The organism is Paenibacillus sp. MAEPY2, from assembly GCF_000499205.1.
In the GTDB taxonomy this organism is placed as follows: domain Bacteria; phylum Bacillota; class Bacilli; order Paenibacillales; family Paenibacillaceae; genus Paenibacillus; species Paenibacillus vandeheii.
The window spans coordinates 1-52,346 of the sequence record NZ_AWUK01000052.1 but is presented as its reverse complement, the minus strand read 5'-3'; the positions used below and the strand labels follow the sequence as shown (position 1 = coordinate 52,346).

46 protein-coding genes, 1 tRNA gene and 2 other annotated features are annotated in these 52,346 nt (G+C 47.3%); of the genes, 46 read left to right on the top strand and 1 reads right to left on the bottom strand.

Annotated features, from left to right (window positions below):
• Window positions 1-3 precede the first annotated feature (3 nt).
• Window positions 4-77: transfer RNA gene (locus tag P364_RS0131565), tRNA-Arg, on the bottom strand.
• Window positions 78-310: 233 nt separating this feature from the next.
• Here P364_RS0131565 and P364_RS0131555 point away from each other — a divergent pair.
• The 46 genes from P364_RS0131555 to P364_RS36430 all read left to right on the top strand — a co-directional run bounded on the left by P364_RS0131555 (window position 311) and on the right by P364_RS36430 (window position 51,906).
• On the top strand, window positions 311-1,243 hold the full coding sequence (locus P364_RS0131555; RefSeq protein ID WP_173405260.1) for a hypothetical protein: 933 nt from the start codon (window positions 311-313) through the stop codon (window positions 1,241-1,243).
• Between the two features lie 138 nt (window positions 1,244-1,381).
• Window positions 1,382-2,722 (top strand): trigger factor, encoded by a 1,341-nt coding sequence (gene tig / locus P364_RS0131550; protein WP_024633994.1) that lies wholly within the window; start codon window positions 1,382-1,384, stop codon window positions 2,720-2,722.
• Between the two features lie 378 nt (window positions 2,723-3,100).
• Complete coding sequence (gene clpP / locus P364_RS0131545) at window positions 3,101-3,691, top strand: ATP-dependent Clp endopeptidase proteolytic subunit ClpP (protein WP_024633993.1); 591 nt, start codon at window positions 3,101-3,103, stop codon at window positions 3,689-3,691.
• A 12-nt stretch (window positions 3,692-3,703) separates the two neighbouring features.
• Window positions 3,704-4,957, top strand: coding sequence for an ATP-dependent protease ATP-binding subunit ClpX (clpX, locus tag P364_RS0131540; protein WP_024633992.1), 1,254 nt, complete (start codon window positions 3,704-3,706; stop codon window positions 4,955-4,957).
• A gap of 123 nt (window positions 4,958-5,080) precedes the next feature.
• Entirely contained in the window at window positions 5,081-6,178 is a 1,098-nt protein-coding gene (ispG, locus tag P364_RS0131535) for a flavodoxin-dependent (E)-4-hydroxy-3-methylbut-2-enyl-diphosphate synthase (protein ID WP_024633991.1), read from the top strand.
• Window positions 6,179-6,346: 168 nt separating this feature from the next.
• Window positions 6,347-8,101, top strand: a complete 1,755-nt coding sequence (lonB, locus tag P364_RS0131530; protein WP_024633990.1) for an ATP-dependent protease LonB — start codon at window positions 6,347-6,349, stop codon at window positions 8,099-8,101.
• An 86-nt stretch (window positions 8,102-8,187) separates the two neighbouring features.
• Entirely contained in the window at window positions 8,188-10,527 is a 2,340-nt protein-coding gene (lon, locus tag P364_RS0131525; RefSeq protein WP_024633989.1) for an endopeptidase La, read from the top strand.
• Between the two features lie 156 nt (window positions 10,528-10,683).
• Window positions 10,684-11,334 carry a ribosome biogenesis GTP-binding protein YihA/YsxC gene (gene yihA / locus P364_RS0131520; RefSeq protein WP_024633988.1) on the top strand — a complete coding sequence of 217 codons (651 nt, stop codon included), beginning with the start codon at window positions 10,684-10,686 and terminating at the stop codon, window positions 11,332-11,334.
• A gap of 269 nt (window positions 11,335-11,603) precedes the next feature.
• Entirely contained in the window at window positions 11,604-12,194 is a 591-nt protein-coding gene (locus P364_RS0131515) for a hypothetical protein (protein WP_024633987.1), read from the top strand.
• Between the two features lie 323 nt (window positions 12,195-12,517).
• Window positions 12,518-12,925 (top strand): adenosylmethionine decarboxylase, encoded by a 408-nt coding sequence (gene speD / locus P364_RS0131510; RefSeq protein ID WP_024633986.1) that lies wholly within the window; start codon window positions 12,518-12,520, stop codon window positions 12,923-12,925.
• A gap of 337 nt (window positions 12,926-13,262) precedes the next feature.
• Window positions 13,263-14,651, top strand: coding sequence for a glutamyl-tRNA reductase (hemA, locus tag P364_RS0131505; RefSeq protein WP_024633985.1), 1,389 nt, complete (start codon window positions 13,263-13,265; stop codon window positions 14,649-14,651).
• Window positions 14,652-14,665: 14 nt separating this feature from the next.
• Entirely contained in the window at window positions 14,666-15,493 is an 828-nt protein-coding gene (ccsA, locus tag P364_RS0131500) for a cytochrome c biogenesis protein CcsA (protein ID WP_024633984.1), read from the top strand.
• A gap of 5 nt (window positions 15,494-15,498) precedes the next feature.
• The gene (locus tag P364_RS0131495) at window positions 15,499-16,149 is read left to right on the top strand and encodes a precorrin-2 dehydrogenase/sirohydrochlorin ferrochelatase family protein (protein ID WP_024633983.1); all 651 of its coding nucleotides are present in this window, start codon (window positions 15,499-15,501) and stop codon (window positions 16,147-16,149) included.
• A 2-nt stretch (window positions 16,150-16,151) separates the two neighbouring features.
• Window positions 16,152-17,108: a hydroxymethylbilane synthase gene (gene hemC / locus P364_RS0131490; protein WP_024633982.1), complete on the top strand. Its 957-nt coding sequence runs from the start codon at window positions 16,152-16,154 to the stop codon at window positions 17,106-17,108.
• 4 nt (window positions 17,109-17,112) lie between these two features.
• Entirely contained in the window at window positions 17,113-18,675 is a 1,563-nt protein-coding gene (cobA, locus tag P364_RS0131485) for a uroporphyrinogen-III C-methyltransferase (protein ID WP_024633981.1), read from the top strand.
• A gap of 105 nt (window positions 18,676-18,780) precedes the next feature.
• Window positions 18,781-19,782 carry a porphobilinogen synthase gene (gene hemB / locus P364_RS0131480; RefSeq protein ID WP_024633980.1) on the top strand — a complete coding sequence of 334 codons (1,002 nt, stop codon included), beginning with the start codon at window positions 18,781-18,783 and terminating at the stop codon, window positions 19,780-19,782.
• A gap of 121 nt (window positions 19,783-19,903) precedes the next feature.
• Window positions 19,904-21,208, top strand: coding sequence for a glutamate-1-semialdehyde 2,1-aminomutase (hemL, locus tag P364_RS0131475; RefSeq protein ID WP_024633979.1), 1,305 nt, complete (start codon window positions 19,904-19,906; stop codon window positions 21,206-21,208).
• On the top strand, window positions 21,205-22,113 hold the full coding sequence (locus P364_RS0131470; protein ID WP_024633978.1) for an RluA family pseudouridine synthase: 909 nt from the start codon (window positions 21,205-21,207) through the stop codon (window positions 22,111-22,113). Before hemL ends, P364_RS0131470 begins: the two co-directional genes overlap by 4 nt.
• Window positions 22,114-22,249: 136 nt before the next feature.
• Window positions 22,250-23,812: a LysM peptidoglycan-binding domain-containing protein gene (locus P364_RS0131465; RefSeq protein WP_024633977.1), complete on the top strand. Its 1,563-nt coding sequence runs from the start codon at window positions 22,250-22,252 to the stop codon at window positions 23,810-23,812.
• A 157-nt stretch (window positions 23,813-23,969) separates the two neighbouring features.
• Window positions 23,970-24,238 (top strand) — a binding site (T-box leader).
• Between the two features lie 58 nt (window positions 24,239-24,296).
• The gene (locus P364_RS0131460; RefSeq protein WP_024633976.1) at window positions 24,297-26,963 is read left to right on the top strand and encodes a valine--tRNA ligase; all 2,667 of its coding nucleotides are present in this window, start codon (window positions 24,297-24,299) and stop codon (window positions 26,961-26,963) included.
• Window positions 26,964-27,040: 77 nt separating this feature from the next.
• A complete protein-coding gene (locus P364_RS0131455) occupies window positions 27,041-28,417 on the top strand; it encodes a bifunctional folylpolyglutamate synthase/dihydrofolate synthase (protein WP_024633975.1) in 1,377 nt (458 codons plus the stop codon).
• 56 nt (window positions 28,418-28,473) lie between these two features.
• Window positions 28,474-29,793 carry a UDP-N-acetylmuramate--L-alanine ligase gene (gene murC / locus P364_RS0131450; RefSeq protein ID WP_052016840.1) on the top strand — a complete coding sequence of 440 codons (1,320 nt, stop codon included), beginning with the start codon at window positions 28,474-28,476 and terminating at the stop codon, window positions 29,791-29,793.
• 119 nt (window positions 29,794-29,912) lie between these two features.
• Complete coding sequence (locus P364_RS0131445) at window positions 29,913-31,118, top strand: SPOR domain-containing protein (protein ID WP_024633973.1); 1,206 nt, start codon at window positions 29,913-29,915, stop codon at window positions 31,116-31,118.
• A 145-nt stretch (window positions 31,119-31,263) separates the two neighbouring features.
• Window positions 31,264-31,506: a DUF4321 domain-containing protein gene (locus tag P364_RS0131440; RefSeq protein WP_024633972.1), complete on the top strand. Its 243-nt coding sequence runs from the start codon at window positions 31,264-31,266 to the stop codon at window positions 31,504-31,506.
• 93 nt (window positions 31,507-31,599) lie between these two features.
• On the top strand, window positions 31,600-32,211 hold the full coding sequence (locus tag P364_RS0131435) for a Maf family protein (RefSeq protein ID WP_024633971.1): 612 nt from the start codon (window positions 31,600-31,602) through the stop codon (window positions 32,209-32,211).
• Between the two features lie 35 nt (window positions 32,212-32,246).
• Window positions 32,247-32,936, top strand: coding sequence for a RadC family protein (gene radC / locus P364_RS0131430; RefSeq protein ID WP_024633970.1), 690 nt, complete (start codon window positions 32,247-32,249; stop codon window positions 32,934-32,936).
• Window positions 32,937-33,130: 194 nt separating this feature from the next.
• Window positions 33,131-34,165: a rod shape-determining protein gene (locus tag P364_RS0131425; protein WP_024633969.1), complete on the top strand. Its 1,035-nt coding sequence runs from the start codon at window positions 33,131-33,133 to the stop codon at window positions 34,163-34,165.
• A gap of 188 nt (window positions 34,166-34,353) precedes the next feature.
• Entirely contained in the window at window positions 34,354-35,226 is an 873-nt protein-coding gene (gene mreC, locus P364_RS0131420; protein WP_024633968.1) for a rod shape-determining protein MreC, read from the top strand.
• Window positions 35,226-35,759 (top strand): rod shape-determining protein MreD, encoded by a 534-nt coding sequence (mreD, locus tag P364_RS0131415; protein ID WP_024633967.1) that lies wholly within the window; start codon window positions 35,226-35,228, stop codon window positions 35,757-35,759. The genes mreC and mreD overlap by 1 nt, the downstream gene beginning before the upstream one ends.
• A 73-nt stretch (window positions 35,760-35,832) precedes the next feature.
• Window positions 35,833-36,495, top strand: coding sequence for a septum site-determining protein MinC (minC, locus tag P364_RS0131410; RefSeq protein ID WP_024633966.1), 663 nt, complete (start codon window positions 35,833-35,835; stop codon window positions 36,493-36,495).
• A 3-nt stretch (window positions 36,496-36,498) separates the two neighbouring features.
• Window positions 36,499-37,293 (top strand): septum site-determining protein MinD, encoded by a 795-nt coding sequence (gene minD, locus P364_RS0131405; RefSeq protein ID WP_024633965.1) that lies wholly within the window; start codon window positions 36,499-36,501, stop codon window positions 37,291-37,293.
• A 225-nt stretch (window positions 37,294-37,518) separates the two neighbouring features.
• Window positions 37,519-38,403, top strand: coding sequence for a M23 family metallopeptidase (locus tag P364_RS0131400; protein ID WP_024633964.1), 885 nt, complete (start codon window positions 37,519-37,521; stop codon window positions 38,401-38,403).
• Window positions 38,396-39,256, top strand: coding sequence for a M50 family metallopeptidase (locus tag P364_RS0131395; protein WP_024633963.1), 861 nt, complete (start codon window positions 38,396-38,398; stop codon window positions 39,254-39,256). The genes P364_RS0131400 and P364_RS0131395 overlap by 8 nt, the downstream gene beginning before the upstream one ends.
• 105 nt (window positions 39,257-39,361) lie before the next feature.
• Window positions 39,362-40,612: an Rne/Rng family ribonuclease gene (locus P364_RS0131390; RefSeq protein WP_024633962.1), complete on the top strand. Its 1,251-nt coding sequence runs from the start codon at window positions 39,362-39,364 to the stop codon at window positions 40,610-40,612.
• A 56-nt stretch (window positions 40,613-40,668) separates the two neighbouring features.
• Window positions 40,669-40,753 (top strand) — a sequence feature (ribosomal protein L21 leader region).
• Between the two features lie 14 nt (window positions 40,754-40,767).
• Window positions 40,768-41,079 (top strand): 50S ribosomal protein L21, encoded by a 312-nt coding sequence (gene rplU, locus P364_RS0131385; protein WP_024633961.1) that lies wholly within the window; start codon window positions 40,768-40,770, stop codon window positions 41,077-41,079.
• Window positions 41,080-41,092: 13 nt separating this feature from the next.
• Entirely contained in the window at window positions 41,093-41,422 is a 330-nt protein-coding gene (locus tag P364_RS0131380) for a ribosomal-processing cysteine protease Prp (RefSeq protein WP_024633960.1), read from the top strand.
• 23 nt (window positions 41,423-41,445) lie between these two features.
• Window positions 41,446-41,757, top strand: a complete 312-nt coding sequence (gene rpmA / locus P364_RS0131375) for a 50S ribosomal protein L27 (protein WP_024633959.1) — start codon at window positions 41,446-41,448, stop codon at window positions 41,755-41,757.
• Window positions 41,758-41,908: 151 nt separating this feature from the next.
• Window positions 41,909-42,646 (top strand): Spo0B domain-containing protein, encoded by a 738-nt coding sequence (locus P364_RS0131370; protein ID WP_024633958.1) that lies wholly within the window; start codon window positions 41,909-41,911, stop codon window positions 42,644-42,646.
• A gap of 17 nt (window positions 42,647-42,663) precedes the next feature.
• A complete protein-coding gene (gene obgE, locus P364_RS0131365; protein ID WP_024633957.1) occupies window positions 42,664-43,974 on the top strand; it encodes a GTPase ObgE in 1,311 nt (436 codons plus the stop codon).
• A gap of 231 nt (window positions 43,975-44,205) precedes the next feature.
• A complete protein-coding gene (locus P364_RS0131360; protein ID WP_024633956.1) occupies window positions 44,206-44,643 on the top strand; it encodes an ACT domain-containing protein in 438 nt (145 codons plus the stop codon).
• Window positions 44,644-44,737: 94 nt separating this feature from the next.
• Window positions 44,738-46,024 carry a homoserine dehydrogenase gene (locus P364_RS0131355; RefSeq protein WP_024633955.1) on the top strand — a complete coding sequence of 429 codons (1,287 nt, stop codon included), beginning with the start codon at window positions 44,738-44,740 and terminating at the stop codon, window positions 46,022-46,024.
• 123 nt (window positions 46,025-46,147) lie between these two features.
• Window positions 46,148-47,218 carry a threonine synthase gene (thrC, locus tag P364_RS0131350; RefSeq protein ID WP_024633954.1) on the top strand — a complete coding sequence of 357 codons (1,071 nt, stop codon included), beginning with the start codon at window positions 46,148-46,150 and terminating at the stop codon, window positions 47,216-47,218.
• Complete coding sequence (gene thrB / locus P364_RS0131345; RefSeq protein WP_024633953.1) at window positions 47,215-48,183, top strand: homoserine kinase; 969 nt, start codon at window positions 47,215-47,217, stop codon at window positions 48,181-48,183. The genes thrC and thrB overlap by 4 nt, the downstream gene beginning before the upstream one ends.
• The gene (pheA, locus tag P364_RS0131340) at window positions 48,180-49,061 is read left to right on the top strand and encodes a prephenate dehydratase (RefSeq protein WP_024633952.1); all 882 of its coding nucleotides are present in this window, start codon (window positions 48,180-48,182) and stop codon (window positions 49,059-49,061) included. Before thrB ends, pheA begins: the two co-directional genes overlap by 4 nt.
• Window positions 49,062-49,201: 140 nt before the next feature.
• On the top strand, window positions 49,202-50,086 hold the full coding sequence (gene ilvE, locus P364_RS0131335) for a branched-chain-amino-acid transaminase (RefSeq protein ID WP_024633951.1): 885 nt from the start codon (window positions 49,202-49,204) through the stop codon (window positions 50,084-50,086).
• Window positions 50,087-50,280: 194 nt separating this feature from the next.
• Complete coding sequence (locus P364_RS36430) at window positions 50,281-51,906, top strand: LysM peptidoglycan-binding domain-containing protein (RefSeq protein WP_024633950.1); 1,626 nt, start codon at window positions 50,281-50,283, stop codon at window positions 51,904-51,906.
• Window positions 51,907-52,346: the final 440 nt, after the last annotated feature.

Here is a 52,346-nt window from a genome sequence, read left to right as displayed (position 1 = left end):
TTACGTCCCAGGAGGGATTCGAACCCCCGACCGACGCCTTAGAAGGGCGTTGCTCTATCCAGCTGAGCTACTGAGACATGAATTTTTTTCAAGCAAAATTGATTTTATCATAAATAATGATGAATATCAAACATTTTATTTTAAACTATTTTTCGTATATGATATTTGGCGGCAGTAACGTTTTTTTCATTATAATTAAGGTTATGTTAGAATATCAGAAGAACTCAAAAAATAGATCGACTTTCGTTTAATATACATCTATTTATGGTTGATTGCGACTGGAGATTCAGGATACAGAGGAGGTGCTCCTATTAAGGAATCCACGACCCCGGAAACCGAGCATAGCAATAATATCGTGCTGTTTCCTAAGACGCTGGACTATTACCAGATTCAATTGACGGTTATGCTTGAAAATGAACGATATGGTGAAGCGATGGACCTGCTTCGCTTTTTGCTGCAATGCCAAGGACAGGAAGAGCGGCATTATGACGAATGGCGAGCGTTGCTCGAATGGCTTGAAGCTGCTTTCCCTCACTATGGAGAGGATTTACCAATGGTCCATGAAGAGCGTGAGGAAGAAGAAGTCAGTGAAGAGGACATGGCACGCCAACATGCGAGAACCAAGCTTGAGCAGGATGATGGCTATGCGGATAAATTGCTTCGTACCGTGATGGAGGAACCTTTATCTGATCAGACAATGTTGGCGCTGGAGCAGCTTGCTTATCTCGATCGGCCAGAAATTGATGATTCGCTTACCGGTTGGCTTAAAGACAAGACACTGCATCCTTTGCTACAGTTCCGTGTGCTTCAGACATTACGCCGTCGTGGTGTTCAAGGCATTATTGCGTTTACTCGTGGGGAAGAGCCTGTTGAAGTGGAGATTGATACTGTTCCACTTAGACCTGAGGATTTCCCGCTTCAGATTGTTCAGATTCTTGAAAGGGTGGCAGATCAGACGGAGGTTCATGAGCCTACACTCTTTTATTTTGCACAAGAACTGTGGATTCAATATGTTATGGCTGTATATGGAACCCGTGATTATATGTCCATGTTGGAAGAAAATGATTCCATGACAGATATATGGGCAGCCGCTCTACATATGACCGTTGCAGATAGTCTGGGCGGTTCGCATGACGAGGAAGATACTCGCTCAATGTATGCTGTGACAGGGGCGATGCGCTTTCGCCTGGAGCAAGCATATCGATCAATGAAACAGTTTGTATCTGCCGGATTGGACGGTTAATAGGAGCCGGAAACGTTTTCCTCAAACCCTATCAAGGGATTCCCCTTGAAAAAGAATCTAATCTTGTTTATACTAAAATGGTTATTTTGTACGTGATTGTCTACGTGAACATGTGAATTTTGGAGGGGAAAGTATACAATGAAAGCAACTTGGGAAAAGATAGAGAAGAACCTTGGGGTTCTTGAGGTTGAAGTGGGTGCAGATCGTGTAACTGCAGCACTCGACAAAGCTTTTAATAAAGTAGTTAAACAAGCAAACGTACCTGGATTCCGTAAAGGTAAAGTTCCACGTCCAATCTTCGAAGCTCGTTTTGGGGTGGAAAGCTTGTATCAAGAAGCAATTGACATTTTGCTTCCTGAAGCTTACACAGAAGCAATCGACCAAACGGATATCTTCCCGGTTGATCGCCCAGATGTAGATGTGGAACAATTCGCTAAAGGACAAGTATTCAAGTTCAAAGCGAAAGTAACGGTTAAACCTGAAGTAACACTGGGTGACTACAAAGGCGTTGAAGTTGCTGTAGCCAAACATGAAGTAACGGATGTAGAAGTGACTGAAGAACTCGAGCGTCTTCAACAACGTCACGCAGAACTCGTTGTTATCGACGAAGGCTCTGCACAAAACGGCGATGTTGCTGTAATCGACTTTGACGGCTCCGTTGATGGTGTACCGTTCGAAGGCGGACAAGCTGAGCGTTATTCCCTGGAACTTGGTTCCAATACGTTCATCCCAGGATTTGAAGAGCAGGTTTTGGGTCTGTCCACTGGCGACTTTAAAGACGTTGAAGTGACTTTCCCAGAGAGCTACCATGCAGCTGAACTGGCTGGCAAACAAGCGGTATTCAAAGTGAAAGTGCATGAAATCAAACGTAAACAACTTCCTGAACTGGATGACGAGTTTGCAAAAGATGTTAGCGAATTCGATACGCTTGAAGAGTACAAAGCTGATCTGAAAACACAATTGGAATCCCGTAAAGCAGACGAAGCCAAAGCAGCTCAAGAAAATGCTGTTGTAGAAAAAGTGGCTGAAAATGCTGAAGTGGACATTCCTTCTGCAATGATTGACAGCGAAGTACAAAACATGATGCGTGATTTCGACAACCGTCTGCGCAACCAAGGTATGAACCTGGAAATGTTCCTGAGCTTCTCCGGTCAAACTCAAGCTGACCTGAGAGGACAAATGCAGGAAGATGCTTCCAAACGTGTTCGCAACAACCTGGTTCTTGAAGCAGTTGGCAAAGCGGAGAACATCGAAGTGTCTGACGAAGAAGTTAACCAAGAACTCGAAAAAATGGCTGAATCCTACAAGCGTCCTGCTGAAGAGATTCGTGGCATTCTTGAGGGTAATGGTTCCCTGGACAGCCTTCGTGATGAAGTGAAACTGCGTAAAACGATTGATGTTCTCGTTGAGAACAGCAAAGTCGTTGAAGCTGTTGAAGCTCCAGCTGAAGAAGTTGCTGCAGAAGCTGACGAAAAATAAGACAAGCTGTTATGTAATGAACAGCTGAATAAACGATAAGGCACGTGAATCATTGCGTGCCTTATTTTTAAATTATGGCATCCATTTTATAGAGGATTCAGTAATTATATGGATGTGATTTTTTCTTGGTGTCGCTGATGCATATTCAACGTCCTGTGGTTCTCCTGCAAATAAAAAAAAGGCGAAACGGCATAGGATTGCTCCGATTTGCACATACATAGAAAACATGGTTAAATATGATCAGGCTAAAAAGTAAACTCACTTAGGCTTGACACCGCTTGTGAAAAATGACATTGTCACAGGAACGTGTTAGAATGAATTTGGGTTTGCTTTACAGGTAGCCTATGTCTAATTACATGTAGAAAAGAGGTTGGTCTCATGAGTCTGGTGCCAATGGTTGTAGAACAAACCAATCGAGGCGAGCGTTCTTACGATATATATTCGCGTTTGCTGAAGGATCGCATTATTTTTCTAACCAGTGCGATTGATGACGATGTAGCCAATCTTGTCATAGCACAGCTTTTGTTTTTGGCAGCCGACGATCCTGAGAAGGATATCAGCCTGTACATTAATTCACCTGGTGGTTCTGTCACCGCAGGGATGGGTATATACGATACGATGCAATATATCAAACCGGATGTATCAACCATTTGCGTAGGTATGGCAGCAAGCATGGGCTCGTTATTGCTGACAGCCGGTGCTCCTGGCAAACGATATGCACTGACGAACAGTGAAGTGATGATTCATCAGCCGCTTGGCGGCGTTCAAGGACAGGCTGCGGATATCAAAATTCACGCGGAATGGATTATTAAAACACGTCAAAAACTGAATCAAATATACGTCGATCGTACAGGTCAACCCCTTGAGAAAATCGAGCGGGACACAGACCGTGACTTTTTCATGAGTGCTGAGGAAGCCAAAACGTACGGCATTATTGACCAGGTGCTCAGCAGACCGATCAATTCCTAAAGGGGTGGTTTCATGTTTAAATTTAACGATGAGAAAGGGCAATTGAAATGCTCTTTTTGCGGTAAATCTCAGGAACAGGTGCGCAAACTGGTCGCTGGACCAGGCGTTTACATTTGTGATGAATGTATCGAACTTTGCACTGAAATCGTTGAGGAAGAGCTCGGTCATGACGAAGAACTGGACCTCAAAGATATTCCAAAACCAAAAGAAATCCGTGATATTCTTGACCAGTACGTTATTGGACAGGATCAGGCGAAGAAGTCTTTGTCTGTTGCGGTTTACAATCACTATAAACGGATCAACACACAAAGCAAGATTGAGGATGTTGAATTGCAAAAAAGTAACATTTTGCTGTTAGGACCTACGGGTTCAGGTAAAACGTTGCTTGCGCAAACGATGGCCAAAATCCTTAATGTTCCTTTTGCTATTGCTGATGCGACTTCATTGACAGAAGCTGGTTATGTCGGCGAGGATGTAGAGAACATTCTGCTCAAGCTGATTCAAGCTGCTGATTATGATGTGGAAAAAGCAGAGCGCGGCATTATTTATATCGATGAAATTGATAAAGTAGCACGTAAATCCGAGAACCCATCCATTACACGTGATGTATCGGGTGAAGGAGTTCAACAGGCACTTTTGAAAATCCTGGAAGGAACTGTAGCTTCTGTACCACCACAAGGTGGCCGTAAGCATCCACATCAGGAATTCATTCAAATTGATACCACCAACATCTTGTTCATTTGCGGCGGTGCCTTTGATGGGCTGGAGCAAATGATCAAACGCCGGATCGGTAAAAAAGTCATTGGCTTTAACACCGTTACGGAACAAAAAGATCTTAAACCAGGTGAATATCTGGGTATGGTATTGCCGGAAGACTTGCTGAAATTTGGTCTGATTCCGGAGTTTGTAGGCCGTTTGCCAGTCATCTCCACTTTGGAGCCACTGGACGAAGACACATTGGTACGGATTCTTTCCGAACCGAAAAATGCGCTTACGAAACAATACCAAAAACTGCTTGAGCTGGATAATGTGAATCTGGTGTTCGAACCAGGAGCATTGCTGGCGATTGCGAAGGAAGCCATTAAACGTAACACAGGTGCACGTGGACTGCGCGCGATTATCGAGGGCATTATGCTTGAGATTATGTACGAAGTGCCTTCCCGTGATGATGTTACGAACTGTGTCATTACTGAAGAGGTCGTTGAGAAGAGAGTCGTGCCTGAACTGAGTCAAAGGAAGGACGACAAGCAGGAAGAAAGTGCCTAACTACAGGTGAATATTCCGTTTCAACACTGAAATATAGACTTGTCAGTTCTCCACTCCTGGCAGAAGACGATTTCATGTCTCTGTCAGGGTGGAGCTTTGACGTTGTGGGGAGAGAAATCACTCATGTTTTTAAGACAAGATACACGTCCCGTAAAAGTGGGGAACTTAACGATTGGTGGCAGCAACGAGGTCATCATTCAGAGCATGTGTACAACGAAAACGGCAGACGTTGAGGCAACCGTGGCAGAGATTTTGCGTTTGGAAGAAGCAGGCTGTCAAGTGGTGCGTGTAACGGTGAACAATGAGGAAGCTGCTGCGGCCATCAAGGAAATCAAGAAACGGATTCATATTCCGCTCGTAGCGGATATCCATTTTAATTATAAACTGGCACTCCTTGCGATTGAGAACGGCATCGATAAAGTACGGATTAATCCCGGTAATATCGGTAAACGTTCCAAAGTTGAGGAAGTCGTCAAAGCTTGTAAAGAGAAGGGTATTCCGATTCGGATCGGGGTAAACGCAGGTTCTCTGGAAAATCATTTGCTTGAAAAATATGGTTATCCAACAGCTGATGCTATGGTAGAAAGTGCACTTTATCACATTGGTATTCTCGAGGAATTGGATTTCCACGATATTATCGTGTCTCTCAAAGCTTCGGATGTACCGATGGCGATTGAAGCTTATACCAAAGCGGCTCAAATCATTCAGTATCCTTTACACCTAGGGATTACCGAGGCGGGTACATTGTTCTCAGGTACAATCAAAAGTTCTGCGGGTATGGGTGCCTTGTTATCTATGGGCATTGGTTCGACGATGCGGATATCGCTTAGTGCGGATCCGGTTGAAGAAATCAAGGTTGCTCGTGACCTGCTCAAAACCTTTGGTCTGATCTCCAATGCAGCTACGCTGATTTCCTGTCCAACCTGTGGACGTTTGGATATCGATCTCTTCTCCATTGCTAATGAGGTGGAAGAGTATATTTCCAAACTCAAGGTGCCGATTAAAGTATCGGTGCTGGGTTGTGCGGTTAACGGTCCGGGTGAAGCGAAGGAAGCGGATATCGGTATTGCCGGTGCACGCGGGGAAGGTTTGTTATTCCGTCATGGTAAAATGATCCGTAAAGTGCCGGAAGAAATCATGGTTGAGGAATTGAAAAAAGAGATCGACATCATCGTGGAAGCCTATGAAACCACAGGAGTTATTCCTGGTCGCTCGCACTGATTGATTCATATCACTTCTGTAACAGCCCGTTATCAATGACGGGCTGTTTTTTGTTCTTCAACATACAATTTCCAGATCACCCGTTTACGTCTCGGTGAAAAGGCTATACTACCAAGTATTAGCATGATCTCATATGAGAATAGGGATAGAACAGGAGGATGTTGAGACATGGAATTTGGTATGGTCATAATGATGATCCAGTTATTTTTTGGTGTGGTGATCGGTTTGTATTTCTGGAATTTGCTTCGTGGCCAGAAAACGAATCGCAGTGCGGTGGAGCGTGAATCCCGCAAGGAACTGGAGAAGCTGCGGAAGCTGCGCTCCATTTCACTCACCAAGCCTCTGGCAGAGAAGACACGTCCAGCAACCATCAATGACATTGTAGGGCAAAAAGACGGACTTCGCGCCCTTAAAGCCGCGCTATGCAGTGCTAATCCCCAGCATGTCATTATATATGGACCACCAGGGGTGGGGAAAACAGCCGCTGCAAGAGTGGTATTGGAGGAAGCCAAAAAGAATCCGTCATCTCCCTTTAAGGCAGATGCCAAATTCACGGAACTTGACGCCACGACGGCGCGTTTCGATGAACGGGGTATTGCTGACCCTTTGATTGGTTCAGTGCATGATCCGATCTATCAGGGAGCGGGAGCGATGGGCGTAGCAGGTATTCCTCAACCGAAACCGGGTGCCGTTACGAAGGCACATGGGGGAATGCTGTTTATTGATGAGATCGGTGAACTGCATTCCATACAGATGAATAAACTGCTGAAAGTCTTGGAGGACCGCAAGGTCTTTTTGGAAAGTGCGTACTATAACTCGGAAGACACGCATACTCCTGCTTATATCCACGATATTTTTCAAAATGGTCTGCCAGCCGATTTTCGCCTTGTCGGAGCGACGACTCGTTCGCCCCATGAACTGCCTCCAGCCTTGCGCTCGCGGTGCATGGAGGTCTATTTCCGTCCATTGCTGCCTGAAGAGATTGGGCGAATTGCGGAAGATGCTGTTCAGAAAATCGGGTTCAGCCCATGTCCAGAAGCGGTTGATGTGGTCAAGCGATATGCAACCAATGGACGTGAAGCGGTCAATATTATTCAGCTCGCTGCTGGGCTGGCCTTGACCGAAAAACGTGAAACGCTGCAGGCATCGGATGTGGAATGGGTTGCTGGCAGCAGCCAGATTCAGCCCCGGCCAGATCGCAAGGTACCTTTGCAGCCACAGATTGGTTTTGTGAATGGCTTGGCCGTATATGGACCCAATATGGGCACCATTTTGGAGATCGAAGTATCCGCTGTCCCGGCTCTTCGAGATCAGGGACGGATTAACATCACGGGAGTTGTGGATGAAGAAGAGATTGGAGGCGGTTCGCGCACACTCCGGCGAAAAAGTATGGCTAAAGGATCGGTTGAAAATGTGTTAACCGTATTAAAGGCCATGGGCATTCGTCCTAACGACTATGATTTACACGTCAACTTCCCAGGTGGAACGCCAATTGATGGTCCGTCTGCCGGGATTGCCATGGCCACAGCCATTACATCAGCCATCCAGGGGCGTCCGATTGATCACGAGACAGCGATGACTGGCGAGATCAGTATCCATGGAAGGGTAAAACCAATCGGCGGTGTACTTGCCAAAGTGGAAGCTGCATTCCAGGCGGGTGCAAAGACGGTCATTATTCCCGCAGAGAACTGGCAGTCCATCTTTGAAAATCTGGATGGTTTACGCGTTGTTCCGGTCGATACTGTTGAAGACGTGTTCCGTGAAGTATTTGACTGGGTACCTAATGAAGAGCAAACGAAACAATTAAACCTAGCGGAGGAGTCAGCGACACCTGCACCGGAGATTTTCCCACCTGCATCCGCTTCATATTTACGTGCTGATTTGCCACGTCCAGGACAGGTTACAGATTCGGGAAGCTGCTAAGCGCTTCCCTTCATTGGTTTTTTATGTGAACATTTGATAGAATAATGAATGACTACAACCTGAGAGCCATTGGAGGTGCGAAAGCGATGGGACCGAGCAAAGCGAAAGGTCGTCGTTTTCCTTTACTGCCTTTAAGAGGACTTCTCGTCTACCCGAGTATGGTACTGCATCTCGATGTGGGCCGGGAGAAATCGGTCAAGGCTTTAGAAAAAGCGATGGTAGAAGAACATTTGATTCTCCTATGTTCCCAAGCCGAGGTAAATATTGAAGAACCAACACAAGAGGATATTTTCAGAATCGGAACGGTTGCCAAGGTCAGACAGATGCTGAAGCTTCCAAACGGGACGATTCGTGTACTTGTGGAAGGCTTGGAACGGGCTGAAATCATTGAATATACGGATAACGAGGAATATTACGAAGTGCTGGCGCAAGAGCTTCCTGAAGAGGAGAACAGTCATCCAGAAACGGATGCGCTGATGCGTACAGTTCTGAACCAGTTCGAAAATTATATTAATCTGTCCAAAAAGGTTACACCCGAGACACTTGCCGCTGTGTCTGATATCGAAGAGCCGGGTCGATTGGCCGATGTTATTACAAGTCACCTGTCCTTGAAAATCAAGGACAAACAGGAGATTTTGGAAACCATCGACGTTCGTGAACGGCTGGAGAAGCTGCTGGATATCCTGAACAATGAGCGGGAAGTACTGGAGCTTGAACGCAAAATCAGTCAGCGTGTGAAGAAACAGATGGAGAAAACCCAGAAGGAATACTACCTTCGTGAGCAGATGAAGGCGATTCAGAAAGAGCTGGGTGAGAAAGAGGGCCGTGCCGGCGAGGTTGAGGAGCTCCGAGATCAGATGGAGGCCCTAAGCTTGCCGGACAAGGTGAAGGAAAAGGTTGAGAAAGAAATAGATCGACTGGAGAAGATGCCATCTAGTTCTGCCGAAGGCGGGGTTATCCGCAACTATGTCGATTGGTTGCTGGGGCTGCCTTGGACACAGATGACAGCGGACGATCTGGATATTCAAAAGGCTGAAGATGTGCTAAACGCAGATCACTACGGTTTGGAAAAACCTAAAGAGCGTGTGCTGGAATATCTGGCTGTTCAGAAGCTGGTGAAAAAGCTTAAAGGTCCAATCCTTTGTCTTGTTGGACCTCCAGGGGTCGGCAAAACGTCGCTTGCCCGCTCCATTGCCAGATCACTTGGACGCGAATTTGTAAGAATATCGCTGGGTGGGGTGCGAGATGAAGCAGAAATTCGCGGACATCGTCGTACCTATGTTGGGGCAATGCCAGGTCGTATCATTCAGGGGATGAAAACGGCGGGTTCACTCAATCCGGTTTTCCTGCTGGACGAGATCGATAAAATGGCTTCGGACTTCCGCGGAGACCCTTCCGCAGCGTTGCTTGAGGTACTTGATCCCGAACAGAATAACACGTTCAGTGACCACTTTGTAGAATTGCCGTTTGACTTATCTAACGTTATGTTTATTACAACGGCGAACACAGTGCATAACATCCCACGTCCGCTTCTGGATCGGATGGAGATGCTCAATATTCCAGGATATACTGAACTGGAGAAGCTGCAAATTGCCAAAAACTATTTGCTGCCGAAGCAGAAGCAGGATCACGGTCTGGAAGAAGATCAGTTGAATATTGGGGATGACAGCTTGCTGCGTGTCATTCGTGAATATACACGGGAATCCGGTGTGCGGAATCTGGAACAGCAGATGGCGTCTTTGTGCCGGAAAGCGGCTAAAAACATTGTATCCGGTGTAGAAGGTCAAATTAATATCACATCGGATGAAGTCAAAGACTACCTTGGCCCTGGCAAGTTCCGCTATGGCATGGCCGAACTGGAAGATCAGATCGGTACGGTGACAGGTCTCGCTTGGACTGAAGTGGGTGGAGATACGCTTGTCATTGAAGTTACGGTCGTACCTGGAACAGGTAAACTGACGCTGACAGGGAAACTGGGTGATGTCATGAAGGAATCGGCTCAGGCGGCATTCAGCTATACCCGGTCCAAAGCTGCACAGCTCGGCATCCCGTCTGACTTCCACGAGAAGAACGATATCCATATCCACGTTCCGGAAGGAGCCATTCCGAAGGATGGACCGTCTGCCGGGATTACAATGGCGACTGCGTTGATCTCTGCTTTGACGAACAAGCATGTCTCCAAAGACGTTGCCATGACTGGTGAAATAACGCTGCGTGGCCGTGTGTTGCCGATTGGCGGACTTAAGGAAAAATCACTGGCGGCCCACCGCGCCGGTTACAAAAAAATATTATTGCCCAAGGATAACGAACGGGACCTGCGGGATATTCCGGATAGCATCAAGGAAGATGTGGAATTTGTTCCTGTAGCCCATATGGATCAAGTGCTGCAACATGCGCTTGTGGAACAGGCAGGAATACACCTGTGACCCGTTAAACGAGGGATCGTATGAAGAGTAAACCGTTCTGCGGAAGCTTTGGCGTCCGTTGGAACGGTTTTTTTGGTATGATAGAACAATCCATGGCATAATACGAACAGCAGCCATAAGTAAGAGCACAGGAGTTCAAGAGAGGACAGATACATTATGAAAGTAAATCAATCCGAATTTATTATCAGTGCCGTTCGGCCTGAACAATACCCCGAGGATGGCCTGCCCGAGATTGCATTGGCGGGACGATCCAATGTAGGGAAATCATCTTTGATCAACCGTTTGATTAATCGCAAAAATTTGGCTCGGACCAGTTCTACCCCTGGTAAGACACAGCAACTGAACTATTATAAGATCAATCAGGATCTCTATTTTGTGGATTTCCCTGGCTACGGTTATGCCAAAGTGTCGAAGCAGCAGCGTTTTGCCTGGGGCAAAATGATGGAGAAGTATTTGCTGGAACGGAAAGAATTGAAACTGGTTATGCAAATGGTGGATATGAGACATGAACCGTCCAAGGATGACATGATGATGAATGAATGGCTTCGCCATCATGGCTTGCCTCTCGTTGTGGTAGCGACGAAGATGGACAAGATTCCAAAAACGCGTAGAGCCAAACATATCAAAGTCATCAAAGAAGCTTTGGATCTCCGTCCTGGGGATCTGTTCGTACCGTTTTCATCGGAAGAAGGTTTAGGTAAGGAAGAATTATGGGAGATCATCACCCGCTATGCTGGAATCGGTCAAGCTGCAGTGGAAGAAGAGCCAGAGGCTGAGAGTCAAGAAGACCACGAAATTAACGGATAACCGGGGATTACGCCTTTTGTATGCAGGAAAGTGAGCAACTTGGGTGTATCTTTGAGGAGATCAAGGATTAATCCATATTTTGTTGGATTTTCGTGGGAATTCATCGTTTTATTCTGGGGTGAAATAGCAATACGGTAGTGTATAATGAGTATAGGTGCATTTGTGCCAACAGTACTAAAGTAGCGGCCTTGCCGACCTGAAGAATTTTGAGATCACTGCCACAATGTGCAGGAAGACAAAACAATCGGGAAAGAATTGAGGAGATTTTTATGGCTCAGCGATTAGCCACAGAGTATGTTAAAGCCACTTTGAAATTGTCAGAACCCCAGATGCATCAGTTTTTGCGCATGACAGAAGATGGCCGGATTCATCAACGTGTGAAGGTGATGGAGAATGGCTGCCAGGAAATTGTGCTCGTAGATGTGAGTGGAGAAGAAGTTCATTTCCCTTTTGACCGTAGGGAAGGGTTTTACATCTGTGAGTTATCTTGCCGCCTGGTGAATCATCATCTGACGAACGTAGTTCGGAAGCTCTTTATGACCTTTAAGGGTGACGGCGTTGTTCATCGAATTTATGAAGAGTTCACCATGACGTATGTTTATACTCAGGGCGTTGTCCGTAAAATTGTGGAGCAGACCGGTGAAAATATCCGTGTCATCTACGAATACAAAAATACGTTGCTTGAATTGCAGCGTGTGTTCCAGGCTCGGGATATTGAACGCGAGATAAACCGGGTATACGCCGAGGTTGATTCGTTACTCGATACAAGAAAAGATGCGTCTACTTCTGAACAACTCCAGCAGATTGATGAAAAGCTTGCTCTTCACCAGAAACGGCTGTTTGAGCTTGAGGCCTATTGACCTGAAGGTGTGAATGATACAAGTATTTAAATAACCGTCCCCTTATGCTCTGATTCTGGCACATTCCAGGCGTAGCGAAAGGGGATTTTTTTGAATTCGGGAGTCCAACGGACACTGAATTTTTTTGTTTTTGTTCTTCTTAAAAGGGGTTGCATTCCTTTTGATTAGATGTTATTTTTAATCTCGTTGAAAAGAATATAGGAACCAGGATTCACTCAGGACATTATATGTTGCGAGAGATTTTTCCCTCGGGAAGTGAATGACGTAGGTCCTAGCGGATGAAATTTTCAAACATTTTATTCCTAGGAAGGGGGCGCCGAAGGATGGAATATTCAACTTTCGGAAGACACGTTGCTGTTGATGTTTGGGGTGTAGACTTTGATCTATTGAACAGTGCGGAGTATTTGCAAGCTCAACTGGTTGAAGCAGCGGAGGCATGTGGCGCGACAGTAATGTCCGTACAATCCAAGCAGTTTGAACCACAAGGAGCGACAGTGCTTGTACTATTGTCTGAGAGTCATCTCTCGATTCATACGTATCCTGAGAGAGGGTTTGCAGCGATTGATTGTTACACTTGCGGGGAGACCGTAGACCCACAACTGGCCATTGATTACCTGGTATCCGTATTAAAACCGGAAAAAACGTACGCAAAAAAACTGGTACGTGGATTGGGCGAATTGCAAGTTGAGACACCAGAAATGAAACCAAATGATCTGGTATATATGATTTAATTACGACAGCATGAATAATGTTCACATATCGGGATGAACCCAGGATCATCTTAAACCCAAATAGTCATGGAATCTTCCATGGCTATTTGTTTTATAAGGGGTTTTGATGAATCTTTATTATTAAAACAAGTATTTAACGCATAAGGGTGAAGATTGGTGAGACACTACAATAAATGACAATGCATAAGATGATTTACATGTGGATTTCATAAACATTTCATAAAAATGGCCCGGCCATTGTATGGATGTGTGATATAATTAACCATGTCAATCATAAATGGATGAACATATGTAGAAAACACTTTGATTGGAAATTTATTAGGCAGGTGAACTTGCAATGCACATCGTTGTCGTTGGTTTGAATTATCGCACGGCGCCTGTAGAGGTTAGGGAACGATTCACATTTGCAGAAAAGGACTTGTCTGAAGCGCTGCAGCAGCTCAAGCTGACCAAGAGTGTATTGGAAGGTGTAATCGTAGCCACATGTAACCGTACCGAGTTGTATGTTGTGGTAGACCGTCTTCACATGTGTGGTTATTTTATTCGGACGTTCATGGAACAATGGTTTAATGTTCCGCGGGAAGAATTTACGCAACACTTATATATATATGAAGATGATCAAGCCATGCGCCATTTGTTCCGTGTCATTTGTGGGCTGGACTCTATGGTTATTGGCGAGACTCAGATTCTTGGACAAGTGAAACAGGCTTTTTTCAAAGCTCAGGAAGAGAAAGCTACAGGGACCTGGTTTAACATGCTGTTCAAACAGGCTGTTACGCTGGGGAAACGCGCGCATTCGGAGACTTCGATCGGTGAGAGCGCGGTATCTGTAAGTTATGCTGCTGTTGAACTGGGCAAGCGTATCTTTGGTATGTTCACGGATAAGAAGGTGCTGATTCTGGGTGCCGGCAAAATGAGTGAACTTACAGTAAAACATCTTTATACCAACGGAGCCTCTGAAGTTATTGTAGCGAATCGAACACTTGCGCGAGCTGAGGAATTGGCCGCGAAGTTTCGGGGGACCCCTTGTACGATGGAGCAGGCATTAGAGCGACTGAACGAGGTGGATATTGTCATCAGCTCGACGGGGGCAGAAAGATATGTACTGGACGCCACCGTTGTTCGAGAGAGCATGAAGCGTCGTCAATCACGTCCTCTGTTCCTGATTGATATTGCTGTTCCTCGGGATATCGATCCGGCAATCGGCGAGTTATCCAATGTATTCCTTTATGATATTGATGATTTGGAAGGAATCGTGGAGAGTAACCTGGAGATGCGTAAGGTGGAAGCTGCGAAGATCGAGAAAATGATTGAACTTGAGATGGAAGACTATTATCAATGGCTCAAAACATTGGGCGTTCGACCTGTAATTCGGGCATTGCAGGAAAAAGGCGCTTCCATTCATGAAGAAACGATGGATAGCCTGTTCAATAAATTGCCTGAACTGGATGAACATCAGCGTAAAGTTATCCGTCGTTTGACGAAAAGTATCGTGAATCAAATGACGACAGATCCGATCAACCGGATCAAGGAAATGGCTGGTACCAAGCACGGTGATGAAGCACTGCACATGTTTACTCAGATCTTTGCTCTGGAGGATGCAGTAGAGGTGGCCGCTGAGAAAGTAAACCAGAGCGACGCCACGGCTCTGCGCAAACCGGATGCCATTCATCTTAACGATTCCCGGCAAGACCACGTGCCGGCTTATGCTCCGGCAGGCGTATAAGGCGGGTGGGCAGCTTGACCCTAGCTGAACAAATCTATGAAGCTTTAATCTATATGTATGCCCTGAGCCTACTGTTCTATTTCTCGGACTGCATTCGACGCAATGCGGGGGCGAAGCGGACAGGCACAGGGTTTCTTGTTGTTGTATGGGCGCTTCAGGTGCTCCATGTCATTTTACGCATGTTAACCGAAGGGCATTTCCCAATCTACACCACGTTTGATTTTTTGTTTATATTTTCATTCAGTATCGTGCTGATGTCCCTGGTAATGACTCGTATCCAGCGTTCTGAATTTGTTATTTTGTTGCTGAACGTGGTTGGTTTCTCGGTTACGGTATTGAACCGTTTGTGGTTTACAGCAGGCGAGATATCTCTGCATAATTGGCAGACCGTGCATGGATTGCTTATTATGCATATAACCTTGGCGAATCTTGGCTTCGCAGCTCTGACGGTTGGTGCTGTATTTGCCATGTTATATCTGTTTTTGCACCGCAAGCTCAAGAATAAAAAGTGGAATGATACCGTACGTCGTCTGCCGAGTCTGGAAGTGATCAGCAAATATATGGATGGTGCTACACTGATTGGCACACCTCTTCTTGGTGTTTCAATTATGCTCGCGGTATTGTCTATCGTAGCCGAAACGCGCTGGAGCCTGCTCTTGGATCTCAAGGTTATTGCCACAGGGCTTGCCATGGCGATCTATGTGGGATACTTCGTCTTTAAGAGAAGGAAACAGTTCTCCACAGTCATTATGGCGAGATGGACGCTCATCGGATACGGCTTTGTCATTATCAGTTTTTTATCCAATGCGTATTCAGCGTTTCATCGTTGGACGGGAGAGTGAAGGAGATGGAACGCTACACACCCATATTTGTGGATATATCAGGGAAGTCTTGCTGCGTGGTTGGGGGCGGACGTGTTGCTGAACGTAAAATAAAAGGTCTGCTTCATGCGGAAGCGCAAATCAAGGTGATTAGTCCGGAAGTTACGCCAACGTTACAACAATTGCATCAAGATTCCCGAATTCAATGGCTGGCCCGGTCCTACCGCAATGGAGATTTGCGGGGGGCCTTTCTCGTATATGCAGCAACGGACCATAGTGAAGTGAATACAGCGGTTGTCCAAGAAGCAGAAGATGCGGGTATACTGGTGAATGACGCCATATCTTCTGAACGTAGCACCTTTATTACACCAAGTGTGGTCAGGCGTGGAAGGCTGAGCATTGCGATATCAACTGCTGGAGCAGGGCCTGTGGCCGCAGCAGCAATTCGTGACACATTGGAACAGCAATTCGGAGATGAATACGAGACATATATTGAATTTTTGTATCAGATGAGGATGGAAGTGAAGGCACGTGTATCTTCTCCAGAAGTCAGGGGGAAATTACTCCGTCGTTTAACCGAGATGAATGTGCTGGAAGATATCCGTACAGGTCAGTTTGAGTGGTGGACAGAAGAACAAATTGGGGACTGGATTTCCCATAATCAGGAGGACGTGTAGACATGCGGACAATAAAAGTGGGAAGCAGACAAAGCGCACTTGCTTTGACCCAGACAGGCCATGTAATTCAAGATTTACGTGATATTTGTGAGCGAGAAGGACTAGCGTTTGACTTTGAAGTACATAAAATCGTTACAAAAGGGGATTTGATTCTCGATGTAACCCTGTCCAAAGTTGGAGGTAAAGGTCTGTTTGTCAAAGAGATTGAACAGGCGATGCTGGATCACACGATTGATATGGCTGTTCATAGCATGAAGGATATGCCTTCCGAGTTGCCTGAAGGGTTAACGAACGGAGCTGTTCCTCGCCGGGCAGATCCCCGTGACGCACTGATTTCGAATGGTGGACTTACCTTGGATCAATTGCCGGAAGGCGCAAGAGTGGGGACGAGCAGTCTGCGTCGCTCCAGTCAATTGAAAGCATACCGTCCGGATCTGCAGCTTGAATCACTTCGTGGTAATATTGATTCCCGTCTGCGCAAGCTGGAAACCGAAGGGCTGGACGCCATTATTTTGGCTGCCGCAGGTTTGTATCGAATGGGCTGGCAGGATCGAATTACGGAATATCTGTCAGAGGAAGCTTGTCTTCCTGCAGTGGGTCAGGGTGCGCTCGGCATTGAGTGCCGTGAGGAAGATGCGGAACTGCTTCATTTGTTGCAGTTGTACAACGATCCGGAAACGGCATTTCCTGTGTTGGCTGAACGTCGCTTCCTTAGTGTATTGAATGGGGGCTGTCAGGTTCCGATTGGAGCTCATGCCGTATGGGTGCCACAGCAAGATGCAGATTCCCCGAATGGACAAAACGCGTTACAATTAACAGGTATGGTCGGCACGCCGGATGGCGGGCTGATTCTTAAAGAAGCCTTGACGGGCAAAGATCCGGTTCGTCTTGGAGAAGAAGTGGCTTGGAGATTGATTGAACGGGGAGCAGAGCAGATACTGGCAGAAGTTAGGGGATGAAGACATGGTGGGAAAGGTCTTTTTGGTTGGTGCAGGTCCAGGGGACGCCAAGCTGATTACAGTAAAGGGCTGGGAATCAATCGGTAGAGCGGATGCAGTAGTGTATGATCGATTGGCTAGTCCAAGACTACTCAAACAGATGAAGCCAGGCGCGGTTAAGATATATGTGGGTAAACGCCCGGATCGACATACGATGAAGCAGGAAGAAATCAACCAGCTATTGGTTGATCTTGCATTGGAAGGTAAGGTTGTGGTCCGACTTAAAGGGGGAGACCCGACGATATTCGGACGCGTAGGCGAAGAGGCTGATTTGCTACGCAAAAATGGCGTTCCTTTTGAAATTGTACCTGGTGTAACCTCAGCCATAAGTGTACCTGCTTACGCCGGAATACCTGTGACCCATCGCGACTATGCTTCCTCCATTTCCATCATTACGGGGCATGAGAGTCCGGACAAGCTTGATCGCAGCATCCATTGGGATAAAGTGACGAATGCAACAGGCACACTTATATTTATGATGGGTGTCTCCAAAATTGGATATATCAGTGAACAGTTGATTCGTCATGGACGCCCGGCACAAACGCCGGTGGCATTAATTCGCTGGGGCACAAGAGCAGAGCAGGATACGATTACAGGCACGCTAGAAGATATCGAAGCAAAAGTCATCGCTGCAAACTTCCAACCGCCCGCTGTCATTGTTGTTGGTGAGGTGGTGAACCAGCGTGAGCAGTTGAAATGGGCGGAAGCACTGCCGCTGTTTGGCAAACGCATTCTGGTAACGCGGGCACGCAGTCAGGCTAGTGAATTAGTGAACCGGATTGAGGAACTTGGCGGTGAACCTTATGAATTTCCGGTGATCGAGACCGTAATGCCATCAACGGAGTCGGCACAGGAAAGTGTCAGACAGGCTTTTGGTGCGTTAAATACGTTTGACTGGGTATTTTTCACGAGTGTGAACGGGGTGGATTTCTTCTTCCGTCATTTGGAGCAGCAGGAGAAGGATGTCCGTGCGCTCCATCAAGCGAGAATTGCTGCGGTAGGACCTTCCACTGGGGAGGCATTGCGTAAGTATGGCATCGTTGCCGAGGTCATCCCAGGGCCTTTTCAGGCCGAAGGCATGCTGGAGGCTTTCGAAAATGAGCTGAAGGAAGGCCAGAAGGTGCTGCTTCCGCACGGAGATCTTGCTCGTCCCTGGTTGCCGGAACAGTTGAGGGAGCGGGGGCTTTTGGTCACCGAGGCAATTATCTATGACACCATTCTGGCTGGCGAGGATGACGATGAACTGCTGAAGCTGCTCGAAGAGGGCGGCATTCATGCGATGACCTTCACGAGCTCATCCACCGTTACTAATTTCCTGGACATTCTAAAACGGATGGGATTACAGGATCCCTTGCCTTTATTGAAAAACGTAGAGGTTGCTTGTATCGGGCCTGTTACAGCGAACACGGCAGAAGCAGCAGGCTTGAAGGTCACCATGATGGCTGAAGAAGCAACGATTGAGAGCCTGATCTCGGTCTTGTGTGAGTGGGAACGAAAGCCTGCTACGGCTGCTGTGATTCCCCGTTGAACATATAAATTGAACGCAATCGACAGATGAAGCGTGCTGAATCATTACGATACCGGCGCGCTTCGCTTTTTGCACTATATAACTATTTAGGGAGGTTTCACACATATGAGTTTTCCAATTGTACGGCATCGCCGTTTACGTCAATCCACAGGTATTCGAAATATGGTGAGAGAGACCCATTTGACTGTGGATGACTTTATCCAACCGATCTATGTGACTTATGGTGAAAATGTAAAATCCGAGATCAAATCCATGCCGGGCGTATTCCGCTTCTCGCTGGATCGTCTGCAGGAAGAAGTGAAGGAGATTGCCGAGTTGGGTATTCCGGCTGTGCTGTTATTCGGTATCCCCGAAACCAAAGACAGTGTCGGTTCGTCTGGATTCGCGGAAGATGGCATTGTACAGGAAGCGACGAAGCTGATTAAATCCTGGTATCCTGAGCTGCTGGTTGTTGCTGATACCTGTCTGTGTGAATTCACGGATCATGGTCATTGCGGCATGGTGCATACCGTAGAAGTGGACGGTCACATTTGCGGAGATGTTCTCAACGACGAGTCGCTGGATCTGCTCGTGAAAACGGCAGTATCCCAGGCCAAGGCAGGCGCGGACATTATTGCTCCTTCCAACATGATGGACGGATTCGTTCAAGCGATCCGTGCTGGACTGGATGAGAATGGGTTCAGTCACATTCCGATTATGTCCTACTCCGTGAAATATGCGTCGGCATTTTACGGTCCATTCCGCGAAGCTGCGGATTCTACGCCGCAATTCGGAGATCGCAAGTCGTATCAGATGGACCCGGCGAACGCCCGTGAAGCATTGCGTGAAGCCGAAACGGATGTGCTTGAAGGAGCGGACATGCTGATGGTGAAGCCTTCGCTTTCCTATCTGGATGTCATACGTACGATCAAGGACCAATTCGATCTTCCACTGGTTGCTTACAATGTAAGTGGAGAGTATGCCATGGTGAAGGCAGCCGCAATTCAAGGCTGGATTGATGAGAAGAAAGTGGCGATGGAAATTCTGCTGAGTATGAAACGTGCGGGTGCAGATATGATTATTACCTACTACGGAAAAGACGCTTCACGCTGGTTGGCAGAGAAATAAGAAGTAATTAGCTTGCTTCAATAACAGCTAGGATGAACAAAACTTATTATGATTTATCAAAATATATAAAAGGCCCCCTCCAATAAAGCTTGGAGGGGCCTCATCACTAAGGAGGATGTTCATGACTGCACAACAAGGAACTCGTCGTAATGATGAGCGCTCGCGCAGCGCATTTGAAGAAGCCAAACAGTACATACCTGGGGGTGTAAACAGCCCGGTTCGGGCGTTCAAATCAGTTGGGCTTACCCCGATCTATGCAGAGCGCGGAGAAGGCTCCAAAATCTATGATATTGATGGCAATGTTTTTATTGATTATGTGGGATCCTGGGGTCCGCTCATTATGGGACATGCACATCCTGATGTTGTAGAAGCTTTGCGTGAGACAGCCCTTAAAGGAACCAGCTTTGGTGCGCCAACGCTGCTGGAGACAGAGATGGCAAAACTCGTCTGTGAACGAGTGCCTTCGATCGATATTGTGCGGATGGTGAATTCCGGTACGGAAGCAACGATGAGTGCGATTCGTCTGGCACGTGGGGTAACAGGACGCAGTAAAATTTTGAAGTTTGAAGGCTCCTATCACGGGCATGCCGACAGCTTGCTGATCAAAGCAGGATCTGGCGTAGCAACACTGGGTCTGCCGGACAGCCCGGGTGTTCCTGAAGGTGTGGCTATCAATACGATTACGGTTCCATACAATGACCTGGAGTCGGTGAAGCTTGCTTTTGAACGTTACGGTGAAGAACTGGCAGCCGTCATTGTGGAACCTGTTGCAGGTAATATGGGCGTTGTGCCTCCTGTTCCGGGCTTCCTTGAAGGCCTGCGCAGCTTGACGTCTCAATACGGCAGCCTGCTCATTTTTGACGAGGTCATGACCGGTTTCCGTGTAGGACTGAACTGTGCACAGGGGAGATACGGCGTTACACCTGACCTGACCTGCTTGGGTAAAGTCATCGGTGGCGGACTTCCGGTTGGCGCTTATGGCGGCAGACGCGATTTGATGGAACAGATTGCTCCAACCGGACCGATCTATCAGGCAGGTACATTGAGCGGCAATCCGCTGGCTATGGCAGCAGGTTATACTACGCTCAAATTGCTGACGCCAGAGGTCTATGACCGTTTGGAGACACTGTCTGCACGCTTGCAGGCTGGGTTTGAAAAGAATGCAGCAGAGACGGGCATCGCGATTACGATTAACCGTGTTGGTTCAATGGTTTGTCCATTTTTCAGTGCTGTTCCCGTTACGAATTATGATATTGCCAAAGAAAGCAACCTGGATCAATTCCGTCGTTACTTTGCGGCCATGATTGATCAAGGTGTAAGTGTTGCCCCTTCTCAATACGAAGGCATGTTTGTCTCTGGCGTGCATACGGAGCAGGATATTGACGATACGATTGAGGCAAATCGTAAGGCTCTTCAATCATTATGACGATTAAAAGTTGGAAACGCCGTGGGGAATGGCTTGAACTGATGCCAGGCAAAGTGGTGACAGGCAGTTCAGACAGACAAGCGGCTGCAGAGCAATGGCTTCTGTCTGAACTTCAGTTCCCGGAGAAATTGCTGCGTCAGCTAAAGATGAACCAGGGCATACAACTGGCAGGGGACCGGCTTCGGCTGGCCCTTTTTGCGTCTCAGCCGATTGACGTTGAGTCCAGATGGGCGGATATTGATGTTTTGTATGAGGATGATTTCTGTCTGGTTGTGCACAAACCTGCCGGAATGAAGCTGCATCCCGATGGGAGCCGTGCGGATCAAGCGATTACGCTGGATCATGCGGTAGCTTCCTACTACGAAATGAATAATATTCAGGCGAATGTACGCCATGTTCATCGTCTAGACGAGGACACGACAGGACCTGTTTTATATGCCAAAAATGCTTTTGCTCTCGCTAAACTGGATGAAGCGATGCGGCGTAAAGACATTGGACGCCATTATGTCGCCATTGCAGGCGGTCAGATATCCACAGAGTTGAATACGATTAATGCTCCGATCGGGAAGGACAGGCATCACAAGCAACGCAGACGTGTCTCGGAAGGTGGGCAGGAAGCGGTAACCCATGTAGAGATCGTGGAGGTATGGGGTAGAGCTACTCTTGTACGGCTGACACTGGATACAGGACGCACACATCAGATTCGGGTGCATTTAAGCTATGCAGGACACCCCCTCATAGGGGATGAGTTATACGGGGGCAGAAAGGATTCGATTGGCCGACAGGCGCTTCATGGTGAGACACTGAGTTTTACCCATCCGCTGACCGGCTTACGAATTGAAGTGGCTGACCCTTGGCCGGCGGATCTCGAACAACTGGCACAACGTGAAGGCAAGGACCAATAAACCGGAAAGGTTTGCACAAAAGGTGGCATGCTCATCTCATTCAAGGCATATAGATGGGGTAACGAAGGATTTGGACCATGGATCAGTCCCATGAGAAGGATCATGGTGAACATATGCCGAAAGGAGGACGCCACCTTTGTTGAATCAACCTTATGGTTTGCGGTTCGATATTTATGAGCGCGTTCATTTGTCAGAGGGAGTCCCTGCGATTGAGGAATTGGAGGAAATTGAGCTTTACCCTCGCATTCAGGTGATAGGTCAGGATGATCATGCGACATTGCGAGGCCATCTTTTGCTAACAGGTGCTTATCGGGGAGAGAACGAGATCTCGGAGGAACTCAAACATTTTATCCCGGTGGAGATCACGGTGCCACTGAACCGGGTAAGATCGCTTGAGGATATATCCATTGAGATTGAAAATTTTGATGTCGATTTGTTATCCAACCGAAGTTTGAATATTACAGGCGTATTGTCGCTTCGCGGCATTGAGGGCTTCCCGGTGGAGGAGCCGCAGGTCTGGTCAGCAGATGAGTTTACCGTTGTACATTCGCCTGACCCTCAGCAGAGTGACCGTTCAGCTAAACTGGAGCAGACAGGGAGCGATCCCAATGTATTTGCTCAGGAATACCTGCTTCAACGGAGCGAAGAGGAAGGGCTTACGAGTGCAGCAGAGCCTGCTTATGGCGGTCAAGGATTCGTTGATCCTTCTGCTGGAGATGAGACGGCACGGAATGAAGAAGAGTCGCAGCAGGCACATCTATATCAAGCTTCTCCCCAGCAGTTTCAGAACTGGCAGCAAGGGGCTGGATACGCGGAGCCAAGCCAAATATCTGCTGAAAACGAAGAGTCCTTGTCCTTGAGGGACAAAGAGGATGAAGTGCAACCGAATGTATCCGAAACGCCTTCTCCAGTTTCGTCTTTTTTGGCGGAGACAGCCGACAGGTTGGCTTCTTACCCTGAATCTGAGCCTCTGCTTCCTCTGGCTGAAGAGTCGTCAGTTTGGTCCGAGCCTTCCGTCGAGACCTTACATACGAACTCAAGGAACTCGGAGCAGGCCGATTCCAAATTGGACTCACAGCCTTCGGATGAACCGGCAGCACCGAACGTTTGGCATTTTGAATCTGCCCGATCTGAATCCAAACAAGAGGAGCAGGCGGTAGCAGATGTCCCGGCAAGTTCGCAGTCGGAGAACTGGCAGGATGTCTTCGCAACATCTGAACCGGAAATTTTGGAAGAATACAAACCTCATGAAGTATTGGACACCAATGAGTCCGCTGATGAAAAAGAAGCCTTTATCCCTGAACCTGTGGCTGAAACGGAAGACAAGCCGGAGCTCAAGGTTGCTTTTGGCAGCAAGAGAGAGTCTGCACCAAAACAGGAAGAGGGCGTAGGTATCTCCTCCTTGTTATCCTCTGGCAGAGTGACACGTGAGGCGGAAGCTGAACGGGAGCAAGAGGCACTCGCTGGAGTACTGCAGGAAGAAGCATATCAGCCTGATGATGTAGAGTGGAAGAACCTGTTTCTAGGCACCATTGTGGATCAGACCCCGTTTCGTAAGGTGAAATTATGCATTGTACAGCGTGAAGAGACACTGGATACGATTGCAGACCGATATCAGTTAAGTACCAGAGAGCTCCAGTTGTATAACCGATTATCCGAACAGGTTGTGGAAGAAGGGCAGATTCTATATATCCCTTAACTGTAGGTAGGTTCAATGTCCATTTCGACCCGTGATCCCTTGAGGATGGCGGGTTTTTGCTTTATCTGCCCTCAACCTGCATTGCAGCGCGCTTTTTCCGCTGTTGTCAGGTTGACTATCGGGCACGGGCAGGGTATGATGTGTTTAGGTTTTTTGAAGAACAACGTGGATCGGGAGTAGTAGACAGTATGACCTTTCAGAGAGCGGGATTGTAACGCTGGGAAATTCCGTAGGAACCAACTGATCGAAGTCGCCCGGGAGTTGCCTGTTTGAATACAAGGGATGAGTCATTCATACCTGAGGTAGGATGGGCCGGTCGCAGCCGTTATCTGCTTGAAGTGTCACGTAAGTGTAGGAGGGGAAGTCTGTCTTTCTATCTGCGTGAAACAAAGGTGGTACCGCGAAAGCTAACCTTTCGTCCTTTGATGGATGAAAGGTTTTTTTGTTTTTTGGCGATGATGAATAAGTAACGGAGGAATGACACATGTCTGAACAAAAAAATTCAGCTGCAACAGAAATGCCGACCACGTATGATCCTAAAGCTGCGGAACAAAAATGGTATTCCACTTGGATGGAAAATGGATATTTCAAGGCAGGCCAGCGTAAAGATGCTGAACCTTATACGATTGTAATCCCACCCCCGAACGTAACCGGAATGCTCCATATCGGGCATGCGCTCGATTTCACACTGCAGGATATTCTGATTCGTACCAAGCGGATGCAGGGCTATGATGCACTGTGGTTGCCGGGTTCTGACCATGCAGGGATTGCTACCCAAACCAAAGTCGAGCAGAAATTGCGTGAAGAAGGTCTGACTCGTTATGATCTGGGACGCGAAAAGTTTCTGGAGAAAGTATGGGACTGGAAAGACCAATATGCAACAACCATTCGTCAGCAATGGGGCAAAATGGGCTTGTCGCTCGACTATACGCGTGAACGTTTTACGCTGGACGAAGGTTTATCTCAGGCTGTGCGTAAAGTGTTTGTTCAACTGTATGAAAAAGGCCTCATTTATCGAGGCAAACGAATTATTAACTGGGACCCGGTGAACCGGACTGCATTGTCCGACATCGAGGTTGAATATAAAGAAGTTCAGGGTCACTTGTACCATCTGCGCTATCCGCTCAAAGACGGAAGTGGTTATGTCACAGTAGCGACAACTCGCCCGGAGACGATGCTGGGAGATACGGCAGTTGCTGTTCATCCGAAGGATGAGCGTTACGCAGATATGATTGGAAAGGTGCTTGTGCTGCCTATCATCGGACGCGAAATTCCGGTTATTGCAGATGAGTATGTAGATAAAGATTTCGGAAGTGGTGCCGTGAAAATTACGCCTGCTCATGATCCGAATGACTTTGAAGTGGGTCTCCGTCATGATCTGCCACAGATTACGGTGATGGATGAGACCGGTACGATGAATGCCGACGCAGGCAAATATCAGGGACTGGATCGCAGTGACTGCCGCAAGCAAATCGTTGCAGATCTGAAAGAACTGGGCGTATTGATCAACATCGAGGATCACACGCATCAGGTTGGACACAGCGAACGGACAGGAGCTGTCGTTGAGCCGTATTTGTCGACACAATGGTTTGTTGAGATGAAGCCGCTCGCGGAGAAAGCGATTGAGAAGCAACAAAGCGGTGAAGGGGTTCGTTTTGTTCCGGATCGTTTTGAGAAAACGTATCTGAACTGGATCGAGAATGTTCGTGACTGGTGTATCTCTCGTCAATTATGGTGGGGTCACCGTATTCCTGCCTGGTATGACGAGGAGACTGGAGAAATTATTGTATCTGCTGAAGATCCGACGACACTCCCAGAATACGCTGGGCGTAAGCTGAGACAGGATGAAGACGTTCTGGATACATGGTTCAGCTCCGCATTATGGCCGTTCTCTACATTAGGCTGGCCGGAAGACACAGAAGATCTGAAACGTTATTACCCGACAAGTGTATTAGTAACAGGGTATGACATTATTTATTTCTGGGTGGCGCGCATGATCTTTACCGCTCTGGAGTTCACGGAAGAGGTTCCGTTCAAAGATGTGCTGATGCACGGTCTTGTTCGTGATGCAGACGGACGCAAGATGTCCAAATCGCTCGGCAACGGTGTTGATCCGCTGGATGTGATTGAGCAATATGGCGCGGATGCTATGCGTTACATGATCTCTACCAGCAGCACTCCGGGGCAGGATCTCCGTTTCCGCTGGGAGCGTGTGGAACAGGCTCGTAACTTTGCGAACAAAATCTGGAATGCATCACGCTTCGCTCTGATGAATCTAGAAGGGTTCACCTATGAAGATCGCGATATTAGTGGAGATCTTGGAACAGCGGATTACTGGATTTTGCACCGCCTGAACGAAACTTCTCGTGATATTACGCGTCTAATCGAAGCGTATGAATTTGGAGAAACAGGCCGTTTGCTGTATAACTTTATTTGGGATGACCTGTGTGACTGGTATATCGAGTTTGCGAAGTTGTCCTTCTATGGGGAAGATCCGGTTGCCAAGAAGAAAACACAATCGGTGCTTGCTTATGTGCTGGATCAGACCATGCGCCTGATTCATCCGTTCATGCCTTACATTTCGGAAGAAATCTGGCAGCATCTGCCGCATGAGGGAGAGACGATCACGTTGGCTTCCTGGCCGGTATATGATCCTGCATTTGAGAACCCAGAAGCCGTTGCCGAGATGAATCTGCTTATGGATACCATCCGTGCAGTGCGAAACATCCGTGCAGAAGTGAATGTACCTATGAGCAAGAAAATCGAATTGATGGTGAAAGCGAACAACGCAGAGACATCCAGCATCATTGAACGCAACAGCCATTACATCAAACGTTTCTGTAATACGTCCGAGTTCGACAGCGGCCTGGATCTGAGCTCACCGGATAAAGCAATGACTGCTGTCATTACTGGGGCTGAGCTGTACTTGCCGCTGGCGGGTCTTATTGATATTGATCAGGAAGTGGCTCGTCTGGAGAAAGAGTTGCAGAACCTTGAGGGCGAAGTACTCCGTGTGGAGAAAAAGCTGGCGAACGAAGGCTTTGTTGCCAAGGCTCCTGCCAAGGTTATCGAGGAAGAGCGCGCCAAGCAAGCGGATTATTCCGATAAACGGGATAAAGTGATTGCACGAATCAAGGAACTGAAAGGTTAATGTATTCGGGTCGGATGGAGTGCTTATGCGCCATCCGGCCGCTTTTTTCAACCAAACTCAAACCAAAGGTGAATCATATGACGGAACTTAACGGGACAGAAATAGCAGCTCCTTTACTTACCTATGACGAGGCAGTCAACTGGATCAATGGCCTTATTCCTTTCGGCATCCGACCCGGATTGGAACGAATCGAGGGATTGATGTCATTGCTGGGCAATCCTCACCAGCGTCTCAAATTTATTCATGTCGCGGGAACGAACGGCAAAGGTTCGACTTGCGCTTTTTTGACGTCAGTGCTGCTTCAGGCGGGATATGATGTTGGAACCTTCACATCCCCTTATATCACCAAATTCACGAACCGTTTTCAATACAACGGGGAGGATATTCCTGAAGAAACTTTGCTCAAAATCTCGAACCGCCTGTATCCATTAGTCCAAGAGATGGCTACAACTCCCCTTGGATCACCTACAATGTTTGAGGTTTCCACGGCACTCGCCCTTCTGTATTATGCGGAAGAATGCTACCCGGACATTGTGGTATGGGAGACAGGGCTCGGGGGAAGGATGGACGTAACGAACATTGTTACACCCGTGGTATCGGTCATTACCAATATCGGTATGGACCATACGGATGTACTGGGAGATACGATTGAGGCGATTGCAGGAGAGAAGGCAGGCATTATTAAGGCGGGGGTACCCGTTGTTACCTGTGCCACGCAGCCAGAGGCTGTGAAGGTGATTCGGGAGACCGCAAAACGGTTAAGTTCAACCGTGTATCTGGCAGGAGATCGTTTCTCCTATCATAGACTGGACAGTGATGAGAACGGTCAATCCTTTCATTTTACAGGACCGTTCCGTGATCTGGACGCTCGTATTCGCATGCAGGGCATACATCAATGCGAAAATGCAGCGGGTGCGCTTATGGTACTTGAGTTACTTCGGCAATACATGGCATTTATGCTGGATGACGAAGATATTGTGCTTGGACTGGAGAATGCCTTCTGGGCAGGCCGGTTTGAGAAAGTTGTCGATGAACCCCGAATTGTACTGGATGGAGCACATAATCCGGAAGGGGCTGAATCATTGGCCAAGAGCATTATCGAAGTATATCCTCACAACAAGTTAATTTTGATGATGGGCATGCTGGCGAATAAGCATCACGAAGCGTATTTACAGCATATACTACCACTAGTGGATACGCTGATCCTGACCGAGCCAGATTTCCGACGCAAAATGGCTGCAGCCGAATTGCTGCAGATTGTCGAACGGGTACGTCCCGCCATTGCGAAACCGGAGCTGGAAATCATCGTCGAGCCTGAATGGGCAAAGGCACTTGATCTATTGAAGTCACGGACGGAAGCGGAAGATCTGGGGGTGGTGTCCGGCACATTGTACCTGATTGCAGATGTGCGGGCAGCCCTTTTGCATCAAACCGATTCTGAAAAAGGTTGGTGAAAGTTTTGTTAAATACATCGGAACACGTTCATTTTATAGGGATTGGCGGATATGGCATGAGTGCCATCGCGAGAGTTATGCTTGAGATGGGATACACCGTTACCGGATCGGATGTCGCTTCACAGGAGTTGACCGAGAAGCTGGCAGCCAAGGGAGCGAAAATATATATCGGACATACGGCAGAGCACGTAAATGGGGCAGACCTGGTTGTCTACTCTACGGCAGCTCCGGCTGATAATGTGGAGCGTGTGGCTGCCGAACAGCTGAACATCCCGATTCTGCATCGCGCCCAGATGCTGGCGCGTTTGCTGAACGAGCGCAAGGGTGTGGCTGTGGCGGGGGCTCATGGCAAAACAACCACTTCATCCATGATTGCACTCGTTATGGATAAATGTGATACAGACCCGACATACATTATTGGCGGAGAAATCATGAACGTGGGTACTAACGCCAAGGCAGGCCAAGGCGACTGGGTTGTTGCGGAGGCAGACGAAAGCGACGGTTCATTTTTGCAGTATCACCCTTGGCTCGGTATTGTAACGAATATTGAAGCGGATCACCTTGAGAATTACAACAGTGATTTTGAGGAACTCAAAAAAGCTTATGTGCAGTTCCTGAGTCAAATTCGTCCAGAGGGCACGGCCATTGTATGTTCTGATGACGAAAATGTTCAAGCTATTTTGCCAGCGTTAAAATCACGGGTGACCACATACGGGATTGACCATGCTGCTGATTATACAGCAACAGATATCGTGCTTGGTGATCGCCGAATTTCCTTTACAATGAACCACGAGGGGAATGCTTTGGGTACGGTGGAGTTGTCCGTTCCAGGTAAACATAACGTTTATAATGCGATGGCTACGGTCATCACATGCTTGGAAGCAGGTATTCCATTCGAGAAAATTACGGCTGCCATTATCCAGTTCCATGGAGCGAAACGCAGATTCCAGGTGCTGGGTGAGGCGCGTGATATGCTGATTATTGATGATTATGCTCATCACCCGACCGAGATTGAGGCTACGATCAGTGCAGCCAAAGCGACGGGGAAACGTATCATTGCAGTATTCCAGCCGCAGCGTTACACACGTACGTTCTTCCTGCTTGATGCGTTCAGTCGCGCCTTTGCAGAAGCGGATGAGGTTCTCATTACCGATATCTATTCCCCTGCGGGTGAAAAACAGATTGAAGGTGTGCACTCGGCCAGACTGGTTGAACTTATCGTTCAGAACAGTAATGCTTCTGCGCGTTATCTTCCGACAAAGGAAGAAGTTATTGCAGATTTGCAGCACCGACTTCAGCCAGGTGATCTTGTGCTCACAATGGGTGCAGGTGATATCTGGAAAGTTGGCGATACACTTGCCAAAGGGTTGAAATAATTACATCCTTAAAACCGTCTGACTTCATTTCGAAGCGGGCGGTTTTTTGCATGAAATGGAATGTTTCAGATTCTCTCCGCATATAGCTGTTATAAATGGGACAAAGGAGAGGGTACGGGGTGAGCAATGCTAGAATGACGTTTCGCTTTGGGGATAACGAGTCGGACAAGCCTGAAAACAAGGGGATACCCACATCCAGCACATTTGCCGCTTTGAGTGAAGAAATTCCGCACAGTCCAACACCGTTGCCAACGCCATCGCGGTTAAATACAACACCTTCATGGACACCAGAGGATATACCCGGAGACTGGGGAGAGACGATGCTGACAGGCTCCACTGTACCTCAACCTTACCAAAGAACGAACAAGAATGAGATACTTGATGAGCCCGAATACAACTATAATCACCTTACTGCATATCCGGGAGATGAGGACGAGAGCAGATCGGACGAGAATTATGGTGATCATAATTGGATTGCAGATAGTGAAAATTACTCTTATAAGCGAAATCGTCCCCCGAGGGGCTGGAAAATGATTGGTTCAGTTACCGGTGCGCTTGTAACCGGGGCCCTCTTCGGCATGGTTATTCTTTCTTTTTTCAATCGGGAAGGGGCCGTAGATCCTGGGAGCAAGATTCCCGCCAATCAGGCGGTGTCGGCTGTGACAGGTCAGGGGGGAGTGGCTGGTTCGGAAAAGCAGCTCCAAGCAGCAACTACAGGCGGCAGTTATTATGCACTGCAATACGGTGTATTCAGTTCTCCTGAACGCGCTGAACAGGCGAAGGTGGAATTGTCCCAGGCAGGTATTGCAGCAGGCTCCGACCCGGAGGATGGTAATCGGGTATACGCAGGCATTTCGGCTGACCGTGAGGAGGCCAAGCTGCTTAGCACAAGGCTTAAGGCCGAAGGTGTGGAACTGTACGTCAAGGAAATCGTCAACCCTGAAGTGAATCCAGCAGTATTCGGCGGAAAAGCAGAGGATGTTCAGCAGTTCTTCGCAAGCGGATCAACTTTGGTAGAACAACTGTCTACCCTCTCGATCCAGCAGCTCGGTCAAGCTGTTCCTGAAGCCGTCTCAGCCGAAACGATGACTGCACTACAGAACCAACATGAACTCTGGCTGACTGGTTTGAATAGTATTGCACCGGGTCTGAGTGCAGACGTTCAACCCTATGTATCCGCGATGGAGAAATCGATGAACAGTGCGGTAACCGCACTTGCCGAATACAACAAAAATCCGGCGAATGTGCATATGTGGTCTGTACAGTCCGATCTGATGGAATATGTATTACAGCAAAAAAAATGGCTTGAGGCGATAAAACAGTAATCAACGCTTTCCCATAACACAGCCTTGAAATACCTGTCCGGCAAGGAACTGGAAATAGTTCCCCTTGCCGGATTTGTGTTTGTATTGACGTACAAAACCCCGTATAATAATGTGGGTGTCAAAAAATGGCGAGGGAAGATCACCGATGAAAAAAAACTTCGGCATGTTATTGCTGTTTCTGCTGCTCGGCTGGCTGGCCGGTGCGTGGATCGCCAAGGCACTGCAGCCTGTAAAGGCCGTTGCCTTTTTAACGAAAGCCACGACCATTCGTTGGTCGCCGCAGGCTGATCTGGATATTATCAGTTATGATATTTCACTTCAATTTCAAATGAGCCTCCTGAGTCTGATTGGTATTATTGCTGCTGTATGGCTGTATCGCAGGTTATAGGAGAATGACGAATTTTGACGAAGAAACTAAAAAAATGATATCTACTAGCGTGATCCGATAGGATTGTCGCCGTAGCATAAGGGGCCGGTTATTTTGGATAAAACAAAACAGCGTCGCATTATTCTGGCTTCCACTTCGCCACGGCGTAAAGAACTGATCGCATCACTCCATCTAGCTTTTGAAGTAATACCAAGTCATGCCGATGAAGATACACCGCCGGAATGGACTCCTGAACAGACGGTACAGGAGCTTGCGATGCGTAAGGCGCTTGCCGTTTATCGTGGGCTGGAAGGCCGTGAACAGGATGCGGTTATCGTGGGTAGTGACACAGTTGTCGTTCTGGACGGTGATATTCTTGGCAAACCCTTAGACGAAGCGGACGCTGAACGTATGTTATCTCGTTTACAGGGACGTGTACACCGTGTTTTCACGGGAGTAGCCTGTATTGATGCAAACAATGGGCAATCTATGGTTCAGTATCGACAGACTGATGTAACGATGAAGGAACTGTCTGAAGCTACGATTCTTGCGTATGTTCAGACCGGGGAGCCTTCGGACAAGGCAGGATCATATGCCATTCAGGGCATTGGTGCTTCACTGATAGACCGTGTTGAAGGATGTTATTTTAATGTGGTGGGCCTACCGTTGTCCTTGCTTAGCGATATGCTGGATGGATTCGGCATACATGTACTGCCGCGTACATGAAATTCCGCAATTGACGATCTGAAAAGAGGGAACATATGGAGTCGCCTCAATATATGATGCGCGACATCCCCCAGGAAGAACGCCCGAGAGAACGCATGATGGAATACGGGGCGGGCGCCTTAAGCCATGCTGAATTGCTGGCGATTTTACTTCGAACGGGTACAAGACAGGAATCCGCAGTGCATATGGCACAGCGGATTCTGACCGAAGCGGGTGGAATTCGCTCGTTGATGGATTTGAGCCTGGAAGAACTGACTGCGATGAAGGGAATCGGCATGGCCAAGGCTGTACAGCTGAAAGCCAGCATTGAGCTTGGTCATCGGATTGCGAAGAGCAGACTTACACAGTCCACTTCCATCCGTACCCCTCGTGATGCGGCCGATATCCTTACCGAACAATTACGTTACTTGCAGAAAGAACACTTTGTGTGTCTTTTCCTGAATAGCAAAAACCACATTATTGCCCAGGAAACACTCTCCATGGGTAGCCTTAACGCTTCGATTGTACATCCGCGTGAAGTGTTCCGGGCTGCCATCAAATGCAGCAGCGCCTCTATTGTGTGCGCACACAACCATCCCAGTGGTGATCCTACACCTAGTCCAGAGGACATCCAAATAACCAAAAGACTGATCGAAGCCGGCGCAATTGTTGGCATAGACGTGCTGGATCACATTATTATCGGAGATGGAACGTACGTAAGTTTGAAGGAGAAGGGCTTAGTATAATATAATGGTTGGCGTTGATGTTTTCCTATGAATGTTGACGGCGTTGTCCGTAGAAGATAGGTTCACTTTACACATGCAAAGCAATGCAACACAAAACAAATGCGAATATTAGCTCCGCCATTGTGGTGGGAATGAAAATGAAACGCTCTTGATGAACTGGGGCGGCTATATGAGGCAGAAAAGGAGATTACGTCATGTTTGGTGGTTTTACGAAAGATTTGGGTATTGATTTGGGGACAGCGAATACTTTGGTTTATGTACGTGGAAAAGGAATTGTGGTGCGCGAACCTTCGGTTGTCGCTATACGGACAGATACAAAAAGCATCGAGGCAGTAGGTGAAGCCGCCAAGAAAATGATTGGACGTACACCAGGGAACATTCGTGCCATTCGTCCAATGAAAGATGGCGTTATTGCCGATTTTGATACAACGGCAACGATGATCAAATATTTCATCCGTGAGGCGCAGAAACAACGCTCCATGTTCCAGCGTCATCCTAACGTAATGGTATGTGTACCATCCGGGATTACTGCGGTAGAACAACGTGCCGTTGAAGATGCAACAAAACAAGCCGGTGCGCGTGAAGCCTACACAATTGAAGAGCCTTTTGCAGCAGCAATCGGTGCAGATCTTCCGGTATGGGAACCAACGGGAAGCATGGTTGTCGATATTGGTGGCGGTACAACAGAAGTGGCTGTTATCTCCCTGGGTGGGATTGTAACGAGTCGTTCGGTTCGTGTAGCTGGTGACGAGATGGATGAGTCCGTGATTCAATACATTAAACGCCAGTATAATCTGATGATCGGTGAACGTACATCGGAGCAGTTGAAGATGGATATCGGATCAGCTATGCCGCTTGAGCAAGTGGAAACCATGGAAATTCGTGGACGCGACCTCGTTACAGGCCTGCCGAAGACAATTACGATTACATCGGATGAAATCAGCGAAGCTCTGGCGGATACGGTGAATGCCATTGTTGAAGCTGTAAAAGTAACATTGGAGAAATGTCCTCCTGAGCTGGCAGCAGATATTATGGACCGTGGTATTGTTCTCACAGGTGGCGGCGCATTGCTTCGCAATCTGGACAAGCTGCTTGCTGGTGAGACAGGGATGCCTGTTATCGTAGCAGAGAACCCGCTCGATTGCGTTGCAATCGGAACAGGTAAAGCGCTTGAGAATATTCATTTGTTCAAGAGCAGAAGCAGTTCGGCAGTTCGCTCCAAACGATAATTGATATCTCCCCCTGCTTGGCTCGCTTATCGACCAAGGGGAATGATATCAACGAAGAGGACCTGGCTTAGGCTGGGAGAGCTATTACCCCATACCCGGGGAGAATGGACTGATATTCTCGAAGGGACTATAAGTCTGACAGTCTCCCCGCCGGGCATGGCTCGGAAGAGAATAATGGATGTTAGAGGGTGGTCGAACTGTTTAAACTGCTGGGTAACAAAAGACTTTTTGTTTTGCTGGTGGGCCTTGTTACATTTATCGCGTTAATGGGCTTTACGCTCGGTCCGCGAACCGCTCTATCCTGGCCGGAGAAATTCCTGAAGGATTCAGTCGGATTTGTACAATACGTATTTTACAAGCCCGCTTCTTCTGTAGCGGGCTTTTTCAAAGATTTGGCGAACATGCGTACGGTATATCAAGAAAATGAAGAGCTTCGCATTGCGATGGGTCACTATACCCGGGATCGGCTGAAATACAATGATATGGAACAGGTAAATGAACAGCTCCAGAAAGCTCTCAATTTTACCGAGGAACAAAAAAATCGGTATAACTACGGTTCACGAATTGCTCAAGTTATCAGTGCCAATTCCGACCCGAACAGCAGAACGATTAATATTGACATTGGTGAAAATGCGGGAATTAAGGCTGGGATGGCTGTCACTTCGCAGGAAGGGCTGGTTGGGGTCGTTAGTCATGTCAGCTCATATACGTCCACAGTTAATCTGTTGACTTCCATGGACGCCAATGATCCAACATCCAATGCCATTGCAGCTACAGCGGTTGGTAAAGAAAAAGTGTTTGGTATGATCGAGAGTTATGATCCGAAGTCCGGCATGCTCAAAATGACCAAGATTTCAGAAGATTCAAATATCAAAGAAGGGGATGAAATTATCTCCTCCGGGATTATTAACAATTTTCCAAAGTACATGCGTATCGGAGAAGTGGAGAAGGTTGAGAAAAGCGAATATGGCTTAACACAAACAGCTACAATTAAGCCATACGCAAGCTTTCTGGACTGGAAAGAGCTGATTGTGATTATCCCGCCTGAGGTAAAAGAATAATGGTGACGCGCAAGCAAGTCTTATTCCTGCTGCTGTTCGTGTTGTTCATTGCGGAAGGAACGATTCTTCCGTTACTCATTCCTTCGGGTTGGCAAATGCGCATTTCTGCGAATCTGGTTTACATCGTAATTTTATTTATCGCTGTATATCATCATCGGCACACGGCGTTGGTGCTTGGCATATTTTTTGGACTGCTGCATGACGTCGTATTTTACGGCGAAATGATTGGACCATACGGATTCTCTATGGGACTCTCAGCATATATGATGGGACTTATTTTCCAAGCCCCGCGTGCACCACTGCCAGTGATGGTTTCTGTCGTCCTTTTAGGAAGTCTGCTGAATGATACCATGTTATTCTTTCTGTATAAGCTCTTCCAACTCAATCACGTGACATTTGACTGGGCGCTGCTTGAATACATGATTCCCAATTTGTTCATTCATTTTGTGTTCGCGCTGATCATTTATGTTCCTCTTCGGAAACAACTGGAGCGGATTGGTAAGAGAAAGAGCAAAGCACAAGAAGCTTCTTGAACCATTTTTGGAGTGGGAAGCAGGAACTTGGGGACCCGGGCACGAAATGTAATGAGATGGGAGGGACAGGCTTATGACGGTAAAATCGAATCACGTAACGATTAAAGGCATCCGAGACGGCCTGGTTTTCCTGTTGGACGATCAATGTGAATTCGAGGAATTGCTCTACGAGCTCCGCTATAAGCTGGAACACAGCCATCAAAATATTTTGACCGGACCGATTGTTCATGTGGATATCAAACTGGGCAGCCGTGAAGTGACAGAGGACCAGAAAGAAGCAATTCTTGATATATTGAAACAAAAAGGGAATTTGCTCATTCGTTCCATCGACTCACCGGCCCTTAAACCAGAGGTTAAAGGGCCGCCGCCGATTGTAACCATGTGTGGTATGGTACGTTCTGGCCAGGTGCTTCATCATGATGGGAATCTACTGTTTCTTGGAGATATCAATCCGGGGGGCACAGTAACGTGTACCGGAGATATATATGTTTTGGGTTCACTCAGAGGCATGGCTCACGCTGGAATTGGTGGGGACGAAGACTCGATCATTGCTGCTTCGGTATTTGCACCGACGCAGCTGCGGATCGCTGACATCATCAGCCGTCCTCCCGATGAGTGGGAGAGCCGAGAGACCGGAATGGAATTTGCTTATTTACAGGACAATCAGATGCAGATCGACAAGATGAGCAATATCGTTCGGTTGCGCCGAGATTTTAATGTGTTTAAAGGAGTGTAGCTCATGGGAGAGGCGATCGTGATCACTTCGGGTAAAGGCGGCGTGGGTAAAACAACCACCTCGGCAAACATCGGGACAGCGCTGGCGCTGCTCGGCAAAAAGGTTTGTCTGGTAGATACCGATATCGGCCTTCGCAATCTGGATGTCGTGATGGGACTCGAAAACCGGATCATTTATGATCTGTGCGACGTTGCAGACGGCCGCTGCCGACTGAATCAGGCTTTGGTCAAAGATAAACGTTTCGAAGAATTGTATATGCTGCCTGCAGCACAAACGAGAGATAAGAACTCTGTGTCACCCGAACAGGTGAAGGACATTATCCTCGAATTGAAAAAAGATTTTGAATACGTCATTATTGATTGTCCAGCCGGAATTGAGCAAGGGTTCAAAAATGCGGTTGCAGGAGCGGACCAGGCGATTGTGGTCACTACACCAGAAAATGCAGCTGTCCGTGATGCGGACCGTGTCATTGGTTTGCTGGAGAGTTCACATATTCAATCACCAAAACTGGTCGTGAACCGTATCCGCAACAATATGGTTAAATCAGGCGACATGCTCGACATTGACGGCATTTTACAAGTACTTAATATTGATCTGATCGGGATCGTTCCTGATGATGAGCTTGTTATCAAGGCTGCTAACTCGGGAGAGCCTACAGTAATGAATCCGGATTCACTTGCGGCCATTGCCTATCGTAATATTGCCCGTCGTATTCTGGGGGATACCGTTCCCTTGATGCAATTGGAGCAGAAAAAGGGTGCCTTTTCACGTTTCAAAAAGTTTTTTGGAATGGGTTAACTCGTTCGTCCTTATCGCATTCTTGTATGACAGCCGCGGCCCTCAAGCCCGGCTTTTTGATTATTATGGGCATTTTACTAAAGGTGTCTTTTATAGAACGGGATATGCACTTCAAGTAAGGGCTCCACATTGTGGGGTTATTTTTGCTTCCCGCCGAAGCTTGTTCATATTATGAACGGGCCCCTCATAGGATGTAGTAAACAAGCCTCGGCGGGAGGATATTCCATGAATACGAAACTCAGAATCAAGCAGAGAAGAGAAGAGCGCATTCGGCGGCTGATGGATGGTGCGACGGAGGAAATTATGCAGCAGCGAGAATCGGGCCCGGTATCTGATAAGCGTACATCAGCGCAACGTATGCCTTTCTCGGCTATGGATATACAAGAAAATCTACGAACGGCAAGATCTTCACTGGCAGAACAGGAAAGAGATCCGGAATGGCTGTGGAAAAAAGAGAATGGGCATTATGGTCCTGGCGGCCATCCACGCTTCAATCTGATGAAGTCTTTCATGGGACGAACGGTGGTTAGCATTTTATTATTCGGCGGCGTTTGGGGATTATTCCAGTTGAATACCGCGTGGACGACACCTGCCAAAACCGTGATCGCCGATATGCTGCATCGTGATATGGACTTTGCGTATGCCGCTGCATGGTACGAACGTCACTTTGGCGGAACGCCATCATTCCTGCCTGTTCTTGGACATACCACTGATCCTGTGAACGGCTCCGGTATTCGACACCTGCTGGGCAAACCGATCTCTGGAACCATTGTTCAGCCTTTTGCACTGAGCATGAAAGGTATTGAAATTGTTCCCGAACCTGCTGGCACTGGGCTAGTTCAGGTCGTCAGTTCAGATGCCGGACGAGTACTTCAAGTATTGGATGATCCGGAAAATGGAACTACAGTCGTAATCCAGCACTCTGGCCAAGTGACAGCCATATACGGACGCTTGAACGAAAGTGAAGTTCAGGTAAATGATTGGGTAGAAGCGGGTGACGCAGTCGGTAGCCTGAAGGAGACTGGAAATGATCAACCTGCCACATTGTATTTCGCTGTAAAAGAGGGAGAGCAGTACGTAGACCCTGCGGAAGTGGTTGCCCTTGATTAGGTTATGGGGGGTACGTATCTCGTTTCACCCTTTTTTTGTGATCATCATGATGGCCTCCCTGTTAACCGGAAACTTTATTGAACTCATCACGTTATTCGCCATTGTTTTTATTCATGAATGTGGACATGCTGCAGCGGCAGCCCTTCTGGGCTGCCGTGTCCTTTCAATACAGATGCTTCCTTTTGGCGGCGTTGCCGTTATTGAGGATGCCGGAAATATTACTGCTCGTCGGGAGATCATTATCGCGTTGGCAGGCCCATTTCAAAATATACTGATGGTTGGAGTCGTTTTATTATTGAAGTATGGAAACCTGGGGGACCCGGTTTTTTTGGATTATATTATACAGGGGAATCTGCTAATAGCCCTCTTTAACCTGCTACCCGTGTTGCCACTTGATGGCGGTAAAATTGTACAGGCACTCGTTAGTCTTGCTGCTCCCTACTATACGACATTGATGTGGACTTACAGGATCAGCATTCTGTGCAGCGCAGGGGTTATTTTGGTTGCCATGGGTCGCTGGTTTACTGGTGATTACGGGTTACCGTTAAATATTCTGTTGATCGGGATTTTTCTGTTCTATTCCAATGTGACTGATTACCGAAATATTCCATATCGATTTATCCGATTTCTGATGAATCGTGAAAGTGCATTCACCCGCCATGCAGCTACAGGAAGTTTGGCGCAGCCGATAATCTCATTTCCGGCGAAACCTTTGGAGTCTATTTTGCGTCTATTTAAGAGAGAAAGATACCATATGATATATGTGATGAATAGACAGGGAAGAATCATGGCCGTTTTGCCTGAGCAGCGAATCATCGGTTCTTATTTCAAACAAGACACGGATAAGTTGTAGCATCTTGGTGGATCTGTCCTGAAATGGGTTAATACATGTACAATGAGTATAGCAAAGATACAGAATGGATGTGGATGAATTGAATTGTCTTCTAGAGGTGAAGCCATGAAACAAATGATTGTACATAATGAACATAACCTCATGCAAATGGCGCTTCTGGAAGAAGGCAAAGCTGTAGAATTCATGGCAGAGCGTACACGCGAGCGTGGACTGCTGGGTTCGTATTTCAAAGGACGGGTAGTGAACGTGTTACCAGGTATGCAAGCTGCTTTTGTGGATATCGGTCAGAAAAAGAATGCTTTTCTGTATGTGGACGATGTATTGCATCCCAATCTGGAGAAACAACCGAAAGTGAAGCCTTCAATCGCGGAGCTGCTTCGTCCAGGTCAGGATGTAATCGTCCAGGTCCTGAAGGAACCAGTAGGAAGCAAGGGAGCCCGGGTGACGACTCATTATTCGCTGCCGGGCCGCTGGCTTGTCTTCATGCCTTTGGCGGACTATGTAGCCGTCTCCAAGAAAATTGCCCGTGAGGGTGATCGATCCCGCCTTAAGACGCTCGGTGAACAACTGAGACGGGACGAAGAGGGGCTTATCATACGAACCGTATCCGCAGAGGAACAGAGGGAAGCCATTCAGGCCGACCTGGAAACATTACGTGAGCAGTGGCGTCTGATCCGTGAAAAAGCGAATAGCTTGCCTTCACCAAGCCTGCTGCATCGGGATCACAGTATGGTTCAGCGGATTATTCGGGATGTGTATACGCCTGGCAGCGATGAAGTCATTACAGATAATGAAGTACAAGCCAGGGAATTGAGTGCTTTGCTGAAGGAAATCTGTCCAGGCCATCAACCTAAAGTACAGGTGTACAGGGGAGAAGAATCAATTTTTGCTGCCTATCGTGTGCAGGAGCAGCTGAACAAGGATTTTGCTCGCAAGGTATGGCTGCCTGGAGGCGGATATATTGTCATTGATCATACCGAGGCGCTCACTGTAGTCGATGTCAATACAGGCAAGTACACGGGAGCTGGCGGTGACAGTCTGGAAGAGACCGTAACGGAGACGAATATGCAGGCAGCGGTTGAGATCGCCCGTTTAATGCGTCTTCGGGATATCGGCGGCATGATCATTGTGGACTTCATTGATATGGAGGAAGCGTTGAATCGGCAGGAAGTTGCGGCAACACTGGAAAATGAACTCAAGAAGGATCGAACCAAGGCTTTTGTCATGGGGTGGACCAAGCTGGGGTTGCTCGAACTTACCCGTAAGAAGGTACGGGAAGAGAGTACGCTCCCTTATGTGGAGCCGTGTTCTTCCTGTCATGGGACAGGCAAAAGATATATTTCACCGTTGCATTGATTTTCAGTATAGTTGGTGGTATAATCTTCAGGTATGTGTTTAGCCTAACGGTCTTGCACATGCTGTAACCGCACTGGCCGGGTACAAGAACAGTTCCGCAAGGACACTGTCACCTGAGACCGGGCGAGTCTGAGACATGAGGAGGTGCAAGGCAAATGTACGCAATTATTGAAACAGGTGGAAAACAGTACAAAGTCCAAGAGGGCGATGTTCTGTTCATCGAAAAATTGACTGCGAACGATGGCGAAAGCGTAACGTTCGACCGTGTCCTGGCTGTATCTAACGATCAAGGTTTGACAGCAGGTACACCATTGATTTCCGGAGCAACTGTAACGGCTAAAGTGGAGAAACATGGCAAAGGACAAAAGGTTGTTGTATACAAATACAAACCTAAAAAGAACTACCATGTGAAGCAAGGTCACCGTCAACCGTATACTAAAGTAACTATCGAAGCAATCAAAGCGTAAGAAGGTGCGATAAGTGATTATCGTTCAAGTCTTTCGTAATGATGACGGGAGCATCGATCGTTTCTCCATCAAAGGGCATGCTAATTTTGCCAAGCGAGGAGAAGACATCGTATGTGCCGGGGTATCCGCTGTTACAGTGGGTACGGTGAACTCGATCGAAACACTGACTGGTATCGAAATGGATGCCAAGATGAAGAACGGCTTTTTAAGCGCTTCTTTACCGGTGCTGGAGAAAGACGGAACCTGGTCCCAGGTACAATTGCTACTCGAATCCATGGTGCTTATGCTCACTGATATTGCAGAGTCATACGGAAAGTATATTCAGATAGAGCAAGTCAAATAATTAAAGAAGGAGGACAACCAATCATGTTGAAATTAAATCTTCAGTTATTCGCATCGAAAAAAGGTGTAGGTTCCACGAAGAACGGTCGTGACAGTAACGCACAACGCCTTGGCGTTAAACGTGCTGACGGTCAAACAGTAACTGGTGGTAGCATTCTCGTTCGCCAACGCGGAACGAAAATTCACCCAGGTACTAACGTGGGTATCGGTAAAGATGACACTTTGTTTGCGAAAGTTGACGGCGTTGTGAAATTCGAACGTTGGGGACGCGATCGTAAAAAAGTAAGCATCTACCCTGTGAATGTTGCTCCAGTAGCAGCAGCAGTAGAAGCATAATATCGGCATTCCGCCTAAGGAGCCTTCGGCATTTTTGCCGGAGGCTTTTTGTATTTTTAGGTTATTCGATAATGAACTGGCAGAAAAGACATGTTATACTTGTGTACGGTGGGGATTAAACCAACCGAGTTTTGTAGAACGGGGAGAAGCCATGAAATCTTGGAAAAGAGTGCCGTGGATTGCGGCATGTTCACTTCTGATTCCTTTGGTTTTCGTTATGCTGTATCCAGTGGTTATTTCAATGGCTGTATACGCATTGTGGTCCGTCGCGGTGCTTTTTGTTTCTGTGAACGTGATGAAAAGACAGGCAGAGGCGGAACGCAGAACCATCATACAATCTATGGAAAAGACAGCAATTGCATCATTAAATCATCATAGGCATGATTGGATGAACGATCTTCAGGTGTTATATGGATATCTTCGACTGGGCAAACTTGATAAATCAGTGCAATGTGTGGAAAGAATAGTAGAGCGGGTTAACGAAGAAAGCCGAATCTCCAGATTGGGTATTCCTTCACTCGTTTTTTATCTTCAATCTTTCCGGACCAGTGGAGTCGCTCTGGAATTGCATGTGGTAGTAGAGGAAGAGTTGCAGCTTAGTGCTCTGGTCTCTCCCGAGGATGGCGAGTCACTTACGGGGGCGATTGCCGATGCGATTCGTGCCTATCAATATGGCGGCGGCCGGTCGTCTTGGGGAGAGGTTCGCAAACTGACCTTGAACTTCGGACAGGACCATGGAGATGTGGTTGTTCGGCTGGATGGGGATCAAACACCCGATCCGGAAACACTGCGGCAGCTCAATGCCGTACTCAAAGGAAAAAAAGTCAGAACGGAGCAGCTTCCGTCTGAGGATACGTTTATACAATTCAGAATGCCTTGCGGAATATAGGAAGAAGGGGTTAACCAATGTTTGTAGATAAAGCTAAGATTTATGTGAAAGCCGGAGACGGAGGGGACGGAATTGTTTCGTTTCGTCGTGAGAAGTATGTACCGAACGGCGGACCTGCCGGGGGCGATGGAGGCAGAGGAGCTGACATCATTTTCCGTGTGGATGAAGGTCTGCGTACGTTGATGGATTTCCGTTACCAACGTCACTTCAAGGCCCCTCGCGGTGAAAAGGGACGTAATAAAAGTCAGCATGGCGCGAACGCTGAGAACATGATTGTACGTATTCCACCAGGGACTGTAATTTTGGATGAAGACAGTGGAGAAGTACTGGCTGATTTGACACGTCATGGTCAACAGGTTGTTGTTGCTCGTGGTGGACGAGGCGGACGGGGAAATATCCGTTTTGCCACGCCTAACAATCCAGCGCCAGAACTTGCCGAAAATGGTGAAGAAGGCGAAGAGCGGTACATCGTACTTGAGCTTAAGGTCATGGCAGATGTCGGTTTGGTAGGTTTCCCAAGTGTTGGTAAATCCACGCTGTTGTCTGTTGTATCGGCAGCCAAGCCAAAGATTGGTGCCTATCATTTTACAACGATTACACCTAACCTGGGTGTTGTTGGTGTAGGTGAAGGCCGCAGCTTTGTTATGGCCGACTTGCCGGGTCTGATTGAAGGTGCTCATGAAGGTATTGGACTTGGACATGAGTTCTTGCGTCACGTTGAACGGACGCGTATCATCGTTCATGTCGTTGATATGTCTGGTTCCGAAGGACGCGATCCGTTCGAAGACTGGCAGAAAATCAACGAGGAACTGAAATTGTACAATCCTGTTCTCGCTGAAAGACCACAGGTTGTAGCAGCGAATAAAATGGACATGCCAGACTCCGAAGCTAATCTTGAAGAATTTTTGCAGAAGGCTCGTGAGGTTCAACCGGATATTGAAGTTATGCCTATTTCATCCCTGACACGGAAAGGGATTCAAGAGCTCTTGTATCGTGCCGCTGATCTGCTGGACCAAATTCCGGACGAGCCAGTGGTTGAAGAAGTGGCAGACTTATCCGAACGTAAAGTGTACAGCTTGGACAAGAAAGAGGACGATGGCTTCCGTATTGTACGGGAGAACGAAATCTTCGTTGTCGAAAGTGCCAAGATTGAACGTATGATGAAACGGATGCAGTTGAATTCCCATGAAGCCATTCTCAAACTGGCGCGTACTTTGCGGTATATGGGTGTGGATGCGGAACTGCGTAAACGCGGAGCTGAAGAAGGCACCATTGTGCGCATTGGCGAATTTGAGTTCGAATTTGTGGAAGGCAGCAGCTACTACTAAGGCAGAGTTGGCCACCATGTACAGATAAAGGCTAGAACATACGCAGAGAAGTGGGAGGTAACCCGCTTCTCTGCGTTTTTTTTATTTTTCTCTTACCTGCGCGCAGGATAAACTTGTATACTGTTAGGAACAGTTTTTCAAAAATAGACATGTAACGTATTGCCCTTTTGGAATAGATCCTTTATAATGTCCACTATATGAATACATGAGTCTTTGAGGAGAGGACGTTCTGTGAATGAACGCTATTACTTAGTGCGGGAAGACATTTTGCCAGAGGCTGTAGTGAAGACCATGCAGGTTAAAGAACTGCTGGCTTCCGGAGATGTCAAAACAGTTCATGAGGCGGTTGAGCAGGTTGGATTAAGCCGAAGTGCTTTTTATAAGTACAAGGATGGCATCCATTTGATCAACCAGCTTGAACGGGAGAGAATTGTAACGATCTCCATTGATTTGGAGCATCAGTCAGGAATACTGTCTCGTGTGCTCGGACATGTAGCTGGTTATGGAGCCAACGTGTTAACCATTAATCAAAGTATCCCGCTCCAGGGAAGAGCCAACGTTGTCATTTCGGTGGAGACATCGCATCTCCATGGGGAAATCGGAGAAATGCTCGATCGGATGCAGGATATGCCCGGGGTTCGACGCACGCGCATTGTAGGCCAAGGTTAAATAGACGTTATCGTAAAACGTTTAGGTATAAATTGTATGGATGGTTGAATCGTACAGGGGTGAAGGAGAAAAAGACAATGGGGGTAGAGCGTTGGTGAAACCGGTAAAAGTGGGATTGTTGGGTCTGGGTACGGTGGGTACTGGGGTCGTTCGCATCGTGGAAGGGAATCAGGAGGATCTGAGCAGTCAGGTTGGATCACCGATTGTCATAGAGAAAATTGCAGTGAAGAATACGGAGAAAGATCGTGTCATTGCTGTAGATCGTGCGAAGCTCACGGTAGATCCCTGGGAAGTCATTCGTCACCCGGATATTGATGTTATCGTGGAAGTGATGGGCGGCATTGATCAGACAAAGGAGTACATTCTTGAAGCGCTGGAGCGGGGCAAACATATCGTTACGGCAAATAAAGATCTGATGGCTCTGCACGGTTCCGAGATTTTGGCCAAGGCACAGGAAAAGCAATGTGATGTCTTCTATGAAGCGAGTGTGGCAGGGGGCATTCCGATCATCCGCACGCTGATTGAAGGCTTCTCATCCGACCGGATTACCCGCATTATGGGGATTGTGAACGGAACAACGAACTTTATTTTGACTAAAATGAGCCAGGAAGGCGCCTCGTATGAAGAGGTTCTGGCAGAGGCTCAAGCACTCGGATATGCAGAAACCGATCCAACATCGGACGTCGAAGGACTCGATGCAGCTCGCAAAATGGCGATTCTGGGTACGTTGGGATTCCGCACCAATGTCGAACTGAAAGACGTGACCGTTAAGGGGATTACATCCGTAACCCGTGAAGATATTACGTATGCCAAAAGACTCGGCTACGAGATGAAGCTGCTAGGTATCGCAGATCGTCGGGATGATGAGATCACGATTAGTGTTCAGCCGACGATGGTAAGACAGAATCATCCGATTGCTTCCGTCAATGGGGTGTTCAACGCTGTGTATGTTCATGGCGAAGCTGTAGGTGAGACGATGTTCTACGGTGCGGGTGCCGGTGAGCTCCCGACGGCTACTTCTGTAGTGGCGGATATCGTGGCTGTGATCAAAAACCTCAAGCTGGGCGTGAATGGTCTCAAAGCGATTGTGCCTTATAAACAGAAACGCTTGCAAAGTGACGAGCACATTATGTCGAAAAATTTCATTTTGCTGCATGTGGATGACAAGGCAGGGGTACTGGCGCAAATTACCCAAATCTTCGCTGAATACGAAGTCAGCTTGGCATCGGTTGTGCAACAGCCAAACGAGCATAACCCGGATGCTGAGATCATCATCGTTACGCATAACGCTAGCAAGGCGAGCATGGATAAAGTATTGAAACACTTTGAGTCCCTTGCCGTCATTCGTCGCATTAAGAGTGTGTATCGGGTAGAAGGATAATTCGTTCCTCAAATTATGGTTTGAATTTTCAGGTTGAAGTCCAGGTTTTAAGGTAAACAGATTAACTATATAGATGTATGCAATCATATTCGGTTTATTAATTGACAAAGGAGTTTACCCACAATGAGATATCAAGGATTACTGCAAACGTACAGAGAGCACCTACCGGTTAATGAAAATACACCCCTGCTTACGCTTCACGAAGGAAACACACCCCTGGTTCATGCCGAGAATCTGTCCGAGGAACTTGGATTGAATTTATATTTCAAATATGAAGGTCTTAATCCAACAGGTTCATTTAAAGACCGCGGAATGGTTATGGCTGTTGCTAAAGCAATGGAAGAAGGCAGCCGCACGATTATGTGCGCATCGACAGGCAACACATCAGCGGCAGCAGCAGCCTATGCGGCTCGTGCGGGTCTGAATTGTATCGTACTGATTCCGAATAACAACATTGCGCTAGGTAAACTGGCTCAAGCCATGATTTATGGAGCCAAGGTGATTGCGATCAATGGTAACTTTGACCGTGCATTGGAAATTGTACGTGAGATTACGGCCAAACATCCAATTACGCTCGTGAACTCCGTGAATCCGTTCCGGATTGAAGGTCAGAAAACGGCTGCATTTGAAGTTATTGAGCAGCTGGGTAAGGCACCTGATGTACTCGCAATTCCGGTGGGGAACGCAGGAAATATCTCTGCCTACTGGAAAGGGTTCAAGGAGTACAAAGAAGCAGGTAAATCGAATTCCCTGCCTCGTATGGTCGGTTTTGAAGCGGAAGGCGCCATGGCGATTGTCAAAGGTGAACCGATCCTTGAGCCTGAAACCGTAGCAACGGCTATTCGAATTGGTAATCCGGCAAGTTGGAAAACCGCTGTAGCTGCAGCTGAAGAGTCTGGCGGACAGATTAACTATGTTACGGATGAAGAAATTCTGACAGCCTATCGTACGATCGCTGCTCGTGAAGGAATTTTTGCTGAACCTGCGTCCGCTGCTTCTGTTGCCGGTGTATACAAACTGAAGAGTGAAGGGTACTTTAAAGGCGGAGAGACTGTGGTTTGCGTACTGACAGGACATGGCCTCAAAGATCCTAATATCGCAATCAAAACGGTAGCGACTGAGCCGCTTGTTGTAGAGGATTCCGAAGAAGCGGTTATGGCGGCAATTGCACAACTGGAGCAACAATCCGTATGAGCTTGAAGCCAAGGGTAATCGTTAAGGTACCTGCAAGTACAGCCAATCTGGGTCCAGGGTTTGATACCCTGGGCATGGCATTGTCTCTGTATGCCTGGCTTGAGATGAAACCGGCTGAGCAGACGACATTCCATTTACATGGGGATCATCTGACGGGTCTTCCAACAGATAAATCCAATTTGATATATGAAGTTGCACAGATGGTCTTCAACGAAGCCGGGGTTTCCGTGCCGGAGTTGGAGATTTCCATGTATTCCGATATTCCGCTTACTCGGGGACTGGGAAGCAGTGCATCGGCCATCGTAGCTGCATTGGCTGCCGCTAATGCATTAATTGGCACTCCATTATCTGATGCCAAGCTTCTTGACATGGCTACGTCGCTGGAGAAACATCCGGATAATGTAGGTGCTTCACTATATGGAGGTATCATTACAGCAGCGTGGGATGGCAGTCGGGTAGACCACATTCGCATTGAGCCGCATCAGGATTTGCAAACCTTGGTCATCGTGCCGGACTTCGAGTTGTCCACTTCAAAAGCCAGAAATGTGATTCCGCAGCAGTTCAACAAATCAGATGTCATTCACAATATAAGCAGATCATCCTTGCTTGTGGCTGCCTTGGCCAGTGGAAGATTGGATATGATTCAAAAGGCGATGTCGGATCGGATTCATCAACCTTACCGGGCATCCTTGGTACCCGGCATGGCTGATATCCTGGAGAACGCGGTTAGTCATGGCGCGCTTGGAGCTGCTTTGAGTGGAGCCGGACCTACCGTGTTGACGATGGTAGATCGTCATGATACCCGTAAGCTGGAGCTGGAGCAATATTTAATAGACACGATGAGCCGTGAAGGCATCACTGCATCGGCATTGTGGTTAGATCCGGACCTGGACGGTGTTACCGTGCTGCCTGATCAAGATGAAAGTCCTTTTATGGACAGAGTTAAAGGGGAAGTTAACGCATGAAACGAATTGCTGTATTACCTGAAGGTTCCGTTTCTCATGAAGCAGTAGATTTTCTGTTTAATGGGGAGCCTTTGGAATTGCTTCATTCCAAGCTGATTTCTGATGTTTTCCGTGCTACGGATAGTGGAAAGTCCGAGTACAGCGTCATACCCATTGAAAACACGATTGAAGGCTCCGTTAGCTTGCATATGGACTGGCTGGTTAACGAAGTGGACATTCCGATGCAGGCTGAATGGGTGTATCCCTCCATTCAAAATGTGATTGGGCATGGCTCCGAGTTCAGGACAGAGAGTGGCGAATATGATTTTGGAAAAATTACGAAGATCATGTCCCATCCCGTAGCGATTCCGCAATGCCAGAATTTTATTCGCCTGCATTCACCTGGAGCAGATCTTGAGGGTGTGAACAGTACAGCAGAAGCTGTAGAAATTGTGAAAAAAAATCCTGGCAAGGGCTGGGTTGCGATTGGCACAAGGCTTGCTGCACAGAAGCATGGTTTGGACATTATGGCTGAACGGGTTACCGACCATGACAACAACTATACTCGTTTTGTGCTGATAGGTTACGAGCCAGTACAGATACCACGAGAGCCTGATCATGTGAAAACCAGTTTGCTTGTTACATTGCCTGAAGATGCGCCGGGTGCATTGCATCAGGTGCTGTCGGCTTTTGCCTGGCGAAAACTGAACCTTACCCGATTGGAGTCACGTCCAACGAAGAAAAGGTTGGGTAGTTATTACTTTTACATTGATGTTGAGGAAAGTGCAGATTCCGTATTGCTTACCGCAGCGATGGCTGAGATTGAGGCTTTGAATTGTCAGGTGCGCGTTCTTGGAAGCTATCCGTGTTATACATATCCTTCGTTAAAAACGACCTGAATGAGGGCGAACATTGTTGAGGATTGTCATAAGACTGGGTAAAATGAGCAAGAAATAGCTTGTCATTTGTTGTACAATGAACGAGATAAATCTAGTTTCGGAATCAAGGAATGGAAAATTTTATGGAGGTGCAGTCATCGGTGTCAGAACAATGGATTTATTTGGATGGTCAATATGTGACCAAAGAGAACGCAACCGTTTCGGTATATGATCATGGATTTTTGTATGGAGACGGTATTTTCGAAGGTATTCGGATTTATAACGGTAACATTTTCAGATGCAAAGCGCATTTGGATCGTTTGTACGATTCGGCTAAATCCATCAGTCTGAACATTCCGCTGTCTTATGATGAGATGCTGGAAGTGATGGCTGAAACGGTACGTCGTAATGATATGCGTAACGGTTATATTCGTCTGATCGTTTCGCGTGGACCTGGTAATCTGGGTCTTGATCCACTCCGCTGCCCTAAAGCATCCGTTATCATCATTGTAGAGCAACTGGCGATCTATCCAGAGGAGGCGTACCTTACCGGGCTGAAAGCCGTGTCTGTATCCCAGCGCCGCAACATCCCGGATGCTCTTAATCCAAAAATTAAATCATTGAACTATCTGAATAACATCCTTGTTAAAATTCAATCCACCTATGCAGGTGCTGGTGAAGCGATTATGCTGAATTCCCAAGGATATGTTACGGAAGGCTCCAGTGATAACATCTTTATTATTAAAAATGGTGTGGTCTATACGCCACCTTGTTATCTTGGGGCACTCGAAGGAATTACACGTCAGGCCATTATCGATCTGTGCGGTGAGTTGGACCTTGAATTAAAAGAAGTACCATTTACACTGCATGATGTGTACATTGCCGACGAAGTCTTTTTCACTGGAACAGCTGCAGAAGTTATTGCTGCTTATGAAGTAGACGGCAGAACGATTGGAACGGGTGTCGCAGGTCCTGTAACCTTGAGGTTGCTGGAAGCGTTCCGTCAAATTGTCGACAAAGACGGTTACAAAGTTTGGGAAGATTAATGGCACGACCTGAATAGGAGAAATAAGAAATCCTTCATGTCTCAGAAATTCAGCATACCTGGAGTATGCGGTTTTTGGGGCAGGAAGGATTTTTTTTGTTTAGTTGATGTCATTAGCCTAATTTCTGCATAGGATGTAGTAACGGTATGGGCGAATGCACTGCCCAAGTATCACGTCTAGGAGGTTAGTTCCAAGTGAAAATACACATGGTGAAAAAAGGCGACACATTATATCTGCTGTCCCAAAAATATAATGTAGCGTTGGACAAAATTATCGCAGCTAATCCGCAAATTGCAGATCCCGACAAGTTGGAGATCGGCATGAAGGTCAAAATTCCGGCGGAGCCTGTAACACCAAAGCCCGAAGGTATGTTGCACAGTCATAAAGTTCAGCAAGGCGATTCATTGTGGAAGCTGTCACAGGCATGGGGAATTCCGTTGAAAGACATGATCAATGCCAATCCGCAATTGAAAAATCCAAATGCTCTTCTTGTAGGGGAAACTGTGTACATCCCAGCAAGCAATGCAGGGGGAAATGCGGCTTCAGAGAACGGTGCATCATCCAATGTTGCTCATGAGAAGCTGTCACCAGAAGGGAAAGAATACACGGGAGTTAAAGAAGAAACAGCTCCTGTTGTACCAGTAGCCCCAACCCCTGAACCAGCACCTGTACCGGAAGTCTCCAATTCGGTTCCAGCTCCGGTACCTGCAAATCCAGTCATACCTAATATCAAGCCAGAAGTGGAAGTTCTTCCACAATTACCTGAAATTCCTGAAGAGAAGCCGCAGAAGGAAGCTTACAAAAAAGAAAATACTAAATCCGAAGTGCAATTAAAACCAATAACTGAAGCGCCGACGTATACGATGCCTAATATTTCACCTGAGGTCATGCCTTTACCTGAAATACCTAACAACAACATGAAATGGCCTACAGAAGTGGCGCCTGCTACCAAAGCTCCGTGTGGTTGCGGCAGTAAAATGCTTCATGCTCCTGCCGAGCATCCGTATGCTCAAGTTCCTGTACCAGCACAAGAGGTTTACACTGCTCCACAAAACATGTACACGGTCGGGACGTATGACAATAATACTTTCCCGGGTATACCAGAAGTGAGTCCGTACTCCATGGGGAATACATCGAACACGCCTTGGACCGGCACAGAGTATAATCATAACAACGTTATGCCAAACGTATCTGCTGAAATGCTAAACAACTCATATCCGATCGCTCCAGCAGGTCAGGTGAACAGCCCATTTCCTCCATTTGCAGCCAATGATCATTTGAACCACCAACCACCGCACATTTCTCCTTACTCTATGCTTCCGTACCCGCCATGTGGATGTGGCAACCATCATATGCCCAATCATCAATACCCATATTCCTCACATAATTATCAGAACCCAGGATGGGGAACATACAATCCATACGGGATGCAACCCGAAATGACCACATCCATGATGCCAAATCAGCCAATCGAGTATGCATATCAAAACCCATATCCTACTCAGAATATGGTGCCGCCGTCTCCGCTTGGTGCTTTTGGTGAAATGTATCCTCCACAAGGCAAGGCGGAAGGCAAAAAGGGCGGACGTGACGAGGCAAGTCTAAGCCAGTCGGCTACAGAGAATGAGGCTGAGTTTAATATTGAAGCGAAGCCAAAACAAGCAGCCAAAACAGGAACCGCAAAACGCAGAACAGCCAGACCTGCTGCAAAAGCCAAATCCAAAGTATCTGTGTCCGGGAAAACATCAAGAGAGCGCACCGGAACATCCACTAAACGCAGCTCAGACAAAAAGCGTAGAAATCCATGGATACAACAATAACATTGTAGAGTAAGTGAAAAGCATTAAGCTCCAAAAGGCCGACAGTCAGAAGAGTTGGCCTTTTGGGTATGTATTGAAATAGGAGAGTACAAGAGCGTAATGGTAGTGTCTCGTCTGCTAGGACTATTAGTAGATCTCAAGAAAGCCATATTATGTGACGTTATGAATTAAGGAGATAGTGCTTCAAATCAAAATAGGTTTAGCAGGGAAGTCGGGGATTTAGAATCTATTAAATGTATTTTGAAAAAACTATTGCATTGGTTTCGTCAGTGTGATATATTATTTAAGTCGCCGCTGAAACACAGTGTTGACACGGTAAAGAGTAACACAAACAAGTTTGATCTTTGAAAACTGAACAACGAGTGAGTAACGATCTTGCTTGCAAGATCGACGCTGAGAAATCGGTACATGTCTTCGGACTGTATGATTTCGAAGCACAA

Coding starts and splice junctions, on each gene's coding strand:
- P364_RS0131390 (WP_024633962.1), top strand. CDS start 39,362: ATGAAACAAATGATTGTACATAATGAACATAACCTCATGCAAATGGCG.
- P364_RS0131495 (WP_024633983.1), top strand. CDS start 15,499: ATGGAACGCTACACACCCATATTTGTGGATATATCAGGGAAGTCTTGC.
- rplU (WP_024633961.1), top strand. CDS start 40,768: ATGTACGCAATTATTGAAACAGGTGGAAAACAGTACAAAGTCCAAGAG.
- speD (WP_024633986.1), top strand. CDS start 12,518: ATGGAATATTCAACTTTCGGAAGACACGTTGCTGTTGATGTTTGGGGT.
- yihA (WP_024633988.1), top strand. CDS start 10,684: ATGAAAGTAAATCAATCCGAATTTATTATCAGTGCCGTTCGGCCTGAA.
- P364_RS0131425 (WP_024633969.1), top strand. CDS start 33,131: ATGTTTGGTGGTTTTACGAAAGATTTGGGTATTGATTTGGGGACAGCG.
- P364_RS0131370 (WP_024633958.1), top strand. CDS start 41,909: ATGAAATCTTGGAAAAGAGTGCCGTGGATTGCGGCATGTTCACTTCTG.
- P364_RS0131400 (WP_024633964.1), top strand. CDS start 37,519: ATGAATACGAAACTCAGAATCAAGCAGAGAAGAGAAGAGCGCATTCGG.
- minC (WP_024633966.1), top strand. CDS start 35,833: ATGACGGTAAAATCGAATCACGTAACGATTAAAGGCATCCGAGACGGC.
- lon (WP_024633989.1), top strand. CDS start 8,188: ATGGGACCGAGCAAAGCGAAAGGTCGTCGTTTTCCTTTACTGCCTTTA.
- P364_RS0131470 (WP_024633978.1), top strand. CDS start 21,205: ATGACGATTAAAAGTTGGAAACGCCGTGGGGAATGGCTTGAACTGATG.
- P364_RS0131455 (WP_024633975.1), top strand. CDS start 27,041: ATGACGGAACTTAACGGGACAGAAATAGCAGCTCCTTTACTTACCTAT.
- obgE (WP_024633957.1), top strand. CDS start 42,664: ATGTTTGTAGATAAAGCTAAGATTTATGTGAAAGCCGGAGACGGAGGG.
- lonB (WP_024633990.1), top strand. CDS start 6,347: ATGGAATTTGGTATGGTCATAATGATGATCCAGTTATTTTTTGGTGTG.
- hemA (WP_024633985.1), top strand. CDS start 13,263: ATGCACATCGTTGTCGTTGGTTTGAATTATCGCACGGCGCCTGTAGAG.
- ispG (WP_024633991.1), top strand. CDS start 5,081: ATGTTTTTAAGACAAGATACACGTCCCGTAAAAGTGGGGAACTTAACG.
- clpX (WP_024633992.1), top strand. CDS start 3,704: ATGTTTAAATTTAACGATGAGAAAGGGCAATTGAAATGCTCTTTTTGC.
- thrB (WP_024633953.1), top strand. CDS start 47,215: ATGAGCTTGAAGCCAAGGGTAATCGTTAAGGTACCTGCAAGTACAGCC.
- pheA (WP_024633952.1), top strand. CDS start 48,180: ATGAAACGAATTGCTGTATTACCTGAAGGTTCCGTTTCTCATGAAGCA.
- clpP (WP_024633993.1), top strand. CDS start 3,101: ATGAGTCTGGTGCCAATGGTTGTAGAACAAACCAATCGAGGCGAGCGT.
- P364_RS0131460 (WP_024633976.1), top strand. CDS start 24,297: ATGTCTGAACAAAAAAATTCAGCTGCAACAGAAATGCCGACCACGTAT.
- rpmA (WP_024633959.1), top strand. CDS start 41,446: ATGTTGAAATTAAATCTTCAGTTATTCGCATCGAAAAAAGGTGTAGGT.
- mreD (WP_024633967.1), top strand. CDS start 35,226: ATGGTGACGCGCAAGCAAGTCTTATTCCTGCTGCTGTTCGTGTTGTTC.
- hemL (WP_024633979.1), top strand. CDS start 19,904: ATGACTGCACAACAAGGAACTCGTCGTAATGATGAGCGCTCGCGCAGC.
- hemC (WP_024633982.1), top strand. CDS start 16,152: ATGCGGACAATAAAAGTGGGAAGCAGACAAAGCGCACTTGCTTTGACC.
- minD (WP_024633965.1), top strand. CDS start 36,499: ATGGGAGAGGCGATCGTGATCACTTCGGGTAAAGGCGGCGTGGGTAAA.
- cobA (WP_024633981.1), top strand. CDS start 17,113: ATGGTGGGAAAGGTCTTTTTGGTTGGTGCAGGTCCAGGGGACGCCAAG.
- tig (WP_024633994.1), top strand. CDS start 1,382: ATGAAAGCAACTTGGGAAAAGATAGAGAAGAACCTTGGGGTTCTTGAG.
- hemB (WP_024633980.1), top strand. CDS start 18,781: ATGAGTTTTCCAATTGTACGGCATCGCCGTTTACGTCAATCCACAGGT.
- P364_RS0131440 (WP_024633972.1), top strand. CDS start 31,264: ATGAAAAAAAACTTCGGCATGTTATTGCTGTTTCTGCTGCTCGGCTGG.
- murC (WP_052016840.1), top strand. CDS start 28,474: ATGAGTGCCATCGCGAGAGTTATGCTTGAGATGGGATACACCGTTACC.
- radC (WP_024633970.1), top strand. CDS start 32,247: ATGGAGTCGCCTCAATATATGATGCGCGACATCCCCCAGGAAGAACGC.
- thrC (WP_024633954.1), top strand. CDS start 46,148: ATGAGATATCAAGGATTACTGCAAACGTACAGAGAGCACCTACCGGTT.
- P364_RS0131515 (WP_024633987.1), top strand. CDS start 11,604: ATGGCTCAGCGATTAGCCACAGAGTATGTTAAAGCCACTTTGAAATTG.